This window comes from Legionella fallonii LLAP-10 (genome assembly GCF_000953135.1).
GTDB classification, from domain to species: domain Bacteria; phylum Pseudomonadota; class Gammaproteobacteria; order Legionellales; family Legionellaceae; genus Legionella; species Legionella fallonii.
This window is the reverse complement of sequence record NZ_LN614827.1, coordinates 871,030-928,700: the sequence shown is the minus strand read 5'-3', so window position 1 is coordinate 928,700 and position 57,671 is coordinate 871,030. Positions and strand designations below refer to the sequence as shown.

Genomic DNA, 57,671 nt, shown 5'->3' with positions numbered 1-57,671 from the left:
TTGTGATAAAACCACGCCTTTTATAGGGTGCTGATTCAGCCAAATAAATCATTATTCCACTGTACTCCCCTCCTATTGAAAATCCTTGTATTAGTCTCAGTACAACAAATAGGATGGGGGCTAATATCCCTATACTCTCATATGATGGCAACATTCCGATTAACATAGTGGATACTGTTATCGTGAGAATGGAAATTCTTAATGTAATTGCTCGACCATAAACATCTCCGAAGTACCCCAAAAAAATGCCGCCTATGGGGCGGCAGAGAAATCCCATAGCAAATACAGTAAGCGTAAAAAATGTTGATATATTTGAGAATTGTTGGGGAAAAAACTTTGTAGAAATAATTGGGGTCATAAAAAGGAATAGTCCTAAATCAAACCATTCGATAATATTCCCTATACTTGAACTAATTATTTCTCTTTTTTTCAATTAAGGTTATCCAACTATTTTACTAAAGTAGATCGTTACGAAAATATATTACTTCATATTGACACTCTTAACTTAACGTCAGCTTAAAAATAATTAAGGAGACAGCTCTATTTAAATTCTACAGGCTTCTCATAAATCCCCTAACATCCATTTCACATCGTACGGTATTAAAGTATTAAACTACATAGCTTATTTGTGCAATAAACTGATTGGCATAAGTATGTGTGTTTTTTAAGGAAAATAATACAGGATAAGCATATTGGTTAATGACAACTTGGCCATTCCCTAAATTAGCACGCAGAAAATCAGAGAACTTATACCCGACTCCAATTCGTATATGTTGATCGATAGGACTATCTATACCCACACCTAAACTGTAACTAAAAGAAGTATTTGAGTGGTCAGCAAAGGAAGGCGTAATGTTTATGCTGCCCGTTTCATTAGTAAATGCTTGATAATTTTTGGCCTGATTAAAAGCAACTCCTAAACCGATAGATAAGTAGGGATAGAGAATATGATTCGTTTTAGGAAAATGAGTCTTCTTAAAAAACTTACCCACCGCCAATAACTGTTGGGTTTGCAAAGTGTATTGGTATTGATAAGCAGTAGAAGTCTCAGGTTCAATGCCCACTGTGTTGGAACCATAAAGAGAAGTATTGCCAAAATAACTGTATTCCAGACCAGCCTGTAAGAAAAAATTGGTGTATGATAAAGTAGGTTCTACACCTAAAAAAACACCAACTAATCCTGTAGTTTTTGAGCTATTCACGCCGTTATAAACAAACACATCATCATCTGTGCCTAAAAAGGAATATGAGCCAGGTCTCGATGATAGGTTTGCTACGCCACCAAATACAGAACCAACAGGTCGATATGATGACCTTATCGTACCCATATCACCAGCATAGGCCAGTGATGTCCCAAGCATTACTGCCGCTAGACCTAAAACAGGGTTTCTTATCAACATAATCCCTTATCTGCGAATAAAAAATTAAACTCCACTTTAAATTAAGTATTTTTTTTTATCAAGAAAATTCAAGATAACTCTTTTATGATGATACAAAAGCTCTACTAATTTGCCGTATAAAACTGACATTCAAGCAACCCTTGAGTGCACACAAAGCCACCCCGTGTATCTATCCAGGTATAATCTGCTCGTGAGGGTATTTTTGTGAGCACCGGCCACCAAATAGAGTATTCACCAACGGAGTTTCTATAAGTGCAGGTCACTCCCTGCCCATAACCAGCAACAAGAATATTAGCTCGTACAAATTTGGTATTTTCTTCGCCTTGGGGACTATTAGGAGAAAAAGGATTTTCTATCCAAGGATCGGGAGGCACTCCCCATTGTAATGAAGTAGTTGCAGGATCAGGGCAATTAGAGGCAAAGCATATTGCACTCAACTGCACCAATAGCAATCCAACAAGTACTGCTCTATTTTTTAGCATAAACACCCCTCGTTAACATCTATTGATACGATATTCCTCTCTCATTATTTAATATTCGACGCTAAAATGTCAAATTAGTTTAAATAAAAACCAAACATATTAATCTTTTTAAATATTATTGATTTATTCATTGTTAGATTCTGTATCTTTGCTATAATGGCCGTGCGTGCCGGGGTGGCGGAATTGGTAGACGCGCCGGATTCAAAATCCGGTGATGGTGACATCGTGTCGGTTCGAGTCCGACCCTCGGTACCAAGAAGAAGTTGCAACATGTCTTGTTGGTTCAAAATCACTCGAAATCCATGCCTTTTTATTTAACTATTTTATCGAATAGTAAATAGTATTTATACAATGACTCTGTCCAAAAAACTACTTGAAATATATGCTCTTTAGCGTACAGCAACGCCGGACAATTTGTTGTCTAATCGACGCTGTCATTTTGCTGAATATGGCACAATGCGTTTTGCGCGCTCTAGATGACAATGTTTTAGTTGGGGTATAAGGGCATCAGCTTAAGATTTTGGAACGATTTGTTGCATAAAATGCCTCACCCTATTCTACGAACCTATTATCTTATAGGATCCAAAGAGCCTTCTTTTTCTAGAGGGGTTTCTTCTTGTGCGAGCAGTTCTTTCGTTTGTTCTTTAATCTTAATTAGAAAAGGAATAAAAGCTAGTGCAAACACTATAGATAATTCATACAGACCGGTCCACCCTATATTCATCTGAATAGTCGCAGCAACAGGACCTGAGAGTATACGGGGTAATGTAGATAAAGCGACCAACAATGAAAATTGAGTGCCAGTAAATTGTTTATTAACCAATCTCATAAATAAGGCAACCAAGGCAGTGGACGCTAGACCTGCAGCAAAATTATCCGAAAAAACAGCAACGGCTAATAATGGTACATTTTTTCCATAAATGGCCAAAGCGACAAAAAATACATTGGTTAATGCTTGTAATAATCCAAAAAAGAACAAGGAACGATATAAACTATAACGAGTCAATAAAACTCCGGCAGTTAATCCTCCTAGTAAGATGGCCCCCAACCCTAGCATTTTATTGATATAACCTATGGTCTCTAATGAAAAGCCCAGCCCTTGAATTAAAAAAGGCATGACAATACCACTAGTAGTGGTGGTAAAAGCTTCTCCTAGCTTATAACAAAAAATAAAGAATAAAAGATAAATAACTCCGGGACGGGCTAATAATTCTTTAACAGGTGCGATGAAAGAAAAAGCAAAACTACTTTTTTCTTTGATTTCTATAGAGGGTTCCTTACTCAATAATATGGCAAACATACCAATTATCATGATGAAACCCATAAAACGATAAGTAATGGCCCAACCTAACTGCTCTGCCATAATCAGTGCTAAACCACCAGAAAGCAATAATGCCAGTCTATAACCAAATACGGCTATAGAAGCTCCTAAAGCATGCTCAGTTTGCGGGAGGTATTCGGCTCTATGAGCATCTATGGCCACATCTTGAGTGGCAGAAAAACAGGCTAAAACTAAAGCCAAAAACGCTAAGGCTTTAGGATGTTGGTCAGGCGAAAACCAAGCCATGCAATTAAACCCTATCAATAGAAGTATTTGCATTGTTAAGATCCAACTGCGGCGCTTACCTAAACTAAATAAAGAATAACGATCAAGAATAGGCCCCCAAAAAATACGGTAGGCATAAGGAAGGCTTACTAAACTTAATGCACCGGTAGCTAAAACGGACATACCGCTATAGGCAAACCATGCCTGCAAAGTGCTACTGATTAAAGCCATGGGCAAACCAGAAGAAAAACCTAAAATGAAAACGATAAACAAGCGTTTATTCATTTTTTAAACACCCGAAGCCGATGCAACATTAGAAAAGATTTCGCGAAAAAGCAGATTTTAACCATTGTTACCAATTAAAACAAAAATTCGTCATTGTAAGCATTATTGAAGCACCTCTATTAGGCTCCTACCTTGAGTTACTTCATTTTCTTCACAAGAACATGAGATGCTACCTTTTGAAAAATAGCTAACGATATTCATCCTGAATTATCTAACTCAGGATGAATAATGTGCTTTAGGCAGAAGCTTTTTTCACAGAAATCAAATGAATCTTGAAAATTAAAGTTTCATTTGGTCCTATTGGGCCACCAACACTACGTGGGCCATAAGCAAGACCTGATGGAACATAGATTTCCCAAGTAGAGCCAGCAGGCATTAATTGTAATGCTTCAGTCCAGCCAGGAATTACTTGTGATACTTGGAACGTTGCTGGTTTACCAGTCTTTTCTGTGCTATCGAATACTGTACCATCGATCAAACGACCAGTATATTCAACAGTTACAGTATCTGTTTTACCTGGTTTAGAACCATTGCCACTTTCAATGATTTTATATTGCAATCCGCTTGGTAATGAAACAATTCCAGGCTTAGCTTTATTTTCTTTTAAAAACGCTTCACCTTTTGTCTTGTTTTCATCAGCTTTCTTGTTAAACTCAGCAGAACGTTTTGCCATTAAATCTTTCTGAAATTTATTCAAAACATCTTTCATTTGCTGTTCAGTCAAAATCAGTTGAGCACCGCTCATACCATCCTGCATTCCTTTAGCCAACACTTCTGGATTGATATCAATACCTTGAGTTTTGAAGTTTTTACCTAAATCAGCACCAATACTATAAGATAATTTATCTTTATCTGTAGTTAATGATGTAGCATCGGTTGCAGCCATTGCAGTTGACATTGCCAGCCCCATGACGGCCGCAGCGACCAATTTGATCTTCATAAACAATCCCCTTTTAGTCTTTCTTAAATTACATATCTTCCTTATGTACAATCAGAAAGATATAGAACATTGTAAAAATGCCCGTTCATTCTGCCTAAATTCACATAAAATTACCAGTCATAAGCTATTATTTAATTACAAATAGACAAATCCGATTTATCCTTCTACACTTGCCACTAAATAGAACAAGAGAGTTAGATTATATGAACATCAGCGTGTTTGATTTATTTTCTATTGGTATTGGTCCCTCGAGTTCGCATACTGTAGGGCCTATGTTAGCAGCTAATGCCTTTTTACAATTACTCCAAGAAAAAAATCTCTTTGATAAAATACAACGTGCCAAAGTAGAACTCTATGGTTCTTTAGCCTTAACTGGTAAAGGGCATGGTACCGATAAAGCCATTGTCAATGGGCTTGAAAATAAAGCACCAGAAACAGTAATACCAGAAACTATGATACCTCGCATGCATGAGATACTTAGTTCTCATACTCTCAATTTAGCCGGTAAAAAAAATATCTCTTTTAATGAAGCAACTGATTTCTTATTCTTACAAAAGGAACTATTACCCAAACATAGCAATGGGATGCGTTTTTCAGCTTATGACAGCTCAGGTAACTTATTAATTAATCAAGTATATTATTCTATTGGCGGTGGGTTTATTACCACAGAAGAGGATTTTAATAAGACAACCGAAGACTCTAATCCACCACCTTACCCTTTTTCAACTGGAGATCAGTTACTTAAATTATGCAAAGAAAATAACTTAAGCATCGCTGAGTTAATGATGGCTAATGAAAGGACCTGGAGAAGTACTGAAGAAATTCATAAAGGAATTTTGACTATTGCTCAAGTGATGGATGAATGTATTGCCAATGGTTGTAAACATGATGGTACATTACCCGGTGGTTTGAATCTCAAAAGACGAGCACCCTCTCTCTATAAAGCGTTAATGGATCAAAAAGGTGTTAAAAGTGTTTTTGAGCAGTCAGATATTATGAACCATTTAAACCTTTACGCTATGGCAGTTAATGAGGAAAATGCCGCTGGCGGTCGCATCGTTACCGCCCCAACCAATGGTGCTGCAGGAATTATTCCAGCCGTACTCAAATATTGTCAAATGGCTCATGATAAGATGAATGATGAAGACATCTATACTTATTTCCTTACGGCCGCAGCTATTGGTATTCTTTATAAAAAAGGCGCGTCTATTTCTGGTGCCGAAGTAGGATGTCAAGGCGAAGTAGGCGTTGCCTCTTCTATGGCAGCAGCTGGACTTACTGCGGTTCTCGGCGGCACGGTAGAACAAGTGGAAAATGCAGCTGAAATCGCTATGGAACATCATTTAGGAATGACCTGTGACCCTGTTTTGGGATTGGTACAAATACCTTGTATTGAACGTAATGCTATGGGAGCGGTCAAAGCGGTTAATGCTACACGAATGGCGCTCATAGGAGACGGACAACATCATATTTCTTTGGATAAAGTGATTAAAACAATGAAACAAACAGGTATGGATATGCAAAGCATTTATAAAGAAACGTCTATGGGTGGTTTGGCGGTTAATTTGCCTGAATGCTAGCCGTTCACGTAATGACATAAACTTAAGAGGTAACCTACCCTCTCTCTCGAGGGAGAGGGTGTGGGGCGAGGTCTTAGAAAGATATTACATCCGCAGCTTGGGGCTATGAACCAAAGATTCAATTTACAACTTAAGTCATTTTCAAAAGTAATATTGAACTAAGAGAAATTCTTTTATTAATTAAATTCAATAAGATACGAAAAACAGACTTGAATTATTTTTAATCATCTTCTATCAATATAATACAACCTATTTAATTAAGGAGATGAGCTTAAAGGAACAGATAAACTATCTTCAAATGTGACATAACGCAAAGTAATAAATAAGTGGGAATAACCCTTATCCGTTTTATACCTTTAAAAACCTTAATTTAAAAAAATTATTACTTAATTAAAGCGGTATTGTATTTTGCAAGGAGGCTATCATGAAAAAAATACTACTTCTTTCTTTAGCATTGTTTGCCTTTTCTCCAGTATATGCTACTGACACGAGCGGGAGTAGTTCAGGGGCAAGTACAGGAACAGGCGTCAATACAGGCCCTACTAGCACAGGAACTAACATTAATACGGGGACTGGGTCTACTAATACTGGTACTAATAGTAACAGTAATGGCACAATAAATAATCCAAGTACCAATGGTAATAACGGTACTAATAATACCGGTACAGGTACTAACATGGGCACCCCAAATAATAGCTCCAGTACCCCTAATCATTAATTAGATTGTAAGCCCAAGGAGAAGTTTTACTTGGGCTCAGCATCATGTTAACAATTGGTCGCGACCAATTACATACTTCATGTCTAGTCTGCAACCTACAAGCTCCTTAAATTAACGTCAGTTTCGGATAAAGAAGGTTCAAAAAGGCATAACTCAAAAATACAGGATTATTTAAATGGCTGTGGGTATTCAGGTGCTAATTTAGCAGCTAATTTTTGCCATAGTGCCATGCTGAAATTTATATTGCTTTCCCCGGCAGGTTTTAGAGTATTAAAGGCGATAAATACTATGTTTTTTTCTGGCAAAACAGAAAATATACCGCTATAACCGCCAAAACGAGGGTTCTGGATTAACCAATGATTCACTACTCCAAAGCCCATCGCGAAATAAAGGGCGCTGGTATTCTGTCCCTTACCCACAGTTTCTGGCGCTCTTAATTGTTGAGTAGATTGCTCTGATAACAAACTGCCTTTCATCCAAGCATTAGCCCATAATCCTAAATCTTGAATGGTAGAAACCGTAGCTCCAGAAGTAGATGTCCAAGATGGATCCCAAAAAGTAGAGTCTTCATAGATGTGTCTGTCCTGACTAAAAGAGTGCAATACTGGATATGGCATATTTGCTGTACGCTCAAATCGAGTATTGTTCATTGCTAATTTATTAAAAATAGCTTCCTCAAACAATTCATTCACTGATTTGTTACTAACCTTGCTTAAAATGGATCCAAGAAGAACATAGTCCGTATGGGAGTAATGTTGGTTTGTGCCAGGTTTAAATAAAGGCTTCTGCATCAAAGCATAATCTAACAACTCTTTATCAGACCAATTTTTGAAAGGATGATTGATTACCGCATCAACAAATTTTTTATTATAAACATAATCAGGATAACCACTGGTACCATTGGCTAGCATTTTTAATGTAACACTAGCTGCATTAGGTAAATTGGGATACCACTGCGCGATGTTATCATCGAGTTGCAATTTTTTTTGTTCAACTAGTTGCATCAGTACCGTTGTTAACATAGTTTCTGTTATGCCACCAATACGAAAATGCATGTCATCTGTTACAGGCACATTAGTCATAGACTGGCCAATTGCATTAGTGCTGATTGGCTTCCCATCCACCCACAATCCATAAATCATTGCTTTTACAGGTTTGTCTTTAACAAATAGCTGTACTTGGTTATCAAGCCAACTTTGCGTGAACTCAGCGTATACACAATGGTGTATCAAGAACAAAACAAAAATACACAGCACGTGAATTATTTTTCTCATTTTCTCAAGCACTCCAGTTAGCAGTAAGTTCTCATTGATACTGATCTTATTGGTGCTTTTATCTATTGTAACTCCTGCTCATGCCCACAAATTTCGCAGTGATACATTTCGCTTATCCACCTCATAGCTCAATAAAAAGAAGTACCCATTAATTTCGATAGCTTATCTAGATTTAATTCTCTTGAGCAGTAAAAAAGATGAACTGCTCAAGAGAATTATCTTATTTTCCATTAACTCTCAGACTGTACCTGCTTATTTTGCATAAAACACAATCCTTGTCGCACGAATAGTATAACCAATACTAAAAACCATAACCCAGCCAATATAGTGATAAAAGCCAATAACGGTTTAGTACTTACGTACCCCATGAAAACAACGGCTAGTGTTGCTGTCATCATGTTAATAAAACTCATCATAGCAGAACCACTGGCTTTATCGCTCACAGCATTAGAAGCGATATAAGAGCCACCTGCAAACAAGAAACCACTAAATAAGTATAAGAATAAAGTACTCATGAAAAACCACAATACGAGTGGATGTCCAGAATAGACCATTAGAATTAAACAGCCTATACTTAATGCGGTGCCAGTCAAACCCAAATACACTACATTGCTCGCACTGTATTTTTGTAATGCAACTTTAGCTAATAATCCTCCAGACAGCATGCCAACCATATTCAGTATATTCCAATATCCATATTCTGCCGGTGATAATTGAAATAAGTCAGAGGTAATTTGTGGGCCTGCCGCTGAAAAGCAATACCCTATAGCGGAACAAAGACCCACTACCAAAGAATATATTAATAAAGAATCTGAAGATAAAACAGTCAGATATCCTTTGACAATGGAATTGAAGTTAATTACGTGGGAAGTGATTAACGTTTCACTAAATACCTTTGTTCCATAAAGCATGAGCAAGCCATGCATAAACAGTAGCATAAAACAGTTATACCAATGACTGTATTCACTAATCACCCCTCCCAAAAGTACGGCAAAGCCAATACCTAAAGTAAAAGATAATATGGTATAAGCCATTGCCGTTTTTCGTTGTTCTGCTGGTAACCATTCATTAATAAGCATAAAAGTACATGCCAAACCACTTGCGGCGCCTAGTGCAGTGACAAACCGGCCGGCAATTAATATCCAATAGGAGTGGAAAATAAGCCCGGAATAACAAACGAGGATACCCAGAAGATTGATGACTAACCCGGTACGCAGGGCAGTGATTCGCCCAAAACGATTTGCTAAAGGGCCATAGATCAACTGGCCTATCACATAACCGATTAAAAAAGCAGATACTATCCACTCAATTTGACCTTGAAGAAGGGCATACTGCTGCTGAATTTCAGGTAAGGCAGGCGTAATAATTGCCGCGGAAAAAGAAGCTATAGAAATATAGCTCAACAACCAAAATATTTTTAAAAATGGCATGATAACTCCTCATGGTGAAGCCTTTAGGACATCAACAATTAATTTAGATACCATTCAATTATAATAATCAACCATTATTTAATAAATAAAGGAAATAGTTATTTAATATTAACCTTTTGTTAATAATTCCCATGCGTGCGCTGCACTTTTAGAATAAAATGCATCACTAACGGCATAGCCAACTACCACAGCAAGTTGGTCATTAATATAAATTAAAGGAATGGTATCTCTTTGCCATGGTGGAACGGCCCATTCTTGAAATAATTTTTTTAATTGTTTGGTTTGACCATGTAATCGGATCTGCTCTCCGCCCTGCCTAAACTGAACAATAATGTTTGCTCGTTCTGGAATAACTAATCCTTGCTTCGTTTGCTTGGCAATCAAGCAAATATTTAATTCAGCCAATAATAGTGGCTGGGGAAAATCGCTCCATATAATAGATTTATTACACGGCTCATCCCTAGAAAATCGCGTATTTTTAGGATGGCTTTCTAATTCCCGTTGATTTATATAAAGGCATTGCTGATAACGACGCACTATAATATTTTCCCAACTCACTTCAGGACTTGCATCAGAATTAGCAAAGATCACTTCATGTATTAAACGTTGGAAGGTCAGGGTTGAAGGCATTTGTACTTGATTTTTTTTTAGCCATACTCTTAAAATATTGGTAACACGCTCAAAACTTAACTTTTTTAATGGCGTAATACTTAACGAGTTGTTAGCCAAAGCTATTCCTTGGCTATCATACTCAGCCAAAGCATCTAAATTCGCTTTAGCTTGCTGGCAATGAGCAGCGGTTCGCGCTATATTCCCAATCACTCCTGGCCATTTTTTCATTAGTAAAGGCATTATTTCATGGCGCAAATAGTTTCGTGAATATTTAATCTCTTGATTACTTTCATCATCTATCCATTCTAATCCATGACTTTTTGCATACTCTTCAAGGTGCGTACGCGTATAGGCTAAAAAAGGCCTAGCCATGGTCCCTAATCCTAGCTCCCCACACTCCGTCATTGCAGCTAAGCCATCAACCCCTGCCCCTCTGAACAGTTGTAACAGCACAGTCTCTGCCTGATCATCCATGTGATGCCCCAAGAGCAGACAGTCATTTGCACTTAATAAAGAGGTAAAAACAGCATAACGCGCAACTCTAGCACCCTCTTCTATATTGGCTGAACGGTCAAACTGCACTGTACGAGCAAAAAAGGGGATATTTAAATTACGACAAAATTGCTCACAATGCCGTTGCCAATATTCAGCATTTACACTAATCCCATGATGAATATGTATCGCGGTTAATCTATGACGCAATAAGGTATGAGAGGAAAGAACATGCAATAAAACTGTAGAGTCTAGCCCCCCGCTAAACCCTACAATTAATTTAGTGAATTGACCTAAACGCTCAATCCACTCGGAAGTTAAGATAAAGCCCCCATGGCCATAAACTTCTGGTATCTAAGCTCTATTAATCTATCTACAGAAAATTTTTTCAAAGCGTGTAGTTCTGTAAGTAATATTTTTTTCACGCGTAATGCCATATCATCTACATCACGATGTGCACCACCTACAGGCTCAGGGATCACCATATCCACTAATTTATTTTCTGCTATTTTGTCAGCAGTAATACCCATAGCCCGCGCAGCTTCGCTGGCCTTAGCTGCATCTTTCCATAATATAGAAGCACAACCTTCTGGAGAAATTACGGAATAAATACCAAATTGCAGCATTAATACTCTATCCCCTACCCCAATAGCTAAAGCGCCACCAGAACCTGCTTCGCCTGTGACGATACAAATAATGGGTGTTTTTAAGCGAGACATAACAAACAAATTACGTGCAATAGCCTCTGATTGATTACGCTCTTCAGCGCCAATACCAGGATAAGCTCCTGCAGTATCAATAAAGGTAATTATAGGCAGACTAAATTTTTCAGCCATTTTCATAAGACGTAATGCCTTCCTATACTCTTCAGGCCGTGCCATTCCAAAATTGCGGTATACTTTTTCTTTAGTTCGCTTTCCTTTTTGATGGCCTAAAACCATAACAGGTTCATTATTTAAACGAGCCAATCCTCCAATTATTGCTGGGGCCGAAGAATAACTTCTGTCGCCATGTAACTCCTGAAAATCAGTAAAAATCCGTTCAATATAATCAGTCGTCTGTGGCCTGAGAGGATGTCTGGCCATTTGAGCGACTTGCCAAGGTTCCAAATTAGAAAAAACGTGAGCAGTTAAATCAGAACATTTAGCTTCAAGTTTTGCTATTTCATCTGTTAAGTTAACTTCGTTATCATGACCTACCATGCGAAGTGCTTCAATTTTCTGATTCAACTCTTCAATAGGTTGCTCAAAATCCAAAAATTGTCGGCTCATTGATTACTCTTTGGTGAATTAAATATCGTGGGTAACTATTCAGCACAGCTTATCAAAAAACCACATTTGGCTTTTCACCGGGGTTCAAAAATTGTGGTGAATAGATACTATCAAATGTTATATGATACTCTTAACCGCTAATTGACGCTAGATTCAAAGCACATCATATGACAATTACAGGATTTACTCCATTAAGTATGCACCATTGCATTTTAAATGAAGCACGTATTGATCTGTGGCAGTTTTCATTAGAACATGAGCTTAATGTAACGTATCAACTATTAAACGCCGAGGAAAAAGCGCGTGGCGAGCGATTTTATTTTAGTCGACACAGACGACGTTTCACGACGGCAAGAGCCGTTTTAAGAATCGTCCTCGCTCGTTATTTAAATGTTGCTCCAGAGCGCTTGGAATTTGTCTATAACAATCACGGGAAACCCGAAGTAATTAATTCGCAAAAATTACAGTTTAATCTCAGTCATACAGGTGATCTCGCTCTGCTTGCCATAGGCAAAGGGCATTCTTTAGGTGTTGATATTGAGTACTATTCAGCGCGACCCTACGAAGGTATAGCTAAAACATTATTTTCAGAACAAGAACTTGAAGAGTTTAAGAAAGTACCCCCGTCATTGAAGCCCGCTGTTTTTTTTCATATATGGTCCCAGAAAGAGGCCTTCATCAAAGCTTGTGGCTTGGGACTGTCTTACCCGACTAAAGAGTTTACTGTGCCAACAGCTCTTCCTACAAAACAATTGGTCTATGATGCTCTTCATAAAACCACCTGGCAGTTACGTTCATTTATGCCAAAAGTAGCGTGTAGTGGTGCATTATGCTATCACCCAACTGTTAGAGAAGTTCGCCACGGAATTATACCTATTTACCAACACGGCATCCTGAAATATTAACTATGATGCAATTAAATCACTCTCAACTGACCTTGCTGCAAATTCTTGGCGATGGATGTTGTCATAGCGGTAACGAATTAGGACAGGCCTTAGGGATTACACGTTCCGCGATTTGGAAGCAAATCAATCAATTAATTGCTTTGGGTATTCCCATTGCTCGTATACCTCATCAAGGCTATCAATTACCTAATCCATTAGCATTACTAGAGCAACAACAAATAGCCAATGCCCTGCAACAGCACGGCTTTAATCGTTTTTTTAACATTCATTTATTTACCTCAATAGATTCGACCAATCGTTATTTAAAAGATCTTCCTCTAAGTCAATCTATTAGAGCTCTTTCGATACTCGCTGCAGAGCGAGAAGGCACGGAACGCAAAACAGGGATGTACACGCAAGTACATGAGGATTCGAGCACTGTAGTGACGAAGCAACTCTCCTCTACAGTAGAGTTTCGAATGAGCTCTATTGATATCTGCTGTGCAGAAATACAAACTCAAGGAAGGGGGCGATTTGGCCGGAATTGGCACTCTCCCTTTGGTGAAAATATTTATTGCTCCAGTCGCTGGAACCTAAACTGTGACCTTTCAAGATTATCTGGATTAAGTCTTATAACCAGTTTAGCCGTCTTAGCTACGATTAATGAGTTTAGCCCCTCCTCTGACATTAAAATAAAGTGGCCTAATGATATTTTATGGAGGGATAAAAAATTGTGTGGCAGTTTAATAGAAATTATTGCTGAATCTCATGGCAATGCACAAGTTATTATAGGGATTGGTTTAAACGTTAATACGGATACGAAAAATCACCCTCTTCCCGATAAGCCTTGGTGTTCCTTATATGAAATCACCCAACGACAATATGACCGCAATCAAATCATTGCAAAATTGATCATTAATTTAGAGCATTATATCTATGAATTTATTGATAAAGGCCTGAATGCTTTTATGGACGAATGGAATCAACAAGACTATCTGGCCGGAAAATATATTACTGTATCTCAGTCGTCAACAACTATTTCTGGTGTTGCCAGGGGAATAAATCAGGAAGGGTTGTTGCTGCTGGAGGATGAGCAAGGAGTAGTACATTATCTTTCTTCTGGGGATACATCTCTACATTACAACAGACCTCTTCGCAAACCAGCAAAGGGAGATGAAGTGTGAGAATTCGAGCACCGCATCGACGAATCAGTTAGCCCCCTCAGTCAAGTTTTCGAAGAAGCCTCATAAAGTCAGAAAATTATAAACAAAATTAAATCAAAATGACTTATTCAATAATTTTATGTATAATATTTGTATTTTACGGTAATATTTATGAACTATAAGTTTAGCCTTTTTTCTTTTAGCCCCAAAAAACCGAATTTATCCAAGTTGCAGACAAAAAGGAAACGTGAGTCTGATTCAGCAGATGGTTATGGTGATCAAACAAGCCCCAGTCTAAGTAGTACAGGAAGTCCATTTATAACCAACATAAGCAACTCGGGAAGCCCCTTTGTGATGAGAAGTCCGTTGATGAATGGTACACCGATGATATCAGAGACTTCTACTGAGTCAGAGTTCGACGAATATATCTCTCTTGGTGGTAATCAAGTAGTACAAATAATTAATACTGATAGTAAAGAAGCTGAAGATACAGTAACTCATAAAAGGTTTTTTGTAGCTACAGGAGGAGAGTTATATTATAACAAAGAGAAATGGCATCATCACTCATTAAAAACCTCAATAGAATTAACGGCATGTGGCGGTAATTTCTATGCCTTATTAATGGGAGAAGGACAACCTGAGTATTTCGTTGGTCAAGGAACCGCTGATGAAGATCTGGATGAGGATCTTGAGCCCACTTATTATAGAGTAGGCTCAAAAATTGACTTCCTAGCTGAAGGGGAAGATATTTTTAATTTCCAAAAATCAGTCAAGAATTTAATTTTCTCCTTAGTGATCAGCTACTTTTTGGGAGATACTGATATCAGCAATGTAGTTGTCGTCGCGAAGGATGAGGATTTATTGATTAGAAGGCTAGATCCGGAGTTTTGCTTCTCACGCTATTTTTCTACAAAAAAGCAGAACAACTATGATAGTGTATTCAGAGAATTAAATTTTATCTTTCGTCTGAATACAGACAACCAAGAGTTGACCGAGGAAAACATTCAAAATCGTATAACGAAAGATACAATTGATTTTTTTAACGAATGTTTTAAGAAGAAGACATTCTTAATGCACCCCTCTTGTTTAAAAATTCTTAATTCAGAAGCTAGAACTGATGAAGTTTTATCTGCATTGAAAAAAATTACTGAGACCCCTTTTTCTCAATATGAAAACATCATCAATACAATCATCAGCGATGAAAATATTCGTATGCAATTAAAAGAGACACTGGAAAAACGATTGGAGATCTTTTCACAAATTTATCAAAAATTAGTCGATGTGCCTCAACCACAAGACATGCCAACGCTACTTGAAGAGCCAAATGTTATAGAGGAGTCAGATTCAGATAACATCGGCTTTTCAGCAAGAAACAATTATTGATACTAGTCAAATTCTTACAAACATTAATCACCTGGATAAGAACATACATCCAGGTGATATATCATTTTATGGGGACTCATTGGAGCAAGTATATGCAAATGGTCAAATATAGGCCTTTAATCTATAATTTGTGAATAGCCTTGACCTATGCTTGCTGCAAACAATCTGTATAATGCATTTCCATACTTACCCAAGAGGATTCACCGTTGAATCACGAGAATCAAACACCCTATGATCGACTCGATCCAACGGCTATTTTTGATGCCGTTGAAAGCACTGGCTTTCGTTGCACAGGCAGCCTACTCCCACTCAATAGCTACGAAAATCGCGTTTATCAAATAGGGATTGAAGAGGCTGAACCCCTTATCGCTAAATTTTATAGACCTCATCGCTGGAGTTCAGCAGCTATTTTAGAAGAACACCAGTTCTCACTTGAATTAGTAGAACATGAAATTCCTATTATTGCGCCCCTAATTATAAATGACCAGACCTTACACCATCATCATGATTTTAGATTCGCACTCTTTCCTAGACGCGGCGGCCGTGCACTAGAATTGGATAATAGCGAACAACTAGAATGGATGGGACGGTTTATAGGACGCTTACATGCGGTCAGTGCATGTCAATCATTTCAACATCGCATCCAATTAAATACTCAAAATTATGGTCATGATCCGTACGAATTTCTCATTGAGCAAAACTTTATTCCAGATTATTTAAAAGCTAACTTTTGCAAAACAGTTGAAACAGCCTTACAAAAAATCACTGAGATATTTAAATACATAGGTCCAGTTGCTCAAATACGCTTGCATGGTGATTGTCATGCAGGAAATGTGTTATGGAGCGAATCAGGCCCTCATATTGTGGACTTAGACGATTGCCTCATGGGCCCAGCAATACAGGACATTTGGATGTTGCTTTCAGGTGAATCAAAACAAATGGACGAGCAACTAACGAAGATTTTACAAGGGTATTGTGAGTTTCATGATTTTAATCCACGCGAACGCCATTTAATCGAAGTATTACGTACATTACGCATGCTGCATTACTCAGGATGGCTCGCAAAGCGCTGGGCCGATCCAGCATTTCCTTTGAGTTTTCCATGGTTTAATACACCTGTATATTGGCAAAATCAAATGATCAATATTAATGAGCAGATTGAATTATTAGATCAAATTGAATGCTAGTGAATAGGTCGTTCTCTTTGGCCTGACCACCACTTATTCTCCAAAACCAATAAGCTAATTCAAGACAGTTTAGTTTTATGAAATAATGCGTCGCTCTTCTGAACCAGTAAAGATTCGAATACCGTCTCAACAAAGCCATTTCCTACCTCATTTGAATTGCCGACGAAAATCGGCATCCATTAACCACTCAATGTCCTATGGATACCGGCTTTCGCCGGTAATTCGTCTAAGAATAGACCTCTTGCCAAACTCGCAGTGGTGAGGAGCATGCAAGGAGACAAGGAGCACAGCAAGTAGGTTGGGACAGCCCACAAGCGCTTAATGTTGGGTCGCGACCCAACCTACGGTTACTTCTTAAACAAAGGCCAAATAAGAGTTACTAATTTTTTTAGCGCTTTCCACTCCTGGTTGATCAAAAGGGTTAATGTCCCAGATAACTGCTTGTACATAAATTTTATGCTCATAAAGCGCGATTAACTGTCCTAAAGAAAATGGAGTGCAATCAGCCAATTGAATATGGTTTAACGGTTTATTTCCCATAATTTCCTCACTGGGATGATTCGATTCATGAATCCCTTTAGTTAAAACCATTCTTTTTGCTTCAAACATCTGATGAATTGGTTCATCTTTAAATTGTTCTATAGTCAGAAAATCTATAGAGACTTGATGAGTTCCTTGGCAAAGTAATTGGTAATAACTATGCTGTGCCTGGTTCCCTAAGCCACCCCATAAAATAGGCCCTGTGGCATAATTGACACGACGTCCAAAATTATCCAAAGACTTACCATTGCTTTCCATATCCAGCTGCTGAAGATAAGGCACTATGTATTCTAATTGTTGCGAATAAACGAGTATTAGTAAGTTATGAATATCTAAAAAATTATTATTCCAAATAGAAATAAGCGCTAGAAGAACTGGTATATTGGATGCAAAATCCTCATTATGGAAATGTTTATCCATGGAATTAGCCCCAACCAGCAAGTCATAAAAATTCTCATAGCCAATCGCTATTGCTGTAATTAAATTAATAGCAGAGCATAATGAGAATCGACCACCAACCCAATCCCAAATAGGCAGCACCTGTTTAATCCCAAATGCATTGGCTTTATCGATATTTGCTGTTACTGCAATGAAGTGTTTGTCTACATGCTCTGGGCTATCCAGCCACTTCAACGCTTTTTTAGCGTTATATAAAGTTTCTTTAGTGGTAAACGATTTGGATGAAACAATAAAGAGGGTTGTCTCAGGATTCAATTGTGCCACTACGTTAGTAAAGGCATAAGGATCCATATCAGAAATAAAATGATATTTTAAATGCTTCGCAGTTAGATATGATAAGGCTTTAATGCATAAGCGAGGACCGAGATCGGAGCCCCCTATTCCAATATTGACGACATCTGTAATTGGTTTACCCGAAAATCCTAGCCATTGCCCCGAACGTATTTGCTCTGAAATTTCTTTCATGCGCTGACGGGCTGCTATAATATCAGGAATAACATTGTGCCCATCTACAATTATCGGAGTATCGTCTAGAACGCGAATAGCTGTATGCAAAGCAGGCCTATATTCACTGAGATTAACAATCTCTCCATTGATTAATGCTTTAATTTTTTGCGGCAGATTTCTCTCTAGAGCAAGCGAAATCAACAAATCAATAGTCGTTTCATCGACCAATTGATTGCTAAAGTTAACTTGAATTTTATTAGATGATAGCGTTAATAAATTGTTTCGAGAAATTGAATTTTTTAAATTATTGATTTCAGTGAATCGCATTACCTCAGCATGTTTTTTTAAATTAACCCATGAGCTTAATTGCGTTAATTGTTCCATAATCTATTATTTTTATTCCCTATGTTATGAGTAATCGGCCAACCTGTCCTCAGGATATAGGTTGTATGAGACGGCCCTATTACTGTTATTGTCCTAAAAAATGCTGATCTCTATCACAAACATCTACTATGCTGAATTTTAGAGATTTTTTCCAAGACCATTTTAATTTTTTTCAAAAATAACATCTAGTAGGTAATTCAATAAAAAAATAAATTTCTCTCTGTAAAAAATTAAATCCACATAATTTTTGTGATTATTCTGAAATGACACTAAGTTAACGTCATTTCAGGATAAGGCGGTTAAAGTCCCCGCTTCTTACCGGCTCGTTCGTGCCAAAAACGAAGAATTTCCATTCCCGCATCAGTAATGCAATTGGCTCATAACCAACATGTAATGAATTTACTCGATCTCCCCGGAAAGGTGGATTGTATTGATAAATACGGTAAATGTATCCTGTGCCCGTTGGGTTGATGCAGAGGATGAAAAGGCCATGGCTGAGTACCGTACTAAGGCTTTTGATTATTTAGCTTTAGATGGATGGGGGTAACCTGTTGCCCTGTAATTTATTGATAAATGGTTTATATGCAAGAAAAAAAGGAAAACATGCGAATAAAGGTTAAAATTATCTGTAGGGAATATTTTCTTAGAATTAAATTAGATATCAATGACCTGAATTTGGCAGTAAATAAATTAAGCCCACCATCGCATCCAGCGCTAAACTCTGCTTGCAAAAGTGAACAAGAATTATTAGGTGTATTAATGTGGTTATTGGCCAAGAAAATTCTTTGGCGAGACCGCGATATTTTCGATATTACATTTGATATTGCGCTTGATCAATTATTTGAAAAAATTTCATTTTTCTATAAAAGGATAGAAGAGCCTTGTAGCGAAACCAGATCTTAATGACCAACTAATCGCAACAAAACCGTTCGATCTGAAGAGTTTCAAGGAAAATTGTAGCCCGTATTAACGTAGTGTAATACGGGGTCCTGGATTACACTACGCTAATCCACGCTACATAAAGCTTAACTAGTGCCATTAGGTAACATCTATTACGCTCTGGATGACAAAAGTAGCTTGGCTTCCTGCTGTAATGCCCTGTAAATTTCAACAACTAAAATAGCGTTTTTAGTAATGTCAAAATTATTCACTGCCAGTGCTTGTGCATTATTACCTAATTGAATTCTTTCTTGGGGATTTTTAACCAAGGTTTCAATTGCATCAGCTAGAACAAGGGGATCAGGATGATCGATGCAAAGCCCGGTAACCTTATTGATAATAGTATCCGATTGAGGTTCCCTGATAGCAACAATGCTAGGGATGCCAAATAGTGCGGCTTCAAAGACAGGTCTTCCCGCAGCATTCAAATAAGATGGGAAACAAAGAATATCTAACTCAGAATATACTGTTCTAACATCTTGAACGAAACCCCGAACCTTTACTGCATGCTGCAGATTATGTGCAGCAATAAATTGCAACATATCGGCCATCACATCATCAGAAAATCCTAGACATCTATAAATCCAAGCAACTAGACCTTTTGAGGAGCGTGCATTTTCTCCAACCACAATAAATTGTACCTTGTGACCACGCTCATTCACTAAAATACGAGCAGCCTCTAAAAATTCATAAACTCCTTTAAGCCGTAACAACGCCCCAATTATTCCTACAGCAGGAACCTCAGGCATAACTCGTTCATTTAATAACCGAACTTTATCAGAAAGATTAATGCCATTATGAATAACCTGTACCTCAACGAGATCGGGTAAGGACGCCTTCACTGTTTCATCAATAGCGATTACGGTATTAGCATGTTTTTTTAACATCTTAAATAATATTTGGCTACGCCAGTCATTTGAACTCCCTCTTTGCACCGAACGGACATGAACCACAAGAGGACATTTAAACAGTTTCTTCGTCAGTATTGCCAAAGGTAATAGAGTTATTTCATTAGCATGAATCGCATCAAATTGTTTTGCAGTATACTTCACCCGCAATAAAGCAAATAAGGTTGGAATAAGGAAAAGTAGCTCTCTTAACAGAATCAGCCATCTTAAACCTCGATAGTGTCCATAAAGTGTATTGTCAAACTGCGTTAATCCCAAAGCACGAATAGTCTTCATGCCTGCTCCTGACAATGCTTTTTCTGATTTTCCAGAAGGACATACAACAGTCCCCTGCACTCCATGTTGTTTTAATTGAGTATAAAGCTCTAATAAACTTTTGGTTGAACCACCAAAAGCAGATACACCATGTAAAAATAATATATTCATTATGAAGAAAAACACCTTAATTGGTTCTTAGAATTTGAATCGAGGATCTAATTTACACTACGATTAAGCTAAGGGACTTACTCTTTCTAGATCCTACGCATAAAGTACGGGACATTGAGAGCGTATATCACTTCTTAACTAAAAGATCACGAGCCCAATTTAGGCTATCATTATTTCATACCACTTAATGTAATTGACCCAACGCCATACTTGCCAGTTAAAACGAGACTTTCCTGAAACGATATTATCAAAATGGGACAGTAATGCTGAAGAATTTAAAATAGGTATTTCCTTGCTCGCCTCCAACCAGGTTCGAATCTGAGGTGCCATACTAAACATCCATGTTTTTTCAGGAGTAGCAAATCCAATTTTATCTCGCCTATCAAGAACATCGTCAGGTACAATTCCCCTCATCGCAGAACGGAATATATGCTTAGTCTGACCACAATCTGAAATTAAATAGTGTTCAGGTAATGATAACAGTAAATTAGCCATCGGTTGAGTCAGAAAAGGGACGCGATTTTCTACAGAAAAGCGCATTGAATCTCTATCTCCATGCCTTAATAGCTGAGCTAAACCCTTACCTTGTAGTGAGGAGGCCATTTTTTCTACGACTCGCCGTCCCTTACCAGAATGCGTTCCAGAAACTCTAGTTTCCTTAAGTAGAATTCCTTGTTCACGAAAATACTCGGTATTCAGCCAGGCCGGCTCGTTATCACGGCCGATTAATTTCCCTCCCTGGGCATATAAATTGTCTGGCAATAAAATACGTCCAAGATCCATCCAGGCTTTTATATAGTTTCTACCAGGCCATTGGCTCCATTTCCTTGCAAATCGCAAGGATGCTAATATTTTACCTTTTTCCAAGTAACTCAATAACCGCTGCCCTGGATAACCGTTATAGCCTGCCAGCATTTCATCGGCTCCCTGCCCTTCAAGTACCACAGTGACATTAGCCTCTCTCGCTAATTGAAATACCCGGTATTGCGCATAAATGCTAGTTCCACCAAAAGGTTCTCCCTGCGCAATCAGCATATCATCCAAATCATGCATCAGCTCATGATGATGAGCCACAACCTTATGCGGAATGGCATTAACATGTTGATTGATTCTGTCTATCCAATGTTCTTCTGACTCATCTGTTCCTTTGGCAATGTAACTAAAGGTATGAATGGGGGACTTTGGTTCGAGATAGCGCATAGCACATACAATAGCGGAGGAATCAATACCTCCTGATAACGAGGCTCCCAAAGGAACATCGCTACGTAAATGCAAACGAATATTTTCCAGAAATTGCTCACGAACAGCTTCTGTAGCTTGATTAAAATTCAAATCACTACGCTCATTAATTTTCGGATGATACCAGGCCACAGGAGCACTCAACCGAGCATTGTTTAAATCAAACGACATCATATGCCCAGGTAATAAATGTTTAATACCATCAATAAATGAACGCTCCTGACAGTCATATAGCCCATGAACTAGATAATCATAACTACGCTGTAAATCAATATTAGGCTTTTTATTATGAAGTTTTAATAAGGCTGGTAATTCAGAAGCAAATAAAAATTCTGCTGAATCATTAACATAGAAAAAAGGTTTAATTCCAAAAGCATCACGGACACAGGTCAGTGTTTGTGCTTGTTTATCATAAACAACAAATGCAAACATACCCAATAATCTATCTAAACACGAGGCCCCCCACTCATGCCACGCGGTTAATAAAACTTCTGTGTCAGATTTAGATTCAAAAACATAGCCTAAGTGGGCCAGCTCTCGTTGCAACTCTTGATAATTATAAATTTCCCCATTAAAAACGAGAGTATAGCGCCCATCACGAGAAGACATGGGCTGATTCGCATTAGATGATAAATCAATAATGGCTAAACGAGTATGGCCTAGGATAATTGCAGATTGTTGAGGACCAGTAAAAACCTCATAATTTTGAGCGTTGGGTCCCCGGTTGCGCAGTAAATGCATCGCAGAAGAAATAGCACTCTTATAGGAGTTAGGGAGGAACGAGTACCAACCACCTAAGATACCACACATATTCTTATATTCCTTACGTTATTACTGCTTCTACCGCTGAATGAGTGCGTTTTTTTATTTCATTCATTATATCAGGAAAAAAGCATGAGCCATCCTCTAGACTAATCCCATGAATTTTCTTTTTTTCTTGCATTTTTATAGCGGAAATCAATAATTCAGCAGACTTTGCATACACGACATGTTCGGAAGCGATTAACTCTTTAAATATATTAACGCCAGAAGGATGTATCACTACTGAGGCAACACCACAAGTTTTAGCCTCTAAAACACTACTTGAAAACTCTGTTACATGAACATCGCATTGTTCCAATAATCTAATCAGAGGAAGGTCACTGGATGTGCTTATAATGGCATTAGATAGATTATTGGCAACTAACTGTTTTCGTAATGGTTCTTTCACAGTCCCATACTGTGGATGCAGTCGAATCCACCACGTCCAGTCAGGAGTCTGACGAACTGCCTCTATAAAGAACTCAGGCAAACGATCAAAGGCTTGCGCCGTAAATAACACATTTAAAGCCCCCCCCACTCTCTTCTTTAGTAATGTTTTATCAGCGGAACCCTTTTGATCATAAATATGTAAACAAGGATTCCCTCCGACTAGAGCTCTATGCGCTTTAGGCCGGCTATTTGCCCAAGAATCAATATTCCTTTTTTCGTCTTCTCCCCAGGTCCAAAATATTTCAGGCAAGGTATCGTAGCCTTGCTCAGGCAACTTTGCCCAACGACGATAAGCTATGTGCTCGTTGCCCTGAACCCCATGTTGAATTTCTATAGTCAAAATACCTAACTGACGGCAGGCTCTTATAAGCCCCATGGCATCGGCAGAACAATAGGAAAACCCCACTATAGCCACTTTAGGTTGAGTAATTTTTAGTATTTTTTTAAACCATTGCTCATGAAGAAGAATTTGCCGTGCTTTAGTACGTACTGTATTAATATCTGGACGACAATCGGCTCCTAATTCTTTATCAATAATTGCCAAAAAATCATCCCAACCCGCAATTTGTTCATTTAATGCAGGAAAGTTGAGTTTTCCTCTTAGTCTTGCCAGAATAGACAAATAATAGGATTGATTTTGTAGGAAGACTGATGGGGCAAAGCGTGGAAGCAAACACCGACCATCGCTGGCAAACTCTAATACCAGAGAGTCTATATTTTCTTCACGAAAATGCTTAATCAAAGAGTCAGAGTAAGGGGTATACCATGCCCCATCAATTTTAAAAAAACGAGTAGAGGAAGTTACCGCGATTAAAAGATCGGTCTTTCTTAACCTATCATTTTTCCCTTTATCAATTTGTCTAGCGCGCACTAAAGACCGGCCTGCTAATAAAATTTTTTTTAATTGCCGTGTTGGCTTATTATTTAGTGCAATTTGATTATTAGGATCAAACACTTTTTGTGATAGCAAATAAAGCCAATGATTATTTCTAATCAATGGCCATATCTTTAACCCATCTATCTCCCAAGAGGAAACAGCAATCTCTTGTTCTACTTTATCAAAAGCGGAATTAATTTTCTCTAAAGATAGATCGCGATGCATGAGCGAAGACTCCTGGCCTCATTACAAATTTCTTAATTGAATTATCTATAGCTATTTTCAATCAAATACTTGTTTAAAAAAGGCCGATTGTAGCACCGATTTAAAATAATCTTAAAGTAATCATTCTCGTCATGGTGATTGAACAGTGCACCAATTAAAATTTTCGTGTCTTAAAGCGAGTTTAATAAACTTTCTGCTAGTAAAATATCATCTAAAGTATCGATATCAATGGCTCTTTCTTCTGGCAGTAAATAAGGAACGGTTTTGGCTAAGATAAACGTTTTAGACTGGAGTAGACTATTTATTTTAGCTAAATAAATAGCCCCATTCAGTGTGTAACACGGAGGCAGATCTTGTCGTCTAGCAGGGATAGGGGACGATATGACTGGTTTCAGTGTCCGTGAGTCGCTCAGGGTATACATCCAATAAGGTGACTGCTTCACCTCGCTGACAGACACACAAGCATCCGCCTCTTGTTCCATACAACAACGAATAGCCTCATCGATGTCATGAGCTACTCGTAATGGCGATGTTGGTTGCAACAGTAAGATCCAGTCATAACCTGGGCAACGATTAATTGCATCAATAACCACATCGATGCTAGGCGTATCATCAAGAGCGAGTTGAGGATCACGCGTGAATGGGACCTCACATTCATAAGACTTTGCTACATTAATAATATCCTCATCATCAGATGACAAGATAAGTCTATCGATGTACAAAGAAGCCTTTGCCGCCTCAATAGTCCAAGCAATCAATGGCTTGCCACCAAAGGTATAAATATTTTTCCCCGGAAGTCCTTTAGAACCTCCTCGTGCAGGGATAATGGCTAATATTTTCTGCTCATTTATCATTAATAAAATCCTAGTTTCCATTCTTTGTTATTCTAAGCACCCAGGCTAAGTTGCCTCCATTGAGCGTACATCATGTATTCTAAGAGTTAAACTAAACCTTAAATAAAGGTTTTCTTACCCCCTAAAAGTAATAAAAAATACATCACAAATAAAGCATTAGCAGGATGAAATATAGTCCCGTAATTCATACAAATAAAAATAATTGCTGGAAATACAGCGCAAGCCCATTGGTCTGACTGTAGGGCATTTTTATAATTCTGGAATAATAAAAAGCCATAAAATAACAAAGCAGGAAGGCCGTATCGAGCTAACATGCCTATCAATAATGACTCTGCGTCACTTTTATAAACAGATTTGCCTAGGTCTGAAGTGCTCATCATATTAAAATCATAGAGCCCCTCTCCCATCCAGTGAGGGCTATGCATAAATATACTCCATTGCTCTTTCCATTGCCAAGGTCGATACAATTGTACATACATTTCCCTAGCCGTTAGATTATGTTCACCTCTTAATAGAACTCTATCGACTAATGGCCATGACTGAATGGCCTGGAGAATTTCTAACGAATAAGCAACCAATAAATTCGAAGCAATAACCGCAATAATGGACAATAAAAACACTAGCCTCTTGCTTCTGATCATAGAAAACAATACATGTAGAAAAAGATAAATCGCTAAAGAGATCAGCGCGCTTCGCACAAATGAAAAAACAATAAAATAAAGGGACAAGCCTATGGCAAATTTGTTGTCACGACAGGTCTTTAAATCTTTAGTACAAACGATAAATATAAACAGAGAAAAAAAAGCAGTATTCACAATATTAGGCAGAAATGAAACTCGCCAGACATTACCCACCACGCTTGAGCTGGTACCCGGAATCACTCCCCATTGATTAAAGTTCTCGAAGGTAACTCCCATTAAAATGGAAATTAAAATCGTAGCGATATAGATATAAGATAAGGTCTTGGTCTTAATTTGAGCATCATTGAGTTGCAACCAAGAAATCATTAACAATAAAATAGCGATTCGCAAAGGTATTTGGGGTTCCCCTATGCAGAACCCCCAAAATACAACCAAAACTAACATCAGTAAAATTGGCCAGGTCTTGAGGCAAATGTTGGATACTATTTCTCGCGTGTTAACTAATAGTAACAACATTGGGAAAAGAAATAACCAATAAGCAATTGACCCTCGCTCTATGATTATGTTTTGACCAACAAACAGCAGAAATGATAAAGAAATAATTAAATAAAGAAGTAAGGACTTTTTACTTTTAGCATTATTCATAACATTCATGCTAAACAACTCCATAGTTTATACAACTATAATCCCAATAAGCTAACTTCATCTTGGGCTTTCTCAAAGTCGTCCATTCTGCCAATATCTAACCAATATTCATGGATAGGAAACATATTTATTATTTTCCCTGTCTCAATATGTTGCGTTAATAAATCAGGCATATCAATGCGAACATCTGGACTAACACTTCGAGCAAACTCGGGAGACAGTAAATAAATTCCAGCGTTGATGAATGAGTGGTATATGGGCTTTTCAACTATTGATGTGACCTGATGTCCTTGAAAATTCAAAACACCAAACGGCACTCGATGTTCGTACTTCCTAACACAAACAGTAGCTATTCCCTGATGTTGCTCATGAAAGTCTAATAAATTATGAAAATTTAAAGCAGTCAACAAATCGCCATTCATCATTAAAATAGGCAGGTCAATTTCATCATGAGGTAATAAGCCTAAGGCTCCAGCGGTACCAAGTGGCTGTTCTTCATGTACATATTGTATGCTAACACCCCAACGACTACCATCGCCGAAATATTTATTTATCATTTCTGGCATAAAATGGGTTGAGATAAAAAAACGATGGAATCCTGCTTCGATGAAGCGCTCTAAAATCAATTCCAAAATGGGCTTTGAACCTATCTTCAATAAAGGTTTAGGGCATTCTTGAGTCAAAGGATGAAGACGAGTACCAAATCCCCCCGCAATCAAAAATACTGGATTATCTTTATGCCGCTGTCTTAAGAGATCATGGAGTGTCTCTAACCCAACCATTTTATTATTAGCGTCAACAATAGGAATCTGTAACAAATTATGCTCCTGCATTGTTGCTAGAATAAGCTCCCTACTCCAATCTGCCTTTGCTGTCCTGGGAGTATCACACATCATCTTTTTTACTGGCAAATCTAGTGGTAACTGTTTGATTAAAGCCCTGCGTACGTCACCATCAGTGACCGTGCCTAATAAAATTCCTTGTTCATCAACAACTAAAGTAATCCTTTGCCCTCCATTATCGAGGACCACTATCGCATCGCTTATTGGGGTCAGAGGACTTATTAATAATGTCTCCCAGTTCTTCATTATTTCTCGCCAAAATCAGTGTCTGAGTCTATATACCGCACGGCCGCAGGCAACACAAGTGATTTTGGTTTTACATCACGTACTACGGATACCCCAGCCCCAATAATGGCTGATTCCCCTATTTTTATGCCAGGAGCGATACGAGCCCCTGTCGCAATAAAAGAACCTTTAGCCACGGTTACTGTGCCACAAAGAACGGCGCCAGGAGCTATGTGCACATGCTCTCCAATAATGCAATCATGATCGATGCTTGATTGACTATTAATGATTGCATTTTTTCCTATACGAGCATCAGGTTGGATTACAACACCAGCCATCACTTGCACCCCCTCTTCCAAAACAGCAAAAGAGTCAACCCAAGCATTCGGATGAATCAATACAGGAAAGTAATAATTTTGAGCGACAAACCGCTCAAAGACCAGGCGCCGATTATCATTATCAACCCGTTGCCCTACACAATTAACCAAATCAACCTCTTCAGGGCTATACTCTTTTAAATCATCACCATTACCTAATACGTCAAGACCACGCCAACTTTTAATATCATTCTTTACTAACTCAGGGGCACAAATACCTAATACGGGTAATTTGAGCGACCGAATTAAAGAAAATAAGACCTTTGCATGACCACCTGCGCCCAATAATATTAAAGGTTTTACTGGTGATTGTTGTGTATTCGTCATTAAAAAACATCTCCTGGCTCATAAGCTTTTTTACTGATTGATCCTACTAATTCCCATATTAATTTAGGAGCTAATCCCTCTCCTGTGCGAGCCGTTGTCAGATCATTCCGCTCAATAACTTTTCCCTCAGGTAGGCTATTAGCAACAACTATTGCTTGTCTTGCTACACGTCTTGTGTCCCACTCGCTGGGTTGCGGAGCTTTAACTCCATTGCCTAAAGCCAGCTCCAAGGCACGAATTTCACTAATTAATTTTTTTAACTCGTCTACTTCAATAGAAGCTTTGTGATCTGGTCCAGGTAGTGTTTTATCCAAAGTAAAATGCTTTTCTATAATTTTTGCCCCTAGAGCTACCGCGGCGAGAGGAATCACCGTACCCTCGGTATGATCTGAATAACCCACCTCAAGACCAAAAGCGGCAGATAAAGTATTCATTGCTTTCAAATTCACTTCATGCCACGGAGTTGGATACTGTGAAGTACAATGAAGTAGAGTCACACACTCTTTTAGCCGTTCACGCGCTTCTTGCTTGCTCCACAGCTGCCATACTTCATCCATTCCGCAAGGTTCTTTAGAAGAGTGTAACGCATGAGTTACAATAGCCAAGCCTTCCTCTACTTCAGCCATAGTGGCCATACCTGTAGATATAATGAGCGGCTTTCCTATTTTAGCAAATCGCCATAACAAAGGAGCATTAGTTAACTCACCCGAAGGAACTTTATAGCAGGGCAAATTTAAAGTTTGTAACAAGTGCAAACTTGTCTCATCGAAAGCCGTCGATAAAAATTCTATTCCTCTTTTTTGTGCATGTTCTTGCAATTCAAAATGCCAATCCTCTGGAAGTTCCAGCTTGATTAACATATCTAATTGACTCTCATCTGCATCTGTATTGGCTTTTTGATATTTAGCTTTTGCTACAGATTGACTCGCTAACTTACTTGCTTTGAAGGTCTGAAACTTTACAGCATCTGCGCCAGCCTCTACGGCAGCATCGATTAACTTTAAGGCCAAATCTTTATTGCCATTATGATTAACGCCTGCTTCGGCAATAAAATAAACAGAATCTTTTAATTTATTCATAGCTAAAATCCAAATCGTAAAAACGCTTCGCAACAGATAAGCGATGTGTTTTAAGAACAGGTATAATACGCTCAGATACCCACCCATCGCCATAAGGATTAATTACATTCTTGCATTGTGCTTTAAAATCAACAGATACAGCCTTACTAATGGCTTTTTTAATTTCATTGTAATCTGCTGGGCAATGAATCACTGAGTCCGCAGCTAAACGGCCCTCCTGTCTGTTACCAATATTTACTGTAGGGATTCCAAAAGCAGGAACTTCAATTACCCCACTAGATGAGTTCCCAATAACTGCCTCAGCGTGGGCCACTGCGCTTAAATAACGTTTAGAACCCAAAGATATCGCTGCAAATGCCCGGTGAGCATTGATCTTACAATATTGTTGTATTTGTTGAATGATGGCATGGCCGCCATTATCCGCATTGGGATAAGTAAATAACACTTGATAATCCCTCATCTCATCAAGCGCTTTTAATAACAGCTCAAATGAACTCCCCTCCACTTCATGACTTAACGTTTCTGGGTGATAGGTCACAAGAACATAAGGTCGGCATAATGGAATATTCAAGTTGGCCGCTAAGGCTTGCAGAGAATAATTTTCTGTACGCACTACATGCTCTAAACCCACGGCCCCCACATTAAAAACTCGATTACCGTCTTCCCCCATTTGAATAATACGTTGCCTATATCTTTCTGCCGCAGTGAAGTGCAAACAAGACATTTTAGTAATAGCATGACGTATGGAATTATCATAAGCCCCTAGAGTCAACTCCCCTCCATGCAAATGAGCAATAGGAATTTTCATAATCAATGCAGTTTGCGCAGCTGCTAGAGCCTCAAAGCGGTCGCCTAATATAACTAAAAGATCAGGTTGTAATCGAGCTAAACTATCGGCAAAGCCAATAGAAGCAAGCCCCATTGATTTGACTACCCCAATAGCAGAATCTGATGCCAGCAACATTTCCACTTTAGCGTCGATTTTAAAGCCATCGGCCTCGATTTCTTTCCAAGTTTCACCAAATTGCGGTGCTAAATGCATGGCACTTACAATAATTTGCAACTCTAACTCAGGATCATTTTGGATTCCTTTCATCAACCAGAATAGCAATCCATATTCAGCTCGAGTTCCGGTAAACACAGCAATTTTACGCATTAATTTTCCTCAAATAATGGGCTACTGACAATTCGCTAGCCTCGAATTATCACGCTACTGGGAAGATTTACGACCCTGTCGACTAACCACTCTGCATGACTGAGCGACCCACAAAGTGCATTTTTATATATGGGTAATTGATTCATTAAATGCCATATAGGCCTGGTCATCACACCACAATCATTAGTCTGTTGTAACAATTCATTACGTTGGCCTAGATCATCACAAATCACCGCATTCAACCAGTAGTTACTACGACAATAGGCCGGTTCTACAATAAATTGCATCGACGAATTTTTGAAAAGATCAATATAGCTATTAGCCAACTCACGTTTCTTTTCGATAAAGAATTCCAATTGCTCAAGTTGAGCGCACCCCATAGCGGCATTAATGTTAGGCATTCTATAGTTATATCCTATTTCATCATGGACGTACTCATAGGGATGAGGCTTTTTAGCCGTAGTCGTAAGATGCTTCGCTTTTTGTCCTAATTCTTGATTGGTCAAAATCATTCCCCCACCCCCGGTGGTGATAATTTTATTTCCATTAAAGCTTAATATTCCTAATTCCCCCAATGTGCCAGTGTGTCGCCCTTTATATAAACTACCAAGCGATTCGGCAGCATCCTCGATCATTTTTAAATTCCATCTACGACACACATCAAGTAAGCCATCAAGATCTACAGGATGCCCAAAGGTATGCATAGGAACACAAGCTCTGATAATACGATGGTTCTGTTTATGACGGCAGTAACCTTGCTCATCAATAAAAGAAAACTCATCTAACCAAGCATCTACGGCTTGTGGCGATAACCCAAGAGTGTTTCTATCTACATCAATAAAAATAGGTTCCGCATTGCAATAGGCTATGGCATTACATGTTGCAACGAAAGTTAAAGGTTGGGTTATTACATAATCTTGAGCTTTGACACCTGCAAGAAGCAAAGCGCAATGCAAAGCGCTGGTACCATTTACAGTAACCACAGCGCAGGGGCTTTCTGTGTACTTAGCCACGTCACGTTCAAATTGATCCACATAAGCACCAACACTAGACACAAATGTAGAATCTATAGCATGCAAAACGTATGCTTTTTCGTTACCAATAAACTGTGGTGCGTGTAGCGGTATAAAATCTTCAGTTTGATATTGGTCACGTAAAAAACTTATTAGTTGCTTAATCATTTCTATGCCCCATTTGCCATTCTCGCAGTCTTCATCAATGTAACATTGTGCCTGAATCAGGAGAGGTTTCTATCCTTCGCAAGGATGACATCTTTTCTATTTGAAAATAATTGCATTAAAAATTTGTTTAAATAAAAATTTAGGCCAGAAGCCCATTATGCTGCCAGCCTATGAACGAAGCATCGTCCTTAGGCCCTCTCTCTAGCCCTCACTGCCATTAAGTTCCCCGCGGCATTAAATAATTCCTTAACTTAATGGTCGTGCCCCTAGCTCTCTCCCGCGATTCATTATCGATTTACAAACAAAACTTCTTGCGCGGGCGAGAGAACTTTCCGTGCGATCGCCGTATGATTAGACATCATTCCACTTCTTACCCCCTCTCCCTCGAGAGGGGGAAGGCTACCCCGTTTAGGCCTTGACCTGACGCCTATGGCTCGCCTAAATGTTACACATTATAAATATTTGCTTTGTATTTGGCTAAATTATCTTTTGCAGTAAACCATTGTATCGTTTTTAATAATCCATCGCTTATAGAAAATTGAGGTTCAAATCCAGTTAAGCTACGAATTTTGCTATTATCACACCACAATCGCACCACTTCAGATTTTTCGGGGCGTATTCGTTGTTGATCTACGACAAACTCAATATCACTTTGCATGAGCTCACGAATTAAATTCAAAGTATCACTTATAGAAATTTCATAATTAGAACCAATGTTAACCACCTCACCGATGGCTTTATCACAAAGAGCCAACTCTAAAAATCCACGGCAGGTATCTTCAACATAATTAAAATCACGTGTTGGACTAGTATCCCCTAACTCAATTTGACTAAGTCCGCTGGCAATTTGAGTAATGATAGTTGGAATTACGGCACGAGCAGATTGTCTAGGGCCATAGGTGTTAAACGGCCTAGCTATGGTTAAAGGCAAATTAAAGGCATTATAAAAGCTCATTGCCATAGAATCAGCCCCTATTTTAGACGCACTATAGGGTGATTGAGGCTGCAAAGGGTGTTTTTCGTCAATAGGAACATACAGTGCAGTACCATACACTTCACTGGTTGAGGTATGAATTAGCCGACCAACCCCATTCTCAAGAGCTGCTTGGCAAATATTTAAAGTTCCTTTGATATTAGTATCCACATAACTATCTGGAGCCAGATAGGAGTATGGTATGGCGATCAACGCGGCAAGATGGAATACCATATCCATCCCTTTAGTAATATGCTTACAATAATGCGGATCGCGTATATCACCAGTGAGTACTTCCACATCATTTTGACATTCAATATCCTCTAACCAACCCCAATTATTAAATGAATTGTATTGAGATAGAGCCTTAACTTCATAACCCTTTTTTACCAATAATTCTGTAAGGTGTGAGCCGATAAAACCATCAGCACCAGTAATTAAAACCTTCATGCAAATTGCCTCATTATTAATTTTCTTTGTAACTACTCGTTCCCATTGTTATCCTGAACTCCGTCCGGTCATCCTGAGCGCAGCGAAGGATCTCCTGAAGGTGACTCGGTGCTACTTCGTGGAGATCCTTCGCTGCGCTCGGGATGACACTGGGGCTCAGAATGACTAGGCGCGTAATTATCTTTATTTCTTTGAAAAATTAAGGAAGAAAGCCAGGGCATAGCATGTACCCTCGCAGCCATAATCCAGGTTAACAAGAAATTAAGAAGCATCCCAAGTGCCGAACTAATGCCAGCTCCAACTAATCCCAAAGCATCGACTAAAAATACTGTTAAAACAAGATTTATACCCCCACAAACAATAGTGATTGTAGCGGTTACATGTGTTTTTCTTTCATAAAATAGATAGTTAGTTACCAAATAATACATCCCATGGAACGATTGCATCAATATCAACCAATTTAACACCGATGCAGCAGGAAGAAACTGAGGGCCAGCAAGAATAGCAATGATGTATTTGCCTAGCAAAATAGAAAATAGTGGTGCAATTAATAGCGCTAGGAAATAAATATAAGAAAATCGGACAATTCGAACTTTCTCACGAAAGTTGTCTTTTTTAAGTCGCGCAAACAGCCAAGGAACAAAGGCTTTATTGAACGCCTCATTAATTAAATTAAATCCTAGAGCAATTTGCACTGCCAACATGTAAATCCCTGCACTAGCAGTACCTAGTTTGAAATTCACAATCATTCTATCGGCCATAAGAAGGAAGAAACTTCCTAAGACATGAGGAACTAAAGGTACGCCAAAGGCTAAAGCATCTTTTATGTATTCCCAACGGGTATTCCATTTTAAATAGCCTTCTTTATACAACAAAAAAAGGCACACTAAACCAAAGCATACTCCTGATAACACTTGCCCCCAGAGACGCCCTGCATAATCCTCAAGCAAAATCACAACAGCAATATAACTTAGAACCCCGTTACACAGTGCTTGGCCAAATTGCACAATGCCATACTTTATCGGTTTTTCCTCAACTTGCCAAAGAACCAGTCGAACTTGAATTGTAAACGTCGCTACTGCAAGCACTATGGCCGCATTAAGCCAAAAAACAGGTAAGGATAACTCCGCAGAAAGCCAATTCCCCACCACGAAAAAGAGTAGTGATAAAAGCAATGAGCTTGCAATTAATATAACAAGGCAAGCGGTAACGTATTGGGGAAAGTTTAATTCCTCCTTATCGAACCATCGAGTTGCCAATCCATTATAGGTATTCAAACCAACTACCGCCCCCAATAAAGTGCTAAATGTTATAAACATTGCAACCACCCCGTATCCCTCAGGGCCTAAGTACCGAGTTAAAATAGGCATCAGAAGAAATGGGATCAGTGCAACGGTAGTATTTGCAGCAAAGTAAATACTGACGTTAACTTTCAGGCTGCTCATTTTAAACCACCGCCGAGCAAATCATATGTATAGCTCTTCATTAGGTCTTTACCAAAAAAATTGCATCACTCTATAAATTAGATTTGCTGCAAAAATAAGTTAATTGTGACTGCTCCGCCAATTTAAGATTTTGTGACGGAGGTTTGAACCGTGCCCGGTTGCTACCAGTCTTAGGACGAAATATCGTTCTAAGACCATCTCCCTAGCCTTCTCTGCCATTAAGTTAAGAGATTATTTAATGCCAAATTACCGCGGCTTCGACCGCGGTATCCATAACTGGAACCACATCAGGGATCCGGAGGTCGAGACTGCTGGGATTCGAAATATCGTAACTTTATCGCAATGTCCCTAGCCCTCTCCCTCGATTTATTATTTGGCTCTAATTAAAATTTCGCGCGCGAACGTACCATCACTCAGCACCAATCTACAAGCTCTTTGAGCGCAGAGAAGAATTTTCTTATTGTAACATAAAGCCCTAGTGATGAGTTCTCTTGCTGTCCTCAGAACAATGGGAAAGCCTATCATTACTTACAATATATTTTTTCTTTCAGTTAAAAATGCTTTCAAAACCGCTGAACCGCTACCAAGAATGAAGCCTAACACAACTGATAAAAATAAAATGGCACTTTTTCGGGGAGATACAGGTGCTGTTGGAACAATCACTTCGCCATCTAAATGATAAAGAAGACCTGTTTCAATGACTTGGGGGGCTTTATATAATTCAATATTTTCTTGCATTTCCCTAATTCTTGCATTTTCAAGAAGTAGTTGGTCTTTATTTAAACCATTGTTTTTTTCTTTATCCTGTTCTTTAAGAACTAGTTGAGCAGCACGGATACGAGATTGTAAATCATTAACTACGGTATTGCTTTGTGTTTTTATAATATTTAGTAGTTCATTAAAAGCATTTTGATTGGCTATTGCTACATACCTCTTTGCAAGTTCAGCCGCCATTTGCGGATCAGTATAGCGCACCGTAACAAACCGTTTTCCAAATAGCTTTTTCTCTACGACCCCTGTAGAGACTATTGGCGTATAATGCTTTGTGGAATTAATTAACGCTGTTTTAGCAGAGTTCTGTTTTACAGCAAGAGAATTAAAAAAAATATCCCGAGTTAATTGAGACTCAAAATTTTCCTTAAAAATAGTATAAATTTCACGGCGTTCAAAAGGTTGTAGCAAATCATATTTTTGCATTGAACGCCCCGCATTAAAGCTACTGACCTCAGATAAATTAGGTGGCGCAATGATGGCTTTTGCTTCATAAATGGGGCGGCTTAACTTAATAAAGGTAATCCCAATCAGTATTGAGACTAACATTATAAAAGAAACAAGCCATTTTTGATTCCAAATAATTCGAAAAAATTCGTTTAAATTCAATTCATTGTTTTTAAATAATCTATCTCGAACACTGTTCAAATTACCACTCATTTATTCTGTCCTCATTTCAAACATCATTTATACAGTCGTTGTTTTAAAGGCCATACGAATCCCCTCTCCCTAACCCTCTCCCGCGATTTATTATCGCTTTCCAAACAAAACTCCTTGCGCGGGCGAGGGAACTTTTCGTGCCATCGGAACATCATCCCACTTCGCATCCCCTCTCCTTCGATAGAGAAGATTAAGGAGAGGGGGAAATCTACCTCAGTCTCCCCTTAAACCCGACGCCTATTGGCCTATTAGAGAACATCCTTATCGCTGTCCAAACCAAATCCCTTGCGCGGGCGAGGGAACTTTTCGTGCCATCGGAACATCATCCCACTTCGCATCCCCTCTCCTTCGATAGAGAAGATTAAGGAGAGGGGGAAATCTACCTCAGTCTCCCCTTAAACCCGACGCCTATTGGCCTATTAGAGAGCATCCTTATTCCCTTATCGCTGTCCAAACCAAATCCCTTGCGCAGGCGAGAGAACTTTTCACACCATCGACACATCATCCCACTGTATATCCCCTCTCCCTCGAGGGAGAGGGTTAGGGAGAGGGGGGAATCCACCTCAGTTTCTCCTTAGCCTGACGCCTATCGACCTGAGTTAATTTATTATGGAATTAAAGAGCCTTTCTCCATACAGTTCTATTGATGTAGTCAACGTAGCTAACGACAATTCTTACGATTTGTTTTGATACATTTTCTGATTGATAGTCGTCCACCGGAGGTATTACTCTACATTCTGCATTATGCTGTGAAGTAACCACCTTAACAGCCTCTAAAATTCGTTCTTTGCCTAAACCGCTCATGATCAAAGTGCCAACATCCATACCTTCGGGACGCTCGTGAGCGTTTCTAATGGTGACGGCAGGCAAATTCAGTATAGAAGCCTCCTCAGTAATTGTTCCACTGTCTGAGAGAATACAAAATGCCTCCTGCTGTAATTTCACATAGTCTAAAAAACCTAATGGACTAGCAAATTGAATCAAAGGATGAACAGGTCTATTAATATAACTTTCTATGCGTTTACAGGTTCTGGGATGTGTTGAAAAATAAACAGGATAATTGTATTGCTCTGCCAATGCTTCAATACTTGCTATTAATTCCCTCAAATTTTCTGGCGAATCAACATTTTCCTCTCTATGAGAGCTAACAATGAAATATTCTTTTTTGCGCAATTTACACTCGTCCAAAACACGTGAGGCATCTATTTTGGATTTGTAATAATTCAATATTTCTCTCATATGAGACCCTGTTTTAATAATGGTCTCAGGCCTTATCCCTTCGGCAAGTAAATAGCGTCGCGCGTGTTCAGTAAGCACCATGTTGATATCACTTAAATGATCAACAACCTTTCTATTCAATTCTTCCGGTACTCGTTGATCAAAACATCGATTGCCCGCTTCCATATGAAAAACAGGTATTTTTCTACGTTTTGCAGCGATAACCGCCAGACAAGTATTGGTATCTCCATACAGCATTAAAGCATCTGGCTTAAACTGCTCAAATACCTCATCTGCTTTGGTAATAACATCAGCTATTGCTTGAGCAACAGAATCTCGTGAAATGTTGAGAAATATATCAGGTTTTCTAATTTCTAAATCATCAAAAAAAACCTGATTTAATTCATAATCATAGTTTTGCCCCGAATGAACAAGAAGATGTTCAACTTGACTATCTAGTTCAGCAATAACACGACTCATTTTAATTAATTCAGGACGAGTCCCTACCAATGTCATTACCTTAAGCATCAAATGCCTCCTGAATCACATCCAATTGTAAAAGCACTTGTTTAATCTCTTCAATGCCGAGTCTCTGAGTATTATGCGAGGTGTAATCATTTAGAGTAGAGACCCTTTCTTCTCCCTCAACAAAATATTTTTTATAGTTAAGATCCCTATTGTCCGCCACAATCCTGTAATACCGCCCCATGTCTTCTGCTTTTGCCATCTCTTCTCTGGACACCAAGGTTTCATATAGTTTTTCCCCATGGCGAGTTCCAATAACTCTTATCTTGCTTTTACTTTGAAATAACTCAAGCATTGCTTGGCCAAGATCGCCTATGGTTGACGCTGGAGATTTTTGCACAAAAATATCACCTTGAGTCGCATGTTGAAATGCATGAAGCACTAAATCGACAGAATCCTCAAGCGACATAAGAAAACGCGTCATATTAGGATCAGTGACAGTAATTTCTTGATTATTTTTTATTTGTTTAAGAAATAAAGGGATAACGGAGCCACGAGAAGCCATCACGTTACCATATCTTGTTGCACAAATAATGGTTTCATTTTTCGAAGGAATTAAACATGCTTTAGCAACGACTATTTTCTCAGCCATAGCTTTGGACATACCCATTGCATTAATTGGGTAAACCGCTTTATCAGTACTTAACACGACTATTCGTTTCACTCCACTAGCAATACCCGCATTCAATACATTTTCAGTACCTATGATATTAGTTCGCACTGCTTCCATGGGGTAAAACTCACATGAAGGCACTTGTTTCAATGCTGCCGCATGAAAGACAAAATCAACTCCAGCCATAGCCTCATTGACCGAAGAATAATCACGAACATCACCTATATAGAATTTAACCTTATCATTGTTGAGATCCAGCCGCATGTCTTCTTGCTTTTTCTCATCTCGACTGAAAATACGAATTTCCTTAACATTAGAATTTAAGAATCGTTTAAGTACTGTATGACCAAAAGATCCAGTTCCTCCTGTTATCATCAGCACCTTATTATTAAACATTTATACAGCTCCGACTAATTTTTTTGATTGATGCATTTTTTCAATAAGCATTGGCCAAGTTGGTGCCAGATAACCTGTTTGCTCCTCAAAACGGGCAGCACATAATGATCTGTCAATACACAAATGATGATCCGGCTCAATGATAATCTTCTTATTGTATATTTCAGCGACAATCTTTAATAAATCATATTTACCAATTGGCTGTGCTGCAACATGATAAAGACCTGCTAAATCTTTATTAGGAAGCACATAATCACGTATTACTCTACTCAACTCAATAGTTGGCAACCCCGAAAAGATCGCGTTCACATACCCCTTTACCTTATTCTCTTGTGACAGGAACCAGTCTATCAATGCATATTGACTATTTAACTCATGTCCAATAATAGATGTTCTAAGAGTAACTACATTAACCAAATCATTGAGTTCACCCATAAATTTAGATTTGCCATATAAATCTTCTGCATCTGATGGATCAGATTCAACATATGCTCCTTTCTTCCCTGAAAAAACACAGTCAGTGCTTATATGGATGAGGCGAGAATGAGTTAAAGCACAAATCTTAGCTAAACGATGGGGAAACAATGCATTGATAGGAAGAACAGTTAAAGGGTCTTTAGCACTCGACAGTTGCTTAATAAGACCGATACAATTAATCACTACATCGGGTCTTACTTGCTCAAAGACTCTGATTAGATCATCTTGATTCAAGACATCAAGATCATTAATTAATTGAGAGCGCTCCTTTACTGATGAATGAACCAATTTGCTTGTATTTCGACAGGTAGCCCATACATCAAGTTCACTATTTTCGCCTAGGGAATGCCATAGGGTATGCCCCAACATTCCTGTAACGCCCAAAACTAAAACTCTCACTATGAATTCTCCTTTCGACTAATCCTGTCAGCAAATATTTCAATTAAACGCTGGCTTTGGCTTCCCATCTCAAAATGCTCAAGAAAGTAAGCACGGCCTGATTTACCCATTTTATCCAGCTCTGCGGCAGGTAAATGATAAAGATGTTTTATATTTCTGGCCAGTTTTTCTGCATCTTCAGCAGGAGAGGTCAAACCAGCCTCAGCTTCATTGATTACTCGCGCCCCCTCGCCATCTAGAGAGGCCAGTATTGGCTTGCCTGAGGCCAAATAAGACTGAACTTTATAAGGAATAGTGTAAGTAAAAATTTCATCTCGTTTAAGACTAACCAATAGACAGGATGCTCGAGAAAAAATAAATGGCATTTCAGATGAAGGATAACGGCCAGCAAGAACTAAATTATCCATTTTATTTTCTTGTATTTGTTGCCTTATCCAGTCGCTTTTACTACCACTTCCCACTAAAATTAATTTTAAATCAGAAATACCTTTTAATAGTTCCGCAGCCTTAACGAGAGTTTCAACCGCTTGAGCAGTTCCTATGTTCCCAGCAAAAACAACACAGAATTGCGTTTCCAATAAATGCACTAAATCTTGTGGTATCGTCGAAGAAACTTCCTTAGCACTAAAGTTATCAATTACGGAATTAGGGTAATAATCTATTTTGCTCTGATGAGCTAAGCGAGAAATATGAGGTATAAATGCTTTTGATTGGGCTAATAAGGTATCTGAAAAATAATAAATTCCTCGAACTAATATGCTGACACATCGCAATAAAAAACGATTTTTTATAAATCCTGTGGCTTCTACACTTTCAGGCCAGAGATCTTGAACCCAAATGGTCAGATGTGATTTAGTTAACCATTTAAGAAAAATAGCGGGAATAGCCGCAGTAATTGGCGATATGGCAAAAACAAAGATCATATCCACTTCTTTGTTTTTAGAAAAGCGAAACGCATGTCTTATGCCAGAAAAAACAAAAGACAGATAGTTTAAGATTAAATTTTTAGCCCCGCCTTTCTTTCTTGGTCTTAAAGGAACACGATAAACAGGAATAGCTTCGCCATAAAGCTCTTCTTGAACACCTGCACTCACATAACCAGAGTAAACATCTCCATCAGGATAATTAGGTTTTCCAGTAAATACGGTAACGCTATGTCCCTGTTCTTTAATTTTTAAAACCAGATCATTAATCATGAATGGTTCTGGCCAAAAATATTGACTAACAATTAATATATTCAATTATTGACTCACAATAATAAGGTCGGGCTACAAATAACATTCTCGATATAACTCTCATTAGAAAAATCACCTGCATCTGCCCAATAGACCTTTTCCAAAAATCGGGCAACAAATTATTGCCCGACGTTACTATCATCCAAAGCGCGGCAAAGGCTCTCCCGCGAAGCACATTGTGCCATGAGCAGGGCTCCTTCTTCGTAAACTCCTCGGGATAACAACGGTACTCTTAATTGAATAACAGCTAAAATGGAGCAACTATCAGATGTAGTTCAAGACGGTTGCTACGTACGCTATTATTCTATTGATACGCGATTATCCTCATGCATCACATAGACCTGCCCTGTTTTTTTGCAAACAGCGTGTGGGAGAGAATTACCCTCTTGAGTGAATTCAAGGCGTTCTCCAAATCGACTCATCCAGCCTATCTGACGCGCGGGTACCCCCACCATTAACGCATAAGGAGGGACATTTTCGTTAACAACGGCTCCAGCTCCAATAAAAGCATATTCACCGATGGTCGTACCGCACACAACAGTACAATTGGCTCCTAATGTTGCTCCACGTTTTACTAGGGTATCTCGGTATTCATGTTTGCGTGTTACAGCAGAACGGGGATTGTACACGTTGGTAAACACCATACTTGGGCCGCAAAACACATCGTCTTCAAGGGTTACATTGTCATAAACCGAAACGTTATTTTGTATTTTGACATTATTGCCAATAACTACATTGCTAGCTACATAAACATTTTGCCCCAAAGAGCACCCCTCTCCGATACGAGCCCCTGAACTCACATGAACCCAATGCCATATGTTTGTTCCTTCTCCTATGGAAGCTCCGTCATCAATAATTGCGGTTTCATGCGCTTTATATCCCATATTTAAAGCTCCAAAGGTAAATGTACTGTTTTATTTTCACGCGCTGAACGATAAGCTGCAATCAATAACTCCAGTGAAGTTAACCCTTCACGCCCATCCGTTATTGGCAGCTCTTTTCCTTGTAAACTATTGATTACATTGTCATAGTAAAGTGGATGGCCATAGCCATAGACAGAAGTTGTCTGATAATTTGCTTTACCAATCTGTTCATCTTCCAGTTGCTTTTCTGCAAATTCCCAGTGCTGAATTTCATTGACGGCCACACCACCGATACGCACGGTTCCTTTCTCACCTAGAATAGTAATTGAACCTTCAAAATTTTTAGGGTAAGTCAACATAGTCACATTGACAGAGCCCATTGCACCATTGCGCCAACGAATATTCATTACGCCCGAGTCTTCGGTTTCAACATTTCTCGCTAAAGTACCCATCATCGCCTGTATCGATTCAACAGGCCCTAAAAGCCAATGAATCAAATCAATATAATGGCTTGCCTGATTCATAAAAGCCCCGCCATCAAATTCCCAGGTACCTCGCCAAGCAGCCTGATCATAATACTCCTGCGGGCGAGTCCAGAAGACATTAATGTTGGCCATATAAATTTTACCGAAACGTCCTTGTACAATAGCTTTTTTTAATAGTTGTAAGGTCGCATTCAGCCGATTCTGCTTGACCACAAATAAACGTACCGAGGCTTCATCGCACGCTTTAATCATGTCTATCCCCTCTTGCCACCGAGTAGCCATGGGTTTCTCAGTTAAAATATGGCGGCCAGATTGCGCTACTTTAATTGTTTGTTGGGGATGTAAACCGCTAGGCGTACAAAGAGAGATGATATCTGCATCACAATAGCGCAACATCGCATCAATATTATCATAGCCATCAACACCGTATAGTGACGTTGCACTTCGCAACGCGTCTTGATCAGTATCACATACAGCAGTAAGAGTTAAACGATCGCTATGTGCTTCTATTGCTTGGAAATGATTTTTCGAAATGCGCCCACAACCAACTAAAGCAATATTAATTTTGCGATCATTAATTATCCATGGAGTTTTACTCATTTTTAAGCACTCACAATATTATCTTGTTTGTATTGTTTAAATCCCGCTCGAGTATCAACAATTAACCGAGCATTCTGGGCAATTAAGTCATAATTAAAATCGCGGTGTGCTGTTGCAAGTACCACACAGTCATAAGCACTAATAGTTTGCGCATCCAATGACACACTATCTAACTCAAAATGATGCTCTCGCATTTTCGGAAAAGAAGGTACGTGTGGATCAGAATAAGACACTATGGCTCCCTTCTCACGTAACAACTCCATAATTCTGACAGACGGAGACTCACGCATATCATCAATATTACGTTTATATGCAATGCCTAAGATCAAGATTTTGCTATTTTTAATAGCCTGGGCTCTTTGGTTTAACGCTTCAGCCACTTTATCTACCACCCAATCCGGCATGCCACTATTTATTTCACCGGCTAATTCAATGAAACGCGTATGCAAACCGTATTCACGAGCCTTCCAAGTAAGATAAAAAGGATCAATAGGGATACAGTGCCCACCGATTCCAGGACCAGGATAATAAGGAACAAAGCCAAAGGGCTTAGTTGCTGCTGCATCAATGACTTCATGAATATCTATTGACATTTTATCTGCAAGAATTTTCATCTCATTGACCAAACCAATATTCACTGAACGATGAATATTTTCCAGCAGTTTGGTCATTTCAGCTATTTTAGTTGAAGAGACCTTAACTACTGTATGAATCACAGCGGAATAAAGTGCATGACCCGCTATAGAGCAATTTTCTGTATCCCCACCACAGACTTTAGGAATAGTTGCTGTTGTAAAGTGGGGATTACCTGGATCTTCTCTTTCAGGAGAATAGGTAAGAAAAATATTCTCACCGATAATAAGCCCAGTACTTTCCGCACGAGGTTTTAACTCTTCCTCAGTTGTACCAGGATAAGTGGTGCTTTCCAAGGAAACCAACTGACCTGGCCTTAAATAAGGGACTAATGCATCCATAGTATTAAGTACAAAACTTAAATCCGGCTCGCGAAATTTATTTAACGGAGTTGGAACACAAAGGATTAGGGCATCACATTCACGACTCAGGGAAAAATCTGCGGTGGCAGTAAATTGACTTTTTACTGCAATAATACTTTCAGAAGAAATATGCTGAATATAAGATTTTCCTTGTTTAAGTAGCTCATTTTTGCGCTCATCTATATCGATACCGATAACTCTAAAGCCGACTTCTGCAAAACGTAGCATCAATGGAAGGCCTACATATCCTAAGCCAACAATGCCTATGATTGCTTCTTTGCTTTTAATTTTTTCCAGAAAACTATTTAACATGCTTGCTACACTCTTTTCATTTTAATAATTGGCGGCAAAAACGTTGCCTAGACGTATTGAGATGCTACATATTTTAAATGTGATTTTACTGCAAAGAAACAACGGGATGGTGTGCACTCAAATTTATAATCGGCTAGCATTCTAGTATAAGTTGATTGAGCATAGCAACATTAGACCGCTTTCCAAACTCGCTGTGGTGAGGGAAGTGTGAAGGAAGACATGGAACGCGGAACCTACGTGTACAGGAAACATGAGGATTCGAGCACCGTATTAACGAAGCAATTTCTGGCTCTATAGTAGAGATTGGAAAGAGATCTATAATAAGCTGATGTTATTAACTACGGATAATTGTCTTTAATTGAGATGCGAAAAGATGATTTTTAGGGGGGATTTTTGTTCGCCCCGAGCATTATTAAGTGCTCGGAACTGGATGATCTGCGAGAAATTCGATTTATACAGCTGTGTCTTCTGAATCGTCTGATTCTTTCTCTTGTTGTATGCGCAAATAAATTTCTTCACGATGAACAGATACATCTTTGGGTGCATTAATACCAAGACGAACCTGGTTACCTTTTACACCTAGAACCGTTATATTAACATCATCACCGATGATTAATGTTTCACCTATACGTCGAGTCAATATCAACATGACCTAATCTCCCTAACAAAGCAGCCACCTCCTTCTCCATAGAACGCATCCATGGTGTTCTTAGCAGCCACAAAATGAACAAAAATTAAACAAACTTATTGTTTGAATGTTTATTTTACACGCTGATTATTAACAGAGTATTAAGAAAATGGAGATTCATCTTTTAAATTTACAAAAAAAACTACTGTCTTTCGATGTTAATTTCACCCGTAAATACTCAAACGTTCCCCAAAAATACTTTATTATTATTTTCCTAAAAAATATATCAATAAAATCAATAGAATACAATTTAACTTTATGGAACCAATATTGTTAGCAAAAATTATAAACCGTGCCCTTTGTACTAAATTGTAAAAATAATCATTCAAAAAAATTTTCTCTATCAAGGAAAAAATTGCTAATGCTGTTATTACGAACATTAATACAGCAAAACAATTTAATATTTAAATATGAATTGCTTTACCTTATTCACAATGACAGCGGAAAAACCTCAGCAGAGACGATAAATTATCTCATAAAAATCTATCATAAAGAAATAGACAAGAGTCATATGCTCGTCCGTTCTATTAAAATATACTTAAGATTTCACTTGTTGAAACATAGGAAAAAGCTTTTCAATCAAATAATACATCAAAGAGATAAAACCCAACTCCAATAGTAATAACAGCCCTATATGTATCATATTGGCACGCGATAACAAAACTAAGACTAAAAAAACACTATTAATCACTAATTGACCGAACAAAATAGTGCGGGCATTCACACCAAACTGCCTTAAACGTTGATAAGCGTGTTTTCTGTGGGGGGAGGCCCACTTTTCTTTCTTTATAATTCTTCGCAGCAAAGTCACTGTTGCATCAAACAAAAACAAACAATTGAGCATCAGCCAAAATAAAATCGGAACTTGATATTTTTGTTGTGCGATTAAGGCCATACAAAAAATAATTAATCCTAAAGTGGCGCTGCCAACATCCCCCATAAATAATTTTGCTGGAGGAAAGTTAAAAATTAAAAAGCCCACCAAACTACAAATGAAAATGAAACAAAAATCTTGATACATTACCGCCCCATACAATCCAAATAATAGAGCATATGCGGCGAATAAAAACATCGCTTGAGAAGCACAAAAACCATCAAGCCCATCCATAAAATTAAAGTGATTGATTGCCCAAAGTACGGTCATAAATAAAAAAGGAGCAATAATATACTGATTAGTAATGGAAAAGAGGACAAAATCTAATTGGTTAGGCCTCATAAATAGCACTATTAATAAAGCCACCAGCAATTGCACCAGAAATTTTGATTTCACTGCTAAATTATATAAATCATCTAAAAAACTCACCACAGCAAGTAAAACACTACTGATTAGTAGTACATAAAATTCACTCACAGGCGTCTTAGTAAACTCACAAAGAATGGGTAATGCAATTAAAGGCAAGCCAATAAAAATGATCCCCCCGCCTCTAATGGTTGGTTTTAAATGTAACGAGCGCTCGTTAGGCTGATCCATTAAACTAGTATTTTGTGCAAACACACAAAATAGTTTAGTTAATGCCACAGAAAATAGAATACAAAAAATACTAAATATTAGATTCATATTTATACCATTTGACAGTTCTAGCTAAGCCCTCACTGGAACTGACAGGAGGATTCCATCCTAATTGTGATTTTATCTTATTACTACTCACTTCCAAGGAGCCTAAAAGTCTAGTACGCAAGCCATTCATGCCCAATAACTTAAAAAGCCACATTAATAAATTAGCAGGTATAGAAATAAGCCTCAGTTTGACGTTCATTTCCTTAGCGATTACTTGTAGCAAATTAGTTAAAGATAATGAATTATCGTCAGCAACTAAATAAAGCTGGTTCGCGGCCCTAGGAGCGTCAATGACTGTGCAAATTGCCGAAACCAAATTATCTATGTAAATAAAACTTCTTTTGTTCTCTATTTTCCCAAAGGGTAGAGGCAATCCTTTATCCACCAATTGCAACATTTTTAAGAAATTAGCTTTTACTCCTGCCCCATAAATTAACGGTGTCCTTAAAATAACGACCTGCATATCACTATTTTGACTTATAGAATGCAAATACTGCTCTGCATTTAGTTTACTCTGTCCATAGGGGTCTTCTGGTTTGGCAATGCTCTCTTCTGTAAAAGGAAGTCCTTCATCAGTTGACTCGCCATTGACCTTAATAGTACTCAAAAATATAAATCGCTTTACCTGAAGTTTAGCGGCCTGTTCCGCTAAATTTTTTGTTGCAAGGCTATTCACATTGCAATATTCATCCAATGATGATTTGGATTTTTCTTTCATGATATGAACCCGAGCAGCAAGATGAATCACTACATCTATTTCACTCAGCACGCCGTTCCAATCCGTTTGATGTTCTAATTTATCAACGAGCACTTGCTCTGCTTGCAGATACTCAACTTTTCGCGTTACTGCACAACGAACTTCATGTCCAGCTCCAACAAGAGCAGGAACTAAATTTCGACCTACAAACCCCGTAGCACCAGTAACTAATATTCTTGCCATGCTTAAATCCACATCAGTTAATGTCGTTCAACAAGTCTCATTCCGTAAAGTGTGCCCCTTATGAAAATAGGAAAACACAGCATTGCTACGGAATCAAAAGTCCAATATTCGATTGTGGGAAATTCTACACGAAATTTATTAATACTCACGCTCTTTTTTATTTGGAAAAAGCAATTATTTCCTTGCCATTCATGAAGATGATAAGTAATTGATGGACGAGAAGAAATAGAATTGACCAAAGTTGCTCAGATAATAGACTTCTTCGGAAACTCACCGCGGTAATGAAATGCGAAGAGAGACGATGCGCAAAACAGGAGTGTACACGCATTTGAGCCCTGAGCGACGAAGCAATTAGACCCCTCAGTGAGTTTCCTAAGAGGTCTAATGTTCAATTAACTGACTTCATAAAACAAACAAAAAGAAAGAAAAATAATCATAGTGGTTTTTTGTTTTCCTAAATTAATGTCTTAATTTAATTTTCCTTAAAACACCAGTCGCCAATTTCACCTATTTAGGGATATACTTGAAAAATTGAATAAAATAGGAACTTCTGCATGTCCTTGAAGGCCATGTATAATCAAATTGCTGAAAACTATGCTACAGCTAATCGCTTTGGTGCCATTAGTGAAAGTCATTTTGTTGCTATCGAACAGATGAAGAAATTTTATTTGGGCATAAAACCTCATTATAAAATTCTTGATCTTGGCGTTGGCGATGGTGCCTTTTTGCAAAAACTTCATCATATGATGCCTAAAGCAGAATTTACAGGCATTGATGTATCATCCGAAATGTTAAGACGTGCCAGTGAAGCTTTACCGTTAAAAACTATAGAAGGTAGCGCGGCGGAAGCCAATCGATATTTACCACCACATAGCCAGGATTTAGTTCTTGCTCATTTTATTAATGCCTATATTCCCATCAATGTTTTATTTGACGAAGCCAAATTATTAACAAGGGCCAATGGTCATTTTTCAATGATCACGACTACTTATGATTCTTTTCCAGTTGCTCAGCAACAATTAGCTGAATTTGTCGCTCAAGACTCCATATTAAGCAGTGTCGTAGGGCACTATTACAAATCAATAGTAAAAAATACTACTGTGGCAGCCAATCTAGACGAATTGCTGTTAGCGTTTCAACAACATCAATTTGAAGTCATAGATCACAAACGTTTAGTCATCCCTATTACTCTAAATAATATCGATGAATTGGCACTCTTTGGAATTGATGGTACCTGGTTTCTTAATACCTTATCTATAAGAATGCTCCCTAAGTATTTTTTAATTGAACGACTGAAGCGTTTATTTAGTAAAATTTTCACCTTCCCTTACCACGATACCCATATCATTGATATAGTCCTTGCCAAAAAGTAATAGTCTAAGCAATCTAAATGATTTTTAATCATTTTTGACTACATTCAAAGAACTTCCTATACTCCGAAATAACACTAAACTTTAGGGTAACAGTAATGGATATTGACTCTCATGTGTTATTTGAACCTTTTAATTTAGGCGGGCTTAGCTTGAGAAATAGAATAGTCATGGCTCCCCTAACTCGTAATCGTGCCATTCATGGTACTGATGTACCTCAAAAGCTAAATGCAGAATATTACGCTCAACGGGCAGGTGCCGGTTTAATTATTTCTGAGGCAACACAAATTTCACCGACAGCCAAGGGATATGCCTGGGCACCTGGTATTTATTCTCCAGAACAAGTTGTCGGCTGGAAACTGGTTACAGAAGCGGTACATGCACGAGGTGGAGCAATTTATGCTCAGCTCTGGCATGTGGGCAGAATATCACATCCATCGCTCCAACCAGGTGGTGTTTTACCTGTTGCTCCTTCTGCAATAGCCCCCATAGGACAACGTACCTTTATCGAAAATGGAACTTTTGTCCCAGTAGGCCAACCTCGAGCATTGGAATTAGAAGAAATTTCAGTGATTATCGAGGATTACAGAAAGGCAGCAAGAAACGCGATAAATGCAGGCTTCGATGGAGTTGAAATCCATGGGGCAAATGGCTACCTCATTCATCAATTTCTCTGTGATGGTTCTAATCAACGCACCGATCAGTATGGTGGCTCTATCAATAACCGCTTACGTTTTGCCGTTGAAGTGGCTGACGCTATTATCTCAGAAATTGGCGCCCATAGAACAGCGATCCGTATTTCTCCAGTAAGTCCAGCCAATGGGGTTTTCGATAGTTCTCCTAGTGCTGTTTTTTTTCCTCTAGTAGCTGAATTTAATCGCTTAAACCTTGCTTATATTCACGTAATAGAAGGCGCAACAGGAGGCCCACGAGAGTTTCACGGCTTTGATTTCCCAGCGCTGCGAAAAGAATTCAGAGGGGCTTGGATGGTCAATAATGGCTATACTCGCGAAATGGCCATAGAAGCTATTGCTAGTGGTTATGCCGATCTGGTTGCCTTTGGCAAAGCATATATTTCCAATCCAGATCTTGTAGAGCGTTTTAGAGTGAATGCTACTCTCAATGCTTTTGATCAAACAACCTTCTACGGAGGAGATGCTAAAGGCTATACAGATTACCAATTCATGTCCAAAGAGTAATTCTCTTTTTTTGAGAAAAGGATATTAAATCTTATTTCTACGCTTTGCAGACAAGTTGCAAAGCGTAGCAGAAACCTATCTAAGCCGCTCTAACCCACGATTTATTATCGATTTTCAAACAAAGCAAGTCGATACGTCACTGCTCTTTGGAGCCGAAAGATCGCCACAAATTTATCCAGATAAATACTCTTGATCCAATCGGTCCCTGAATCGTTCGATCTGAGGTCGAACGGATCTAAGAAATGACTGTCTCCTCACTTTACAAATTTTGTGACGATACCTGAGGCTCTGGATGACAGCAACAGCGAAGTTGAGGGATTTTCATTGCAACCCAATGTGATCAAATTATATACAAATAGATTTTATTTTGTTATAGTAGCTCTTCATAATTCATCTATTGAAGTAATAGACGAGGAAATAAGTCCATGCCTAAGCAAACTACACAGCAATCCCGCACAGAAGAAACTCAAATTTCGAATGTAGAAGAACCTAATCATTCTAACCTCTCCAATGTGGAATATGAAGGTGGCTCTATGGATATTGATGAGAATGTTGATGACGATGTTTCTATGAGTTCAGATGATGAGTCTGAAGAAGAATCCGAAGAAGAGAAAGAAAAAGAGAAAGATACATTGCTCAACACTTATTTGGGTAAATCTAATAAAGCCTTTGTACCTTATTCCTTAAATGATGATATAGAAGATGGCAATACAAACTCTTTTATACCAGATTCTTTTAACAGTGATACAAACTCTCTTGAGGCAGTAATTAATATTTTTGATCGCCCAAATCCAGAAACTGCTCAAAAATGGTATTGTTCTACCAGCATTAAGGCTTTGAAGTCCCATAATCAATATCAAGCTCAGGAAATGAGGGAAACTATTGCTCCATTTACCGACAAACAATTCTGGGTAGAAAGTGCAGTTGCTGGCGGACGATGTTATCGTCTATTACTAGGTAAATTTCAGCCTAAAATGCAGCTCTGTGAAGGAGAGGCTTATTCTCAAGTCACCAATCGTCAGCGGATTTATAGGCTTTCAAAAGAAGTGTCTAATTATCTAGATTGGTCATCATTAGCCTATCAAGATAGAATTACAGCGTCACAAAAACCTGTGGTTGGTCTGACTGCTGTTTTTCTTGTTGCCCATTTTTTAGGGGATCTGGATATGGATCCTGTTAATTACGGGTTAGTTGAATTTGATGAGTTTTGGCAAGCAGTAAAAATTGATCCCGAATGTTGTTTTAGCCATTCATTCTATAATAATGCTAACTCCAATATTTTATCTTATATTGTAGGTTTGCCCAATAAAGTTCCACATGGATTATTTAATAAAGAAGAACTATTTGAAACCTTATCAATAATTATTACTACACAGCCCGAGGCATATAAAAAAATTATCGATAAATCAATGAGTCCAGGATATAAAAGTCAGAAAAAGACCTATCTGGAGGGACTTAATATGCGCACTCAAGCATTTACTCGAGTTGCCTTTTCTAGAGAAGGATTTGCAGAATATTTTTCTCAAAGGCAGGAAGCGATCCGCGCCGAACAATTAGCAAGAGAAGAAGAGCAACAACAACGCTATGAAGGCTTTAAGCAAGGTTTTGAAAACAATTGGACACAGCAAACAAACAATCAACAGCTGATTGAGCAGTTTTGTGAAAGTCCATCCCCCAACTTTAGCAGTGGAAGGAATTCATTTGCTTTTTTTAATGAACAAAGTGCTAAGCAGGCTACAGAACCATGTGCAATCGCTGAAGAAACAATTCCTACAGTTACTATGTATGAATACTAAGACGTATTAGGTTTAGATTTAATAGACTTCGTTTGCAACTGTACCAGACCGCTTCGGAAACTCGTTACAGAGAAAAAAGTCTACTATTGAAAAACTAATTGGCATTGACCTTATCTCATCGATAAATTAGTATCAAACTTTATTAAATAGCATAGGGAATGCAGGGATGCAGTATGCTCTTGTTGCTACACCAAAGTACTTACTTTGTGTTGATTTGATTACTAAAAAAGCTACGCCAATAGAAATAGGTAGAGGAGAGTATTATGGAATTTCATGGTTTCCTAATCAAGAACAACTTATTTTATCTCATTCAGCACTAGATAATAGCACTCTTATAGATGTTGCTTCATATGCTCAATCGGAAGTTGGCTATATCAGTGCAGGAAAATGCTCAATCGGAAGTTGGCTATATCAGTGCAGGAAAAAAGATAAGCAAACCTTTTCTTTCTCAACCTCATCAAATCGTATGTGCTCCTGATGGACGAGTAATTTGTACCAACACAGGAAGGAATGTTGTTACAGTCATTGACCTTGAAAAGCCTGGTATCTATCAGGAAGTTGGTGTAAGTCCTGTGCGATGGGATAGACTTTCACTAGATGCAATGATAGGCGATCATATAAACTCTGTTTTTTTAAAAAATGATCAGCTCTTTGTCGTGTGCCATCGTTTCAATAAAGGTTCTCAGTTAGCAACCTTATCTTACCCCTCTTTAGAATTGATCTCTTTAAAAAACCTGTCCGGATTTACGGGATTGCACAATATATGGGTTACCGAAGAAGAGCAGTATATTAGTTGCTATTCGGAAACAGGAAGTATAGTGAATGTGGTTTCTGGTGATGTGCTTTGGCAAGCAGGATCGCCAATTTATACCCGTGGTCTTGCTGCAAGTAATGAATATATTGTTGTTGGGGAAAGCCAGAAAACAGGACGTGATATACGTGGAAATTCATTAAGCGCTTTGTGGATTTTAGAAAGGCAATCATGGCGTGTAATGGATTATATTGCTCTTGGGCAATTTGGTTGTGTGAATGAGGTAAGACTCTTGGATGTTGCTGACGAAGCTCATCATGGCTATAGGTTTGAAAATTTAGACCAATTATTAGCAGATTGTAATAATGAGCACGCAGCACTGCATCATACTAGAGACCGCTCCTTAGAACACAACACCTATGAAGAAATTACAAAACAGGCGATTGCCCAATCTGTATTAGCAACAAAAGCAATTGGTGGCATATGGAAAGACTACAACTTTATACTTGATGCAGCTATCACCTTAGCCGATGGTTCAAAAAAGGTAGATAAGAATGCTCTTTGCCTTGCAATTTTGCGTCACGAAACTAATTTGACTGTGAGTTCATTTGCATTCGATTATGAATTATCCTTATCGGAAGAACCATCTCATGTATCAGCGGTTCTTGGCTATCATGGTTCTTTTGATGATACCCACATGCATATTATCTTATTACAACGAATGATGAATGACGCTCTGCTTTCTATATTGCAACATAATGGTAGTGAGTGGATCACCATTCGAGGGCTTAATGTTAAAAATCTTCCTTTATCCGGTACGATGAAAGTTACTGTGTCGCAAAACGACATAAGTGTTGAGGTTCAACAAAAAGAGGTATTACGATTGCCCCCTGCCCGCATAGGTCTTGAATACTGTAATGGTGAATTGGGTATACGTTGGTCTGGCGCCACTGTTAAGCCAATAAAAGGAACAAACTAAACAATAATATTTAAAAATTATAAAGCATTGTAGAGGGAAATAGATAATGCACCTTAATCATCTGGATGCCCTCGAGGCAGAAAGTATACATATTATGCGGGAGGTTGTAGCAGAAACAGAAAATCCCGTTATGCTTTACTCTATTGGCAAAGACAGTTCCGTCATGTTGCATTTGGCCCTTAAGGCATTTTACCCTGCTAAGCCACCATTTCCTTTGTTACATGTGGATACTACTTGGAAATTTCGGGAGATGATTGCTTTTCGCGATCGTCGTATGCGCCAGTTGGATTTAGAACTGATTACCTACACCAATGAGGAAGGTATTACCAAGGGAGTTAATCCTTTCAATCATGGCTCAGCACATTATACTGATGTGATGAAAACAGCCGCCTTAAAACAAGCTCTGGATAAATACAAATTCGATGCAGTCTTTGGTGGAGCACGGCGAGATGAGGAAAAATCTCGAGCCAAAGAACGTATTTTTTCTTTACGCCTTAAAAATCATCGCTGGGATCCCAAAAATCAGAGGCCCGAATTATGGAGTTTATATAATACCCGCAAAAATCCGGATGAAAGTTTACGTGTATTCCCCTTATCCAATTGGACTGAATTGGATATTTGGCAATACATTCATCGAGAAAAAATAGATATTGTTCCTCTTTATTATGCCGCTCAACGCCCCGTGGTAGAACGTAATGGTTTATTACTTATGGTAGATGATGAGCGACTTCCTATGGAATTAGGGGAAGAACCACAGATGCGGCAAGTAAGATTTCGTACTCTTGGTTGTTACCCCTTAACTGCAGCAATTGCATCCAGCGCCCAAACTGTGCCAGAAATTATACAAGAAATTTTACTCAGTAATTATTCAGAGCGACAAGGACGTATGATTGATCACGATAGTGCGGGATCTATGGAAAAGAAAAAACAAGAAGGATATTTTTGATGTACAAAGATGATTTGGCCAAGACAGATTTTACATCTTATCTTAATATGCATGATCAAAAAGATTTATTACGGTTTATCACCTGCGGCTCTGTAGATGATGGCAAATCAACGTTAATCGGACGTCTTCTCTACGAGTCTCAGCTCATTTACGACGATCAGCTTTGTGCATTAACAAAGGACAGCAAAAAATTCGGTACTACCAATGAAGAATTGGATTTAGCCCTATTGGTAGATGGTTTAATCGCGGAGCGTGAGCAAGGAATTACCATTGATGTTGCCTATCGTTATTTCACAACAGCTAAACGCAAATTCATAGTCGCAGATACACCAGGACATGAGCAATACACGCGTAATATGGCAACAGGAGCATCAACTGCACACGCAGCAGTAATCATTATTGATGCGCGTAAAGGCGTGTTGACTCAAACACGACGGCATAGTTTCATTGTAAACATGCTCGGTGTGCAACATCTCATTCTAGCCGTCAATAAAATGGATTTAGTTCAATATGACCAAAACGTATATGAACGTATTAAAACTGAATATCAACAATTTGCTCAGTCATTAGGTATTCAACAAGTATATAGCATTCCTATTTCAGCATTGAAAGAGGATAATGTAGTTAAACAGTCCAGCCATATGCCTTGGTATCAGGGACCTAGCTTACTGCAGTACCTAGAAGAAATTCCGGTTGAATCCTCACGGAGACTAGAACCTTTTCGTATGGCAGTACAGTGGGTAAACCGTCCGCATCTTGATTTTCGTGGCATTACCGGTCGTGTCATCTCCGGCACGATTAAGCCCGGAGATACCATTAAAATACTACCAGGAAACCAACAGACTACCGTATCTCGTATTGTTAGTTATGACGGTGATTTACAACAAGCGCAAGCAGGTCAATCCATTACTATTACAGTGAGCGATGAACTGGATATATCTCGTGGTGATATGCTTTGTAGTGCAGAAAAACCATGTGAGGTAGCAGATCAGTTTGCTGTAAGCTTACTATGGATGAGTGAAACCCCTATGGTTGCCAGCCGCCAGTATTTATTTAAAAGTAATACGATGACTACCTTGTGTACTCTAGGCAAACCCAAACATTGTATTGATATGCATACATTGAGTCATTTGGCTACCAATGATTTTCGTTTAAATGACATTGGCGATTGCGATTTATTTCTCGAACGATCCATTGCCTATTCTTCCTATAAAACAAATAAAGAATTAGGTAGCTTTATCTTAATTGATCGCTTAACTCATGCAACGGTTGCCGCAGGTTTTATCCATTCACAATTAAGATATTTATCTCAATCGCCAGGCCAAGCTTTTTCAGTCAATAAAAATCATAGGGCTGCCATTAAAGGACAAAAACCTGTCGTTCTTTGGTTCACGGGGCTTTCCGGATCGGGTAAATCGACTATTGCCAATCTGGTGGAATATGAGCTTAATCTCAAAAGAAAACACAGTATGCTCTTGGACGGCGACCTTATTCGCCATGGGCTGAACAGAGACCTTGATTTTTCTGTCTCTGGACGAGCAGAAAATATTCGCCGTGTTATAGAAATTGCTAAACTCATGGTGGATGCAGGGTTGATTACTCTAGTTTCATTTATTTCTCCATTCCAGGAGGAGCGAGATAGGGCCAGAAAATACATTGGTCAGGAACAATTTCTGGAACTATTTGTCGATGCGCCACTTGCTGTAGTGGAACAGCGAGATGTTAAAGGATTGTACAAAAAAGCACGCCTCGGTGAAATTACGGAGTTTACGGGGATAAGTAGCCCCTATGAAGCGCCATTAGCTCCTGATTTACATATAAATACGGAGATATTAACACCTCATCAAGCAATGCAGAGTGTTATAGAGTTACTTGTTAAAAGAAATTTCATTGGCTAATGATAGCGGACTACTTAAGCCTAGGAAGCTTCTAATAATGAGGTAAATTCCTCCCTCGCCCGGAGGAGAGAGCCTTAGAATGATACTTCGCTCTTAGCTTGACGTCTATGGGTCATTTTTCAGCAACTCAAGGCACCACGTCAATCCTGCAAACCTTACTGGACTCGGCCAAAAGTAAATCATCATATCGCCCTCTTTTGGAAGATCTTTATTTGTCTCACCAAGATCTTATTAAAGCCTTAAGATTAGAGCATCACTCTATGAATCTTATACGTTCTCTTGAAAAAGATTGTAATGAAATAAAGGACATTTTGCATGCAGTGCAGTTAACCAATTCCTATTCTAAAGAAATTCAGGATATTATTCTGAGCTACGGCGAATTATAGTCAACTAAAATACTATCGGCTTATCTGGGACAGTTTCGTCAAACACTTTTTTTAGATGCTTCAAAAGTTTTGTTTCTATTTGAGAAAAATGGCACTGTCTGTATTGATTGGCAAAAAACTCAGACCGCATTAGATGAGTTTCTTAAAGATAAAACATTCGACCAAATTATTATCACCGGATTTATTGCTTCAACCTTGGATGGAAAGCGCACAATATTAGGCCGCAACGGAAGTGATTTTTCTGCGGCCATTTTTGCAAAATTATTTAAAGCAAATAGCTTAACCATATGGACCGATGTCGATGGGATCTACACCGCGAATCCCAATAAAGTTCGCTCTGCTTTTGTCATTGAAGAACTCTCCTATATTGATGGGATTTCCTATCAGAGAAATCGTGTTGGCAACCAATGCCAACCAAGTAATCCCAGATTTTTTACACTCAGGTCTCTATGAACCCCGTCCCAGTATCAGTACCTTGGCAAATGCCATGGATGTAGGAAACCCTAGTAATTTTGAACGCCTTCAAACTTTATACCCTACCTTTGCCTTATTTAAGAGCAATGTCAATGCATTTAGTGTCAGTGATGAAGAAATTCAAAATACAATAAAAGCTGTTTATACCCAGCACCAAAAAATCATTTGTCCTCATACGGCAACAGGCTGTTTTGTACGGCAAAAACTATCTGCAGAACCGTGGATTATCGCTGCAACGGCAGATCCCTCTAAGTTTAATACCGTCATTGAACCTTTACTTGATGTCACAATACCCACACCGCATCAATTACAAAAACTATTAGCTAAGCCAGTACACATTTTAGAGGTGGAAAAAGTCTTGAAGGAATAAAACGTGCATTATTTTCGTGATTGCTAATGAAATCTACTACTCATACAATCTTGTGTGTTTAATTAATAGAGTGATATATTAATGCCCTTTTTTATTAATAGTTGAAAATAATGTTCGATAAATTAATTAAAGATCTATATAAAGATTTTACTGACATAAAAATTTCCTTAGACGCTTCAAATATTAAAAACGCTAAGGACGTATTAGCTTCAGCCGCAGAAAAGTTACAA

At 38.5% G+C, this 57,671-nt stretch carries 50 protein-coding genes and 1 tRNA gene (2 of these 51 only partly in view); 18 read left to right on the top strand and 33 right to left on the bottom strand.

What is annotated here, in order from left to right:
• From LFA_RS03660 to LFA_RS03650, 3 genes are all read right to left on the bottom strand, one after another.
• Positions 1-433: the beginning of an MFS transporter gene (locus LFA_RS03660; RefSeq protein ID WP_045094971.1), read on the bottom strand. The gene continues 824 nt to the left of window position 1, outside the view; 433 of the gene's 1,257 nt are visible here — the first part of the coding sequence; its start codon is at positions 431-433; the stop codon falls past the left edge of the window.
• Between the two features lie 175 nt (positions 434-608).
• On the bottom strand, positions 609-1,400 hold the full coding sequence (locus LFA_RS03655) for an outer membrane protein (RefSeq protein ID WP_052673844.1): 792 nt from the start codon (positions 1,398-1,400) through the stop codon (positions 609-611).
• A 104-nt stretch (positions 1,401-1,504) separates the two neighbouring features.
• A complete protein-coding gene (locus LFA_RS03650) occupies positions 1,505-1,882 on the bottom strand; it encodes a DUF3757 domain-containing protein (protein WP_045094970.1) in 378 nt (125 codons plus the stop codon).
• A 168-nt stretch (positions 1,883-2,050) separates the two neighbouring features.
• Between LFA_RS03650 and LFA_RS03645 the strand changes: the two genes are divergently transcribed.
• Positions 2,051-2,137 (top strand) — tRNA-Leu (locus LFA_RS03645).
• A 313-nt stretch (positions 2,138-2,450) separates the two neighbouring features.
• Here LFA_RS03645 and LFA_RS03640 read toward each other — a convergent pair.
• Complete coding sequence (locus LFA_RS03640; RefSeq protein WP_045094969.1) at positions 2,451-3,713, bottom strand: AmpG family muropeptide MFS transporter; 1,263 nt, start codon at positions 3,711-3,713, stop codon at positions 2,451-2,453.
• 235 nt (positions 3,714-3,948) lie between these two features.
• Entirely contained in the window at positions 3,949-4,653 is a 705-nt protein-coding gene (locus LFA_RS03635; RefSeq protein WP_045094968.1) for an FKBP-type peptidyl-prolyl cis-trans isomerase N-terminal domain-containing protein, read from the bottom strand.
• Between the two features lie 203 nt (positions 4,654-4,856).
• On the opposite strand from LFA_RS03635, the gene LFA_RS03630 reads away from it, so the two are divergent.
• Together LFA_RS03630 and LFA_RS03625 are read left to right on the top strand one after the other, a co-directional pair.
• Positions 4,857-6,233, top strand: a complete 1,377-nt coding sequence (locus tag LFA_RS03630) for an L-serine ammonia-lyase (protein ID WP_045094967.1) — start codon at positions 4,857-4,859, stop codon at positions 6,231-6,233.
• A 424-nt stretch (positions 6,234-6,657) separates the two neighbouring features.
• Complete coding sequence (locus LFA_RS03625) at positions 6,658-6,951, top strand: hypothetical protein (RefSeq protein WP_045094966.1); 294 nt, start codon at positions 6,658-6,660, stop codon at positions 6,949-6,951.
• Between the two features lie 167 nt (positions 6,952-7,118).
• On the opposite strand, the gene LFA_RS03620 is transcribed toward LFA_RS03625, so the two are convergent.
• The 4 genes from LFA_RS03620 to LFA_RS03605 all read right to left on the bottom strand — a co-directional run bounded on the left by LFA_RS03620 (position 7,119) and on the right by LFA_RS03605 (position 12,030).
• Entirely contained in the window at positions 7,119-8,225 is a 1,107-nt protein-coding gene (locus LFA_RS03620; RefSeq protein ID WP_052673843.1) for a serine hydrolase domain-containing protein, read from the bottom strand.
• Positions 8,226-8,455: 230 nt separating this feature from the next.
• Positions 8,456-9,655 (bottom strand): MFS transporter, encoded by a 1,200-nt coding sequence (locus LFA_RS03615; RefSeq protein ID WP_045094965.1) that lies wholly within the window; start codon positions 9,653-9,655, stop codon positions 8,456-8,458.
• A 108-nt stretch (positions 9,656-9,763) separates the two neighbouring features.
• Positions 9,764-11,083 (bottom strand): tRNA lysidine(34) synthetase TilS, encoded by a 1,320-nt coding sequence (gene tilS / locus LFA_RS03610; protein WP_045094964.1) that lies wholly within the window; start codon positions 11,081-11,083, stop codon positions 9,764-9,766.
• Complete coding sequence (locus tag LFA_RS03605; protein WP_045094963.1) at positions 11,077-12,030, bottom strand: acetyl-CoA carboxylase carboxyltransferase subunit alpha; 954 nt, start codon at positions 12,028-12,030, stop codon at positions 11,077-11,079. Before LFA_RS03605 ends, tilS begins: the two co-directional genes overlap by 7 nt.
• A gap of 167 nt (positions 12,031-12,197) precedes the next feature.
• On the opposite strand from LFA_RS03605, the gene LFA_RS03600 reads away from it, so the two are divergent.
• From LFA_RS03600 to LFA_RS03585, 4 genes are all read left to right on the top strand, one after another.
• The gene (locus tag LFA_RS03600; protein WP_045094962.1) at positions 12,198-12,935 is read left to right on the top strand and encodes a 4'-phosphopantetheinyl transferase family protein; all 738 of its coding nucleotides are present in this window, start codon (positions 12,198-12,200) and stop codon (positions 12,933-12,935) included.
• A gap of 2 nt (positions 12,936-12,937) precedes the next feature.
• Complete coding sequence (locus LFA_RS19345; protein ID WP_084602108.1) at positions 12,938-14,098, top strand: biotin--[acetyl-CoA-carboxylase] ligase; 1,161 nt, start codon at positions 12,938-12,940, stop codon at positions 14,096-14,098.
• Positions 14,099-14,248: 150 nt separating this feature from the next.
• Entirely contained in the window at positions 14,249-15,460 is a 1,212-nt protein-coding gene (locus LFA_RS03590; RefSeq protein ID WP_045094961.1) for a hypothetical protein, read from the top strand.
• A gap of 206 nt (positions 15,461-15,666) precedes the next feature.
• The gene (locus tag LFA_RS03585; RefSeq protein WP_045094960.1) at positions 15,667-16,647 is read left to right on the top strand and encodes a serine/threonine protein kinase; all 981 of its coding nucleotides are present in this window, start codon (positions 15,667-15,669) and stop codon (positions 16,645-16,647) included.
• A gap of 354 nt (positions 16,648-17,001) precedes the next feature.
• Here LFA_RS03585 and pgi read toward each other — a convergent pair whose 3' ends face one another.
• Positions 17,002-18,477, bottom strand: a complete 1,476-nt coding sequence (gene pgi / locus LFA_RS03580) for a glucose-6-phosphate isomerase (RefSeq protein ID WP_045094959.1) — start codon at positions 18,475-18,477, stop codon at positions 17,002-17,004.
• Positions 18,478-19,059: 582 nt separating this feature from the next.
• On the opposite strand from pgi, the gene LFA_RS03575 reads away from it, so the two are divergent.
• Positions 19,060-19,380, top strand: coding sequence for a hypothetical protein (locus tag LFA_RS03575; RefSeq protein WP_157010270.1), 321 nt, complete (start codon positions 19,060-19,062; stop codon positions 19,378-19,380).
• Between the two features lie 149 nt (positions 19,381-19,529).
• On the opposite strand, the gene LFA_RS03570 is transcribed toward LFA_RS03575, so the two are convergent.
• From LFA_RS03570 to LFA_RS03455, 23 genes are all read right to left on the bottom strand, one after another.
• Complete coding sequence (locus LFA_RS03570) at positions 19,530-20,750, bottom strand: glycosyltransferase family 4 protein (protein ID WP_045094957.1); 1,221 nt, start codon at positions 20,748-20,750, stop codon at positions 19,530-19,532.
• A gap of 159 nt (positions 20,751-20,909) precedes the next feature.
• Positions 20,910-22,799 carry an asparagine synthase (glutamine-hydrolyzing) gene (gene asnB / locus LFA_RS03565; RefSeq protein WP_045094956.1) on the bottom strand — a complete coding sequence of 630 codons (1,890 nt, stop codon included), beginning with the start codon at positions 22,797-22,799 and terminating at the stop codon, positions 20,910-20,912.
• A 13-nt stretch (positions 22,800-22,812) separates the two neighbouring features.
• Entirely contained in the window at positions 22,813-24,342 is a 1,530-nt protein-coding gene (locus LFA_RS03560; protein ID WP_045094955.1) for a glycosyltransferase family protein, read from the bottom strand.
• 170 nt (positions 24,343-24,512) lie between these two features.
• Positions 24,513-25,196 carry an acylneuraminate cytidylyltransferase family protein gene (locus LFA_RS03555; RefSeq protein WP_045097392.1) on the bottom strand — a complete coding sequence of 228 codons (684 nt, stop codon included), beginning with the start codon at positions 25,194-25,196 and terminating at the stop codon, positions 24,513-24,515.
• Between the two features lie 98 nt (positions 25,197-25,294).
• On the bottom strand, positions 25,295-26,491 hold the full coding sequence (locus tag LFA_RS03550) for an O-antigen ligase family protein (RefSeq protein WP_045094954.1): 1,197 nt from the start codon (positions 26,489-26,491) through the stop codon (positions 25,295-25,297).
• A 26-nt stretch (positions 26,492-26,517) separates the two neighbouring features.
• The gene (locus LFA_RS03545; RefSeq protein WP_045094953.1) at positions 26,518-27,570 is read right to left on the bottom strand and encodes a nucleotidyltransferase family protein; all 1,053 of its coding nucleotides are present in this window, start codon (positions 27,568-27,570) and stop codon (positions 26,518-26,520) included.
• A complete protein-coding gene (locus LFA_RS03540) occupies positions 27,570-28,253 on the bottom strand; it encodes an acetyltransferase (RefSeq protein WP_045094952.1) in 684 nt (227 codons plus the stop codon). The genes LFA_RS03545 and LFA_RS03540 overlap by 1 nt, the downstream gene beginning before the upstream one ends.
• Positions 28,253-29,332 (bottom strand): N-acetylneuraminate synthase, encoded by a 1,080-nt coding sequence (gene neuB / locus LFA_RS03535; protein ID WP_045094951.1) that lies wholly within the window; start codon positions 29,330-29,332, stop codon positions 28,253-28,255. Before neuB ends, LFA_RS03540 begins: the two co-directional genes overlap by 1 nt.
• Positions 29,325-30,488: a UDP-N-acetylglucosamine 2-epimerase gene (gene neuC / locus LFA_RS03530; RefSeq protein WP_045094950.1), complete on the bottom strand. Its 1,164-nt coding sequence runs from the start codon at positions 30,486-30,488 to the stop codon at positions 29,325-29,327. Before neuC ends, neuB begins: the two co-directional genes overlap by 8 nt.
• Before the next feature lie 35 nt (positions 30,489-30,523).
• Positions 30,524-31,669 (bottom strand): LegC family aminotransferase, encoded by a 1,146-nt coding sequence (locus tag LFA_RS03525; protein WP_045094949.1) that lies wholly within the window; start codon positions 31,667-31,669, stop codon positions 30,524-30,526.
• 445 nt (positions 31,670-32,114) lie between these two features.
• Entirely contained in the window at positions 32,115-33,092 is a 978-nt protein-coding gene (locus LFA_RS03520) for an NAD-dependent 4,6-dehydratase LegB (RefSeq protein ID WP_045094948.1), read from the bottom strand.
• A 68-nt stretch (positions 33,093-33,160) separates the two neighbouring features.
• A complete protein-coding gene (locus tag LFA_RS03515; RefSeq protein WP_052673841.1) occupies positions 33,161-34,537 on the bottom strand; it encodes a lipopolysaccharide biosynthesis protein in 1,377 nt (458 codons plus the stop codon).
• A 528-nt stretch (positions 34,538-35,065) separates the two neighbouring features.
• Positions 35,066-35,968: a Wzz/FepE/Etk N-terminal domain-containing protein gene (locus LFA_RS03510; protein WP_045094947.1), complete on the bottom strand. Its 903-nt coding sequence runs from the start codon at positions 35,966-35,968 to the stop codon at positions 35,066-35,068.
• A gap of 615 nt (positions 35,969-36,583) precedes the next feature.
• Positions 36,584-37,714 carry a non-hydrolyzing UDP-N-acetylglucosamine 2-epimerase gene (gene wecB / locus LFA_RS03505; protein ID WP_045094946.1) on the bottom strand — a complete coding sequence of 377 codons (1,131 nt, stop codon included), beginning with the start codon at positions 37,712-37,714 and terminating at the stop codon, positions 36,584-36,586.
• Positions 37,707-38,720 (bottom strand): polysaccharide biosynthesis protein, encoded by a 1,014-nt coding sequence (locus LFA_RS03500; protein ID WP_045094945.1) that lies wholly within the window; start codon positions 38,718-38,720, stop codon positions 37,707-37,709. The genes wecB and LFA_RS03500 overlap by 8 nt, the downstream gene beginning before the upstream one ends.
• Entirely contained in the window at positions 38,721-39,596 is an 876-nt protein-coding gene (locus LFA_RS03495) for a dTDP-4-dehydrorhamnose reductase family protein (protein WP_045094944.1), read from the bottom strand. It abuts the gene before it with no gap.
• Complete coding sequence (locus LFA_RS03490) at positions 39,596-40,837, bottom strand: glycosyltransferase family 4 protein (RefSeq protein ID WP_045094943.1); 1,242 nt, start codon at positions 40,835-40,837, stop codon at positions 39,596-39,598. The genes LFA_RS03495 and LFA_RS03490 overlap by 1 nt, the downstream gene beginning before the upstream one ends.
• Positions 40,838-41,130: 293 nt before the next feature.
• Positions 41,131-41,715, bottom strand: coding sequence for an acyltransferase (locus LFA_RS03480; RefSeq protein ID WP_045094941.1), 585 nt, complete (start codon positions 41,713-41,715; stop codon positions 41,131-41,133).
• Between the two features lie 2 nt (positions 41,716-41,717).
• On the bottom strand, positions 41,718-42,779 hold the full coding sequence (locus LFA_RS03475; protein WP_045094940.1) for a Gfo/Idh/MocA family protein: 1,062 nt from the start codon (positions 42,777-42,779) through the stop codon (positions 41,718-41,720).
• A gap of 2 nt (positions 42,780-42,781) precedes the next feature.
• Positions 42,782-44,086: a nucleotide sugar dehydrogenase gene (locus LFA_RS03470; protein WP_045094939.1), complete on the bottom strand. Its 1,305-nt coding sequence runs from the start codon at positions 44,084-44,086 to the stop codon at positions 42,782-42,784.
• A 451-nt stretch (positions 44,087-44,537) separates the two neighbouring features.
• The gene (csrA, locus tag LFA_RS03465; RefSeq protein WP_045094938.1) at positions 44,538-44,735 is read right to left on the bottom strand and encodes a carbon storage regulator CsrA; all 198 of its coding nucleotides are present in this window, start codon (positions 44,733-44,735) and stop codon (positions 44,538-44,540) included.
• Between the two features lie 577 nt (positions 44,736-45,312).
• Entirely contained in the window at positions 45,313-46,332 is a 1,020-nt protein-coding gene (locus tag LFA_RS03460; RefSeq protein WP_157010269.1) for an MraY family glycosyltransferase, read from the bottom strand.
• Positions 46,316-47,272 carry an NAD-dependent epimerase/dehydratase family protein gene (locus LFA_RS03455; RefSeq protein ID WP_045094937.1) on the bottom strand — a complete coding sequence of 319 codons (957 nt, stop codon included), beginning with the start codon at positions 47,270-47,272 and terminating at the stop codon, positions 46,316-46,318. Before LFA_RS03455 ends, LFA_RS03460 begins: the two co-directional genes overlap by 17 nt.
• 554 nt (positions 47,273-47,826) lie before the next feature.
• On the opposite strand from LFA_RS03455, the gene LFA_RS03450 reads away from it, so the two are divergent.
• The 10 genes from LFA_RS03450 to LFA_RS03410 form a co-directional block, all read left to right on the top strand.
• Positions 47,827-48,645, top strand: coding sequence for a class I SAM-dependent methyltransferase (locus LFA_RS03450; protein ID WP_045094936.1), 819 nt, complete (start codon positions 47,827-47,829; stop codon positions 48,643-48,645).
• Between the two features lie 95 nt (positions 48,646-48,740).
• A complete protein-coding gene (locus LFA_RS03445) occupies positions 48,741-49,841 on the top strand; it encodes an alkene reductase (protein ID WP_269447740.1) in 1,101 nt (366 codons plus the stop codon).
• 425 nt (positions 49,842-50,266) lie between these two features.
• Complete coding sequence (locus LFA_RS03440) at positions 50,267-51,637, top strand: hypothetical protein (RefSeq protein ID WP_045094935.1); 1,371 nt, start codon at positions 50,267-50,269, stop codon at positions 51,635-51,637.
• 350 nt (positions 51,638-51,987) lie between these two features.
• Positions 51,988-53,367, top strand: a complete 1,380-nt coding sequence (locus LFA_RS03435) for a hypothetical protein (protein ID WP_045094934.1) — start codon at positions 51,988-51,990, stop codon at positions 53,365-53,367.
• 46 nt (positions 53,368-53,413) lie between these two features.
• Positions 53,414-54,313 carry a sulfate adenylyltransferase subunit CysD gene (gene cysD, locus LFA_RS03430; protein ID WP_045094933.1) on the top strand — a complete coding sequence of 300 codons (900 nt, stop codon included), beginning with the start codon at positions 53,414-53,416 and terminating at the stop codon, positions 54,311-54,313.
• A complete protein-coding gene (gene cysN / locus LFA_RS03425; RefSeq protein WP_045094932.1) occupies positions 54,313-56,211 on the top strand; it encodes a sulfate adenylyltransferase subunit CysN in 1,899 nt (632 codons plus the stop codon). The genes cysD and cysN overlap by 1 nt, the downstream gene beginning before the upstream one ends.
• Before the next feature lie 107 nt (positions 56,212-56,318).
• Entirely contained in the window at positions 56,319-56,597 is a 279-nt protein-coding gene (locus tag LFA_RS03420; protein ID WP_045094931.1) for an amino acid kinase family protein, read from the top strand.
• Positions 56,598-56,666: 69 nt separating this feature from the next.
• Positions 56,667-57,050: an amino acid kinase family protein gene (locus LFA_RS19340; RefSeq protein WP_172653457.1), complete on the top strand. Its 384-nt coding sequence runs from the start codon at positions 56,667-56,669 to the stop codon at positions 57,048-57,050.
• 34 nt (positions 57,051-57,084) lie between these two features.
• Positions 57,085-57,441, top strand: coding sequence for a PALP domain-containing protein (locus tag LFA_RS03415; RefSeq protein WP_197541200.1), 357 nt, complete (start codon positions 57,085-57,087; stop codon positions 57,439-57,441).
• A gap of 110 nt (positions 57,442-57,551) precedes the next feature.
• Positions 57,552-57,671, top strand: the 5' end (the start) of a protein-coding gene (locus LFA_RS03410; protein ID WP_045094930.1) for a hypothetical protein. It continues 471 nt past the right edge of the window; only the first 120 of its 591 coding nucleotides appear in the window; the start codon lies at positions 57,552-57,554; its stop codon lies off the right edge, out of view.

Excerpts from the sequence above, each read along its gene's own strand:
- neuC (WP_045094950.1), bottom strand. The coding sequence starts at position 30,488 with ATGCGTAAAATTGCTGTGTTTACCGGAACTCGAGCTGAATATGGATTG.
- LFA_RS03560 (WP_045094955.1), bottom strand. The coding sequence starts at position 24,342 with ATGCATCGCGATCTATCTTTAGAGAAAATTAATTCCGCTTTTGATAAA.
- wecB (WP_045094946.1), bottom strand. The coding sequence starts at position 37,714 with ATGCTTAAGGTAATGACATTGGTAGGGACTCGTCCTGAATTAATTAAA.
- LFA_RS03525 (WP_045094949.1), bottom strand. The coding sequence starts at position 31,669 with ATGATTAAGCAACTAATAAGTTTTTTACGTGACCAATATCAAACTGAA.
- LFA_RS03515 (WP_052673841.1), bottom strand. The coding sequence starts at position 34,537 with ATGAGCAGCCTGAAAGTTAACGTCAGTATTTACTTTGCTGCAAATACT.
- LFA_RS03590 (WP_045094961.1), top strand. The coding sequence starts at position 14,249 with ATGAACTATAAGTTTAGCCTTTTTTCTTTTAGCCCCAAAAAACCGAAT.
- LFA_RS03455 (WP_045094937.1), bottom strand. The coding sequence starts at position 47,272 with ATGGCAAGAATATTAGTTACTGGTGCTACGGGGTTTGTAGGTCGAAAT.
- LFA_RS03650 (WP_045094970.1), bottom strand. The coding sequence starts at position 1,882 with ATGCTAAAAAATAGAGCAGTACTTGTTGGATTGCTATTGGTGCAGTTG.
- LFA_RS03620 (WP_052673843.1), bottom strand. The coding sequence starts at position 8,225 with ATGAGAAAAATAATTCACGTGCTGTGTATTTTTGTTTTGTTCTTGATA.
- cysD (WP_045094933.1), top strand. The coding sequence starts at position 53,414 with ATGCACCTTAATCATCTGGATGCCCTCGAGGCAGAAAGTATACATATT.
- LFA_RS03500 (WP_045094945.1), bottom strand. The coding sequence starts at position 38,720 with ATGTTTAATAATAAGGTGCTGATGATAACAGGAGGAACTGGATCTTTT.
- LFA_RS03480 (WP_045094941.1), bottom strand. The coding sequence starts at position 41,715 with ATGGGATATAAAGCGCATGAAACCGCAATTATTGATGACGGAGCTTCC.
- LFA_RS03435 (WP_045094934.1), top strand. The coding sequence starts at position 51,988 with ATGCTCAATCGGAAGTTGGCTATATCAGTGCAGGAAAATGCTCAATCG.
- LFA_RS03420 (WP_045094931.1), top strand. The coding sequence starts at position 56,319 with ATGGGTCATTTTTCAGCAACTCAAGGCACCACGTCAATCCTGCAAACC.
- LFA_RS03415 (WP_197541200.1), top strand. The coding sequence starts at position 57,085 with ATGGATGTAGGAAACCCTAGTAATTTTGAACGCCTTCAAACTTTATAC.
- LFA_RS03520 (WP_045094948.1), bottom strand. The coding sequence starts at position 33,092 with ATGAAGGTTTTAATTACTGGTGCTGATGGTTTTATCGGCTCACACCTT.
- LFA_RS03630 (WP_045094967.1), top strand. The coding sequence starts at position 4,857 with ATGAACATCAGCGTGTTTGATTTATTTTCTATTGGTATTGGTCCCTCG.
- LFA_RS19345 (WP_084602108.1), top strand. The coding sequence starts at position 12,938 with ATGATGCAATTAAATCACTCTCAACTGACCTTGCTGCAAATTCTTGGC.
- LFA_RS03450 (WP_045094936.1), top strand. The coding sequence starts at position 47,827 with ATGTCCTTGAAGGCCATGTATAATCAAATTGCTGAAAACTATGCTACA.
- LFA_RS03600 (WP_045094962.1), top strand. The coding sequence starts at position 12,198 with ATGACAATTACAGGATTTACTCCATTAAGTATGCACCATTGCATTTTA.
- LFA_RS03510 (WP_045094947.1), bottom strand. The coding sequence starts at position 35,968 with ATGAGTGGTAATTTGAACAGTGTTCGAGATAGATTATTTAAAAACAAT.
- LFA_RS03550 (WP_045094954.1), bottom strand. The coding sequence starts at position 26,491 with ATGAATGTTATGAATAATGCTAAAAGTAAAAAGTCCTTACTTCTTTAT.
- asnB (WP_045094956.1), bottom strand. The coding sequence starts at position 22,799 with ATGTGTGGTATCTTAGGTGGTTGGTACTCGTTCCTCCCTAACTCCTAT.
- LFA_RS03655 (WP_052673844.1), bottom strand. The coding sequence starts at position 1,400 with ATGTTGATAAGAAACCCTGTTTTAGGTCTAGCGGCAGTAATGCTTGGG.
- LFA_RS03545 (WP_045094953.1), bottom strand. The coding sequence starts at position 27,570 with ATGAAGAACTGGGAGACATTATTAATAAGTCCTCTGACCCCAATAAGC.
- cysN (WP_045094932.1), top strand. The coding sequence starts at position 54,313 with ATGTACAAAGATGATTTGGCCAAGACAGATTTTACATCTTATCTTAAT.
- LFA_RS03470 (WP_045094939.1), bottom strand. The coding sequence starts at position 44,086 with ATGTTAAATAGTTTTCTGGAAAAAATTAAAAGCAAAGAAGCAATCATA.
- neuB (WP_045094951.1), bottom strand. The coding sequence starts at position 29,332 with ATGAATAAATTAAAAGATTCTGTTTATTTTATTGCCGAAGCAGGCGTT.
- LFA_RS03605 (WP_045094963.1), bottom strand. The coding sequence starts at position 12,030 with ATGAGCCGACAATTTTTGGATTTTGAGCAACCTATTGAAGAGTTGAAT.
- csrA (WP_045094938.1), bottom strand. The coding sequence starts at position 44,735 with ATGTTGATATTGACTCGACGTATAGGTGAAACATTAATCATCGGTGAT.
- LFA_RS03635 (WP_045094968.1), bottom strand. The coding sequence starts at position 4,653 with ATGAAGATCAAATTGGTCGCTGCGGCCGTCATGGGGCTGGCAATGTCA.
- LFA_RS03575 (WP_157010270.1), top strand. The coding sequence starts at position 19,060 with ATGCAAGAAAAAAAGGAAAACATGCGAATAAAGGTTAAAATTATCTGT.
- LFA_RS03555 (WP_045097392.1), bottom strand. The coding sequence starts at position 25,196 with ATGATAAATGAGCAGAAAATATTAGCCATTATCCCTGCACGAGGAGGT.
- LFA_RS03460 (WP_157010269.1), bottom strand. The coding sequence starts at position 46,332 with ATGAATCTAATATTTAGTATTTTTTGTATTCTATTTTCTGTGGCATTA.
- LFA_RS03445 (WP_269447740.1), top strand. The coding sequence starts at position 48,741 with ATGGATATTGACTCTCATGTGTTATTTGAACCTTTTAATTTAGGCGGG.
- LFA_RS03640 (WP_045094969.1), bottom strand. The coding sequence starts at position 3,713 with ATGAATAAACGCTTGTTTATCGTTTTCATTTTAGGTTTTTCTTCTGGT.
- LFA_RS03475 (WP_045094940.1), bottom strand. The coding sequence starts at position 42,779 with ATGAGTAAAACTCCATGGATAATTAATGATCGCAAAATTAATATTGCT.
- LFA_RS03440 (WP_045094935.1), top strand. The coding sequence starts at position 50,267 with ATGCCTAAGCAAACTACACAGCAATCCCGCACAGAAGAAACTCAAATT.
- LFA_RS03615 (WP_045094965.1), bottom strand. The coding sequence starts at position 9,655 with ATGCCATTTTTAAAAATATTTTGGTTGTTGAGCTATATTTCTATAGCT.
- LFA_RS03570 (WP_045094957.1), bottom strand. The coding sequence starts at position 20,750 with ATGAATATATTATTTTTACATGGTGTATCTGCTTTTGGTGGTTCAACC.
- pgi (WP_045094959.1), bottom strand. The coding sequence starts at position 18,477 with ATGGAACAATTAACGCAATTAAGCTCATGGGTTAATTTAAAAAAACAT.
- LFA_RS03540 (WP_045094952.1), bottom strand. The coding sequence starts at position 28,253 with ATGACGAATACACAACAATCACCAGTAAAACCTTTAATATTATTGGGC.
- LFA_RS03625 (WP_045094966.1), top strand. The coding sequence starts at position 6,658 with ATGAAAAAAATACTACTTCTTTCTTTAGCATTGTTTGCCTTTTCTCCA.